Source organism: Nocardia sp. IFM 10818 (assembly GCF_054655275.1).
The window spans coordinates 109446-164618 of the sequence record NZ_BAAHJH010000002.1 but is presented as its reverse complement, the minus strand read 5'-3'; the positions used below and the strand labels follow the sequence as shown (position 1 = coordinate 164618).

The window sequence follows — 55173 nt, the reverse complement described above, 5'->3', positions numbered from 1 at the left end:
GATTGCGAGTCATGACCCACTGATCCTATCTGCGCCACAGTGCCCCGTACCCACATTCGCGCTCAAGGACAGCAGAACTAGACACCGGATTCCTCCGCCCAATGGGCTGAACCTTCGCTTTCACAGCCGGTGGCGATACGGGCACCAATATCGGCTCAAGCTGGCGACGGTTGGGACCGCCACAAACAGCATAGAGCGTGCGGCCCCGGATCCCTGCCTGCCGTATCCGGGCCGCACGCCTCACACCGCAAGGCCAGCACTGCGATTCACGTCGCTGAGTCGTCCAGATCCACCAGGTCCCGCGGTGGCCGGGCAGGAGCGTGCCGGACACGTGCCGCACGCAGCAGCTCCAGCGAGGCACCGCCGATATGCTCGATCGCGGCCAACTCAGCATCAGTCCGCGCGAAAACATCCGCCGCGGTGTGAAGCCCGTGGCGGCGCAACAGGTTCCGCAGCCGCACCGGCAGACCTTCCAGACCCGGGATATCGTCGTCGTGGGTCTTCTCGTGCCCGTTGACCGCGTAATAGGCCAGCCTGGTCGGGCCGATGTTTACATCCATCGGGGACAACTGCCCGTCGCGAGCGGTGACCGTGACCTCGGCCAGAGTCCAGGGGCCACCCGGCACCCGGATCGCGCTGGCGCGATAGATCGCATTCGGCCGATCCGGCAGTTGGAAAGTCCGCGTACGCTCCTCGATCTCGATCCTGCGAGACGGTTCCGACACACGCCGGCCACCTGATGGTCGTGCTGTCACTGCTGCTGCTCTCCCCCTCGTGCTCGAAGAACATGATCGTGACCGGCGCGCCGAATGCAACACCCTTGACCACTCAGTGCGGTTTACCGGGCTCGAAACCGTCCCGCGCCCACTCCAATTCGATCCGCCACGTATGCGCTCACCGCCGCGACGCAGTGATACCGTGGACGGCGGCAGCGCGCCTGCCCCGCTCCGAGCCGACAGGGACCCGCGTACCCACCGGTGCCGAGGACAAGGTCCGCCCCTTCGGGAGGATCGCGCACACTCCCTCTCGACCCGACCACGGCCGAGGACGCGGGACTCCGCCTGGAATCGAGCCTCGAGATGACGCGCAAATCCCGCAAGAAGAAGCGCACCCGCACGCGCATGGCCGCCCGCGCCACCAACTACACCACCGCCGCACGCAGCACCCAGAACGCCAGCGCGCCAACGCCTTCCGCCGAGGATGCCATCGACGGCACCGTCCTGGTCATCAACGGCCGCCAATATCGCCTCGACAGTGACCTCATGGACCTGCGCTGTGTCGCGACCACCGTGCGCGGTGCCCGCTGCCGCAACCCCATCGAGATCTACGGGCAAGTCGCCAAGTGGGATCACCACGGCCGCTACCGCCTCGACTGGGAATCACGCACCACCTTCTGGCTCGACCGCTACGGCACCGCCGAACGCCTCGCCAAGACCTACGTGCGTCAACGCTGCATCAAACATCTGGGCACCGACGCACCCGACCACACCCCGCCCGAACTCCACGACATCGGCGTCCTGGTCCCCACACCGCTCGACATCCTCGACACCATCCGCATGCGCGCCTACGAAGGACTCATCACCCTCGGCCGCCACGAAAAACTCCTCACCCCCGTCGACCTCACCGACGAGGTCACCGCGGCCGCCGCCGGTGACCTCGACCCCCTACTCGCGCGCGTGGCGCTCACCCCGCTGCCCCCGGCCCGCCTCGACCCTGACACCGACTACGGCAACACCACCCTCTGGCTGCACCTGCTCCAAGCCCACCACCACCGCATGCTCACCATCGACCAGATCGCCCGCCTGCTCGCGGTCAGCGAACAGAACGCCGCCTACCGAATCATCGGCCGCAGCATCGATCTCGGTTCCATCACACACCTGCAAGCGGTGCTCTACGACGAACTCTCGCTCACACCCCGTGCCGACGGCAACCACGCCACCGACACCGACTTCCTCACCGAACTCCACCGCGACACCGGCCACCCCTTCCTCGAACACCTCCTGGGCTACCGGCACGCCACCATCCGCGGGACACGTCCATGACCGCCGCCCTCGGCCGCGTGGCCGGTCGCTCGTTGGCGCACATCATGTTCGGCATGCTGCGCCGGTAGGTCAGCCCCAAGGGCAAACCAGAGCAGCGGTGTCCCGTTCCCGTCGTCCGAGAATGGGACGCCGCCGCGCCCGAACGCGTCAGAGGCAGGACAGACACTGGCCGGATCCCACCCTGTGCTCACGTCGCCATGGAACCGCGAACTGAGCAAATGCCCGAATTGCCGCATACGCCCACCCAGTCGATGGCAGCATCACGACCGTGAGCTCTACCGGCAACCCGCCAGACATTCCGGTCGAAACCCGGGAGCGGGTCATCCGATTACCCGACTTCCCGGGTAACGACTACGAGGTCACCCTGGTCCGGCCCGCCGGCCGCGGTGGCGATGCCTGGATGCTCGCCGAAGTCACCGCCCGGGCCACCGGCAACCCGATCACCGCCCTCCCAACCCCGTCCCGGCTCCTCGCCGCCGCGCTCCACGACACCATCGTCACCCCCAACGAAAGCGCCGAGGACAGCACCCGCGACCTGGAATGGGTCCCCCTGCGCTACCGACGCGCGCTCTACTTCCGCGACATCTGCACCACCGCTGAACTCCTCGCGCTGCCCGACGACGAGCTCATGGACATCCGCGGCATCGGACAGCGCGGCGTGGAGAAGATCAAAGCCGCCTACACCCGCTACGCGACTGCCGCTACCCCGTCGCGGTCGCGCGAATTGGACTGTGCCGCTGGTGCGGACTAACAGGACGGTCCGGGCACCGCGGAGTTGGCGCGCCGGACCGTCCTGCCCCCGGACATCACAGATGCTCGGCGCACCTGCTGGGCACCGGCGCAGACGCGGGCCGTACCGACGGGAGTCTGCGTTCGCCGCCGATACCGCCTAAAGGGGTGCAGTCTCGCGCGCGGTGCCGCTGCCAGCGCAGTACACGTGGCCCGGACCCATCCCCAGCAGCCAATAACTGCCGGGTCTCAACGAGTGTCACCTACCGGAGCGCAACCGTCGAATTCGCAGCACCGGACGGCACGCCCGGTCAGCGAATGGCACAGCTGGTCGGTTGCTGTACAAGAGTCCGGACATTGTTTCTCGGCATCACTTGTCCTCCGCTGGCAGATGTCCTCCGCCAGCAGATCCGAGGTATTGCCATCGATTCCGAGGTACGCGAGCACCTCTGCCACCAACATGAGGCACCCGAACGCACTAGAACGGTTCACCAGCGCGTTTTCACGAGCGGCGGCCCAGGAAGGGCTGGCGGCTGGCGCGGGTTGCCTCAGATTCAATGGCAGACACCGCCACTCTCTCGGGTGTGTTGGCTGACAATCGATCTGAGGCACGCAGTTCAGCGATCTGTCCATGCCTCAGATTGGTTGACGAAGGACAATCACGTCAGCGATCAGGTACCGGCGAATCTGCCACATCACCAAGTGGTAGAACAATTCCTTATGCACTATGCTATAAGCATCTATCAATGAGCATGGCTGACCACCCTGCTCCACCAGCCCAAGGACCGGTGATGACCGCAACGACGCGCGACACCCTTCCCGACCTCATCACGCAGTATCGATCCGTTGCTGCGGCCGCCATCGCGAACTTCCACACCCCGCGAGGCGGTCGCGGCAAACAAGGTAAGCGCCGCACCGACGCCGCGCTCCGCCGAGCCGCGAAGTACAGCCAGCAACTCCGCGATCTCGAGTCACGCATCCTCGCGCTCGGCGGCACCATTCCCGACCTCGACCCGACGCCCGAACCCACGCCCGCGAAACCTGTTGTCACGCAGGCCCCTCCGCTCCACACGATGACCCTGGACGCGTTGCGTGCTGAGGATGCCGAGCTCGAATCCGCGCGCCGGGCAGTCGGCTCGCCCTCGCTCACCCCCCGTCACCGCCAGATCAAGACAGAACTCGGCCACCGCGCGGCCCAACGCTCCCGTGAGGCCGTCGCGGCGCGGCGATCCGATGCCGGCAAGCGCGGTGCTCTCACCCGAGCACGCCGCAAGGCTGCGGGCCTTCCCCCGAAACGACAGCGATTCGCCCTGGACAACGCCCCTGCGGGCGGCTGGACCGACGAAGACTGTGTCGGCTGACACACCCCGGACACGTCCGGTGTCCAGCGCCTCGACCCCTCTCACGACCATCGGAGAACCCATGACTGACAACAACACCTGCCCTGCCGAACTCGATCTGGGGGCGGACCACAGCATCGCCACATCCCAGGACTGTCAGTGGGCGTCGGTAGCGTCCGACACCGTGGAAACCCGGGAACGTATCCAAGAGCTGGCCGAGCGCATCATGGCGCTGCGTAGCGCCTACTACGAGGGCGCGCCTCTGGTCGCTGACGCCGACTACGACGCCGTCGAAGACGAGCTGCGCGCCCTCGTCGATGCCCACCCCAGCCTCGCGCCGGACCCGAACCCGCTCGACCAGGTCGGCGCCCCTGGCATCTTGCACGCTCCGGTCCGCCACGCCCGCCCCATGCTCTCGCTCGAGAAGTCGACCACCCCTGAACAGGTCGCGGCCTTCTTCGCCCGCTTCCCCGGTCAGCCGGTCATTGTCATGCCCAAACTTGACGGCCTGTCGCTGTCGCTGGTCTATGAGAACGGCCGCCTGGCCCGCGCGGTCACCCGCGGCGACGGCACCACCGGCGACGACGTCACACCGCTGGTGCGGGCGCTCGTCGACGGTGTCCCCGCTCGCATCGAGGCGATCGAGCGCGTGGAGGTGCGTGGCGAGGCCGTGATGCTGCGCTCCACCTTTTCTGCCTACAACACCGCCCACCCTGACAAACCGCTGATCAACCCGCGCAATGCCGCCGCCGGCACCCTGCGTGCCAAGGACCCCGCCACCGTCGCCGAACGCCGCCTGCAGTTCTACGGCTTCGACCTCGACACCACTGGCGGCGATACCGCGGTCGATCTCGAAGACGGGCTGCGCGCCCTCGGGTTCGCCGGGGCCACGATGACGCACTGCGCCGACGCCGACCAGGCCCAGGCCGCCATCACCGCCATCGAAAACAGCCGCGCCACACTCGATTACGACCTCGACGGTGCGGTCCTGCGCCTGGCCAACCGCGACGCCTACGCCGCCGCGGGCACCCGCTCCAACTCCCCCCGCGGCGCACTCGCCTTCAAATTCGCCGCCGAGGAGAAAACCACCCTGCTGCGCGAAGTCATCTGGGACGTCGGCAAAACCGGCAAGATCGTCCCGGTTGCCTGGCTGGAGCCGGTCTTCGTCGGCGGCACCACCGTCACGAAGGCCACCCTGGCCAACCAGGAAGTAATCCGCGGCCGCGACATCAAAGTCGGCGACACCGTGCTCGTGCGCCGTGCCGGCGACGTCATTCCCTTCGTCGCGGGCGTCCTCGACGCCGCCGCCCGCACCGGCACCGAGATCGACATCGTCGCCCCCACCGTCTGCCCGTCGTGCGGGCAGCCGGTCACCGAGCAGGGCAACAGCCGAGAACTGTTCTGCACCAACGTTTCCTGTCCCGCCCAGACGGTGCGTCGGCTCATCCACTGGGCCTCCCGGGCCGCAGCCGACATCGACGCCATCGGCCCGGTCTGGATCGAGCGTCTCGCAGAGGCCGGCATCCTGGAACAGCCCTCGGACTTCTACACCCTGACCAAAGAACGCCTGCTCGAGTTCGACCGCGTCGGCGAGGTATCCGCGCAGCGCATGATCGACTCCATCGACGTCAGCCGCGGCGTCGGGCTGCGCCGTGCGCTCATCGGGCTCGCAATCCCGATGGCGTCGGAAGGCACCGCCGCCCGACTGGCCCGCGCTGGATTCACCTCCCTCGAGGAGGTCGCCGCCGCCGGCGAGGACCGGCTCGTCGCCGTCGACGACGTCGGTGCGAAGGTCGCCGCCTCCCTCGTCACCCACCTGACCCGACTTCGGCCCGAACTTGAGCGGTTGCGCCAGGCCGGAGTGTCGCTCGATGTGCGGGAAGAGGATCTGCCCCCGGTGGTCGCGGCGGGGGCGCCGCTGAACGGCAAGACGGTGGTCATCACCGGCGCGATCAGCGACCCGCGCTCCGGGGAAAAGGTCACCCGCCCCGCCTTCCAGCGCCTGTGCGAAAAAGCCGGTGCCACAGCAGCATCCTCGGTCTCGGCCACCACAGACATACTCATCACCGGTGCCGGGGTCGGCGCAGCCAAACTGACCAAAGCCGAGAAGCTCGGCGTCCGCGTCGTCGACCAAGCCGAAATCTGGAACCTGCTGATCGAGGCCAACATCGCCTGAAAGAGGTGTGGGTTCTGGCAGATTCTTTGCCAAGAACCCACACCTCGCCCGACAAGAGTCGAAGAGAGGCCGACCATGAGCTCGACCGACAGCGCCGCGATCTGGGCTTTGCTCACGCTCGGCTACGTCTTCTTGTTTGTCTCCGGGGCGCGGCTTTTGGTCGGGGCCGACTGCGGCTATCCGGGTCTTTTGCGCGCTAGCTTCGCTGTCAGCGTGGCGCAGGTCGTATCGTGCCTGGTGATTGCCGCAGCCACAGCCTGAAAACCTCGATCCGCCGCGGCGGGAAGCTCTCCGATCGACACGACGTGCTTGATTCGGTAAGCGATGCGGGGCAATCCGTTTCCGATGCGCCGCATCGCTTGTGCCCTACACGAATCCAGCTACAGCGTGCTGGCCGCGAATACGCCCTGATCTCTCAACTCCATGAGCCGATCGCGCACCCACCGGTAGCCCTCACCACGCAGCGTGTCGTAGTTCGCTTCCCACGCGGCCCCGCCCTGCAGCGACTCCACATCGGTAAAGGCCCCGCCGAGCGCTTGCAGCCGCGCCTCCCACTGCCGAGCCGAATCGCCGGTCCCCGCGACCGAAGCCGCCATCACCGTCAACCCGCGCTGGTAGACATACCGCACGATCGGCGACCACCTGATCCACTCCTCGGCGTCGATGATCGTCGACAACCGCGTTACGTTCGGATTCAGCCCCTTCGCCTCGATCATCGCCCGCAGCGCCTGGGTGAACTTGGCATACTGCATCAACCGGACCTGGCTTGCATCCTGCCGTCCCGACGACCCCGGGTAATGACAGCACTCGTCGGCGTCGACAAGCTGGTACACGTAGGGCCCCGGCTCGGGTACGGACTCCGCCGGGAAGAACTTCAATTCCCAACAGATCGTGCGGACCGCGTCCATGGTGACTACGGGAAGAGTAACCATCTTGATGAACCCCAGCGCCTGCAAATCGCGCATGATCCAATTCCTTTCGTAGAGACTGAGATCCACGCTCTGCGCGTCCCCAACCGATTCCGAAAGCGCCTGATACAGCGCCGGATTCACGCTAGCCGCGCGCACCGACAAGTTCCCGCCCCGCGAGCGGGACCGAATCCACTCCCGCAGGGCCTGTTCGGGCCTCATAGCTTGTTTCGCCGGACCACTATCTCTATCGTTTCCCGATATGTATCGAAAATCGATAGAGGATTCGGTGCCGGACTCCTCCCCTGCGCGACCACAGCGACTGAACATGGGCATAGATCGCCTCGACCGCGACGGAGCGTATGCGCCGAGCTGGAGGATCTGGATCGTTTTCAACCCGACCCGCACGGCGGACCCGGCTACCCACGGCATCCACCTCGACCTGAGGCCTCTGTGCACGCTGCTGCCGATCGCGGCGATGCTGTACTTGGCGGTCGAGGGCCTCGTGCGGGCGGTCTTCTGGCCTTCAGTGCGGATCGACCGCCACTTTCAACTCGAGGGCATGCAGGTCGAGCAGATCCAGGTCGGCCTCGCCGATGCCGACTGGACGCAGAGGCTCGAGTGTGTCGCTCCGAGCCTGATCCTGCTGGCCCTGCTGCTCGTTCCCGGCGGCCTGGTCCTCGGCAACCTGCGCGCGGCGCGCGGCGCGTTCGACACGGAAACCGTTGCGGAGCTGCGTGCTTCAGCACGGTGGTGTACTGCTGCGGCACTCGCGTGGGCTGGTTCGACCCTCGTGTGCGAATGGCTGCTGAGCCGGCAGTTCGGCTCCTCCGTTTCCCTCACCCCCGATATCGTGCCGGTGCTGCTCATCGTCGCCCTGGTGGCGGTCGACGTCTACCTCGCGGTCGCTCGCCACGGCGTCCGATTGCGCAACGAGCTGGACGAGATCCTGTGACCGAGGCGCCCACTCCCGAGGAACACCACATCGAGGTCGATCTCGAACGGTTGCGTCAGCGGCGCGGTATCACCATGGCCGAACTATCCCGCCGTGTCGGCATCTCCGAGGCCAACCTGTACGCGCTGCGCCGCGGTGACAAACGAGGAATCCGCTTCCCGGCGCTGAGCAAGCTCTGCGCGGTGCTCGAATGCACTCCCGGCGAACTCCTGCTCTACAGACCGCCCTCCACCCACATCACAACGGTGGACGAGGTTCCGGCCACGGCGGTGACTCGCTGATGCGGGCCCGATCGACCTCACAGCCCACGCACCAGCCCGGTGGCTGGGTAAGCCGTCTACTGCGGCGGGCCGAGCACCCCCGACACCAGCCCGCGCCACGCACCCGAGTCGCGGTGCTGATCGACGCCGAGAACATCGCCCCCACCAGAATCGACGCGGTGCTCGCCGAAGCCGCCAAGCACGGCGAGGTGACGATCCGCCGCGCCTACGGAGACTGGTCCAACAGTAGCCAGAGCCGGTGGCGAGACGCGCTGGACGAGCACGCCATCAAGGCGGTGCACCAAACGGCCCGGGCACGCAAGAACAGTTCCGACATCGCGCTGGTCATCGACGCGATGGACCTGCTGCACTCCGGCCAGGTCGACTGTGTAGCCCTCGTGACCTCGGACTCGGACTTCGTCGCCTTGGCGGCGCGCCTGCGCGCCTCAAGCATTCGTGTGCTCGGGTTCGGTCAGAGAAACAGCCCCCGGCCCTTGATCACTTCCTGTGATCGCTTCTTCTATGTCGACGCCCTGCCAGCGCCCGGCGACGACGCTCCGCTGCCCGCGCCACCGCTCACCGCAGCCCAGCTCGCCGACCACGACCAGCTCGTGCGGGTTCTTCACGCCGCCGCGGACATGACCTCCGACCAGGACCGATGGTCCGACATCGAGCGGATGGAACAGGCAGTCATCCAGCGGCACAAGGACTTCGACCCTCGGACGTACGGATACGCGACATTCGTCGAACTGGTCGAGGCCACCGCCATGTTCGAAATGCGATGGGACGCGGCACCGACCCTGTCGATCACCATCCGCCCCCACGACGTGACCCATACCGCCCGGCGCATCCAGGACGATGAGAGCCTCGTCGCCGATCTCTACGTCGCTGCGCTTGCAACCGCCGACAGCGACGGCTGGACCCCCTACGACCGGCTCGCCAGCTACTTCCACAACCAGCGCCCTGACTTCGACTCACGCGCATACGGTTTCGAGAAGTTCGGCGGACTTCTGTGGGGATCCGACCTGTTCGAGTCGGAACAGCGCGGACCAGCACGCAAACGCAAGGGGCCGAACACAAGCTTCGTGCGACCCAAGGACCGAGAAGCCGCGACCACAGCGTTCACACAAGCCCTTCCCATCGACCTCCTGCGACACGCCGTGTCCCAGCTAGCCGACCCCGCCGGATGGGCCGACCTAGGCGAAGTAGGCAGCCTGCTGCAACGACAAAATAGCCTCGACGCCAGCAACTACGGATTCCCCAAACTGGCCGGCCTGGTGCGTGCCACCGGACAGTTCGACATCCGCGATACCTCGAAGCCCGGAGAGACGCTCATCCGAGTTCGCCCGTGAGATCAAGACCGAACTCGGCCGCCGAGCAGCAACACGTGCCCGCGTGACCGCCACGAAGCGGTGTTCCGAGGCCGCCAAGCGCGGTGCCGCAACCCGAGCACGCCGCAAGGCCGCAGGCCTGCCACCGAAGCGACCGCAGTTCGCCCTGGACAACCCACCGGTGGGCGGCTGGACCCGAATCGGCTACTAACCCCCCGCGTGAGAACGCATAGCGATGGACCTCACCACCATCGAATCCGCTCACCGCATCGCACTCCCCGCCGCCGACCACTAGCAGCCTCAGGGCCGATGTGGCGATGTCTCCTCCGCGCCCGACCGCGTCCGGGGCATCCGGCGCAGCGCTACGACCAAAATCCACAGCAGCAGGACGTCCGATGCACAGACCAACGCTTTGAGCACGACGGGCTGCTCGCTCAGCAGAGATCCGACAGCCATCGCAGGGGCCGCCAGCAAGAGCACTGCATACGCCCACATGCGGACCGCCGCCCCGGGCCCGACCGCGCCACGATCTACCAGCCGGTTGGCAGCGATCTGCAAAATCGCACCCACCATCAGCAACGCGGCCGCGGCGTAGAACAGCATGCCGCTATTGTGCACGCGCCCTGCACCGCAAACCCATTCTTGCCTCGCATCTGATTACGCGTCGGGCGTCGCGGCAGGAGCCCCGTCCTTAGCCGAGCGCGCCGACCGCGCCGACCGCGCTGGCCCCGAACTGGCGCGCCACTATCAAACCTTCACCCCCATGGCAGCACAGACAGTTCCGCCACGACAACAGCCATCGCGCCGCTTTGGCCTCATAGACACGGCGCGGGGCCAACCGCGGTCTGGGCATCGGCAACACCGAAGGGCGCGAACACCTTCCACTCCCCCGACGTCGTAATCCGCGCTCCCACACGAGCCCGCCTACACCCGGGACGATCCGCGCTGAATCGCCTCACCACCAGCGTTTCCGATCGGCCACAATGCGTTCGGCCTCTACGGTGCAGACCATGACCGACCCCTACGCCGACGAGGCGGACTACCTCGCCGGGCCCGCACGACACCTCGATGAAATCGCCGACGCCATCACCCGCGGGTGCGCACGAGCCGCCGCCGACTGAAAGGTCATGGCATTCGCCGATTCGGACGGCAGGCCGGACTACTGGGTGCGCAGAAGCTCGTCGACGCGCACCAACCTCGCCGGCGCCACCTCGAAGCTGCAATCGCCGTTCGACTCGTCCACGATCATCGGCGCATCACCGACAAGATCCAACAACGCGTGCAACCGCGGGTAGGGCGCGTCACGAACGCGAGCAACGACACCCGGTTTGCGCCACCAATCCACCGCCCCGGCAATCAGGTTGATGCCGGTGTTCCGCAGCCTGGCCTCCATCCCCGGCGTCAGCGACAACGCCGTCATGACGATGTCATCCGGATCCGCACAAACCGTGTACTCCAGCACCAGCTCCCCCCGCGGCACCGTCATCCGGGTACCCGCCGTCAGCCGGCCCGCCGCCAGCTCGGCATGATCGACAGCACTGCCACCCCACGAATCAGCCATCCGGCCGACCACCGGCAGCGGATACGCCGACCCGCGGACCTCCGGATACTGCATCACCGTCGTATCGATCCACCGCCGCGACCCCGGCAGCCACAACACGCAATGCCCGCTGAAATGCTCCCCGTCCCACCGCGGTTCGCCCTCACCGTACCGAGCACGGCGACCAGTGCCTTGATCACTGATCACCAGATCCACCGGCGTGGGCCGCGCCCGCACGCCGATCCACTCGAACGCGAACCGCAACGTCAACGCCGCCGACACGCATAAATTCGCGGGGAATCCACGCGAATGGTGCAGCCACAACAGCGGCGGCAGCATCTCCACCACCTGGTCCGGCGGCCCCGACGCCAGCAGCTTCGCGATGAGCGCTGGATCCAACCCGATCCGGCCGGGCCTATACCCCGCACGCCCCCCGCCCGGCCGCCGCGGCGAGCCCTTACCGTGTTTTACCTTGCGTCCCTTGGACTTCGGCATCCCAACCAGCCCCCTTCGGCGATCGGCCGACATCGACATCGAGTATGACCCCAACCCCCGACAACTCACGCCGGATCGGCCGCGAGCACCACCGTGGAGCAGGGGCAAGACGCGGCCCCCACCGAGCGCGAACCTTGCCGGCCATGACGCCGTTCAGGGGTCCTGCTGCGGTGCGGTCGGCGAGAATGGTGCTCGCGAACGAGCGACGGGGAGGAAGCACTCGTGGCGGAAAACTCGATGCGCCTGGCCGTGCTGATCGATGCCGACAACGCATCGCCGACGGTGGCCGAGCCACTGCTGGCCGAGATCGCGAAGTACGGCGTAGCGCACGTCAAACGTGCCTATGGTGACTGGACCAGCACGAACCTCACCGGCTGGAAGTCGCATCTGCTGACCTTGTCGATCCAGCCGGTGCAGCAGTTCCGGTGGACCACCGGCCGCAACGCCACCGACGCTGCTCTCATCATCGACGCGATGGACTTGCTCTACTCGGGCCGATTCGACGGATTCTGCCTGGTGAGCAGCGACTCGGACTTCACCCGGCTGGCCGCACGGTTGCGTGAATCCGGACTCACCGTCTTCGGAATGGGCGAACGGAAAACACCACGACCGTTCGTCGCAGCCTGCGACAAGTTCGTTTACGTCGAAAACCTCGCTCCTGCACCACAATCCGCATTCACCACGGTCCGCGACCGCCCCGAGACCATGCTCCGTCCAGAACTCGCACAACTGGTGGCAGCCGCAGTCGAGGCATCCTCGGACGAGGATGGATGGGCACACATGGGAGCCGTCGGCCACTACCTGTCGAAAAAGCAACCCGACTTCGATACCCGAACCTACGGCTACATCAAGCTCAAACCCTTGGTCGAAGCGCTCGAAGCATTCGAGATCAGCCAGCGCCGACCTGCCCCAGGAAAACCCGCCGTCGTATACGTACGCTGCCACGGCCGAAATGATTCGACCAATCAGGTCCTGGAAGGCACAGCCGCCAGGGCCGACGACCAAACCCAGGGCCGATAGGGTGCCCCACGTGACCGATCGCCGCGATCCGGAACCCCAGCCGTCACTCCCGATCGGCGATGACAAGTCGATCATCCGACGCCGCCGGGGCAGCCGCACGAAGGCCGCAGCGTTCATCCGTTACGAGATCTCTTCGGAGGCATACCATCCCGACAGTTCTGTCGAGATCGAAACCAGTCCGGCCGTGTGGACTCTCGCCCACAAGGGCTACAGCGGTAGCGGACGCCTCGACGTGTGGGTGTACCCCGACCAAGACTCTGCCCTGCGGGACGGCGCGCAACTAGCCCTCGAATGCGGTCTCGACGAGGACCCCACCAACATGCGGCTGTTCAAGCACGAGAAGTACGCCGAGATCCTCCAACGCTATGAGCGAGAGCACCCCGGAAACATCCTCCGGGTCCAGTCATCGTTCTTCGTCTTCGACAACTAGCCCCTAGAACAGGGGAGTTCATTCAGATTGAGGGCAGCATCGGTGCCCATGACCGAGGCGCTCGTGACGGTCGAACTCGACGAAAGCCCCGTCGGAGTATCCGGACAACTTCTCACAGCCGCCATGGGGCAGGACCGGTCTGCGAATCCCAGGCCGCCAACGCCCGCGCGTCCATCAGCCGGATTCCCGCCGCCTCGGCGTACGCGCGGGCCTGCGGAGTGAACGCTCGCGCGGTCGTCACCACGGCCGCCACATCAGCCTGATGGATCGTGAAACAGGTGCCGCCGAAGCACTGAACATCCTGGCTGCCGACCTTGGAACCGTTGCGGTACCGCTTGGCCTGCAACACAACCCGCAAACCCTCCGGGCTGCGCGCCAGCACATCAGCCCCGAGATCACCGGAACCGCCGACCACCCGCACGTCCCGACATCCATCTCGACGACACAGAGCCGCCAACGCGTGCTCGAATTCGGTGGGAGTAAGGGCGTTCTGCCGCAGCGCCGCCAAGGTCCGCGCGTCGTCGCGGGCGCGGATGCGGCGGAGATAGCGGATGCGCGCGGCCACCACGACCAGCGCGACAGCCACGACCCCGACGACCAGCGCCGCGACGGTCCCCGGCTCGATCGACAGGCGGATTTGTGAGAGGACGACCGCGCCCGCGATACCTGCCATGAACACCATCGCCGCCGCCGAATCCTGCCGACGACGCGACCGCCGATACCGCCGCCCCATGATCATCCCCCGATACCGATATGCGAGATTAGTTGCCTCGCAACGGACAGATGGTCTCATTGCCGGGTAGGTCAGCCCACCGACATCTCCAGCACCCTTTCCGGAAACCGAGTGGGGCGACAAGCGGCCCGCAGTCAGGACAGACAACACGGGCCGCTGAATTCGCATTCGCTGAGAGTCAGGTCAACTGACCACGGCGACCCTCACGGATCAAATGGCGCACCAGATCGCAGGTCTGCTCTGACGGCTCCCGGACCCCGATGGCCGCCGCCGTCCGGCGGATGCGGGTGTCATCGGCCCGGCTCGCACGACGAGTACCGGTATCCAGCAGGGCGATTGCCAATCGCATTGCCTTCAGACGACGAAAGTGGGTGATGTAGTAGCTGCGCGGCCTCCCCGCAGGCAGGGTCGCTTTCGTCAGCGAATGGGTGAACGGGCGGATGGCGACGACCTGTGTAGCGCACATTAGCTTCCCCTTCTCCTCCAACGGGCTTCGCGTCGCGAAACCCTCGAGTGCACTTGCTATTTTACGAGGGGGCACCGACAAGAATGGGCTCGTGACCAGCGCAGATGTCCGTTTACGCCCCCCTCCTCGCCGAGCACATGGCTCTGGCGCGACCCCCAGCAGCCGGTAGTCGGCACGAGCCGATGCGGGATAGCGCGCCGACCGATCGAGCCTGCCTCACGGCCCATGCCGAGTACGCTCCCGTGCTCTGTCCATCGGTGGGTACCCGGCTCCCTGCGCTCCAGAAGACGACGGGCCTTGCTGGCCGGTGTTGGCGATTGTGGGCCCGGCTCGGGTCTGGCCGCCATCGAGTCACCTTCGGTGAACTCGGCTCCGATCACTGATCAGCCGGACAGTTCGCGGACACTGGCCCGTCCTTCCCTCCAGACCCTGTAGCCCGTGCCGAACCTCCTGCATGGACTGGGACGAGCGCGAAGCCCTGCGCGCGCAGGGGATCGATCCCGACAGCCTGCGCGAACAACTGCGGGTCGCTCTGGTTCGATACCTGATGTGGGCCAACGGGTTACCGCTGCCAGATCTGCGGCGGCCGCGGCACAGACGGCGGCGGTGACACCATTCGACAGCGACATCGCCGGTCCGCCGAAGGGTGAGCCATCAGATGGCCCAGCACTTTGACCGAGTCGAGTCAGTTCAGCGCCAATCCGGCGTCCCCATGTGGTCGCTCAGTGGCCTGGAGTCGGCAAGGCCGCAGCCCAGTTGTCCCAGAGACTGATCGAGATCGGATTACGCACGGGCGCCACGTCCTCGACAGCGCGCGACAGCGCGACAGGAGTCGGCGGTTTCGCGGTGAGTGCCTCGAGCAGCCTGGCGGCACCATCGGCCAGGCCCGCCAAGGTCGGCAGGACCTGCTCGAAGATGTGCGCACTGGCGGTGGCGGTCGGCACGGCCGTGTCGGTGAGCAGGTCCTCATACACGTAGGTATCGACCAGGTGCAGCGGCTCCAAGGTCACCACGAGCCCGCGAATCGGGCGGTCGTCGGGAATGTGGGCCAGTTCGGGGATCCGATCGATGATCAGTTTCGCGGTGGTGGCGATCTGGTCACGGGCCTTCTGGACACGCTCAGCGAGGGTCTGCAGCCCGGCTTCATCACCCAGGCGCGCGGGTTCGATCGACCGCATGCCCTTCGCTTCGACCAGCAACACCATGTGTGGAAACACGACCAGCCAATCGCAGGTCAACGTCTTCTGGTGCCCGTATCGCACCTCGGGATAGACCCGGGCGCCCAGCGGACCCAGCAGCCGCAGGTGCCGGCCGACCAGCTTCTCGAACGAGTCCCCGGCCGCTTGCGGGAACTTGTTGCCGAAGGCCGCGATTCCCGTGAAGTACATGCCCAGTGGAGTGGCTTTGTGCAGCAGGTACGGTGCCACCGGCACCAGGTAACCGTCCGGGCGGCGAATCATCGGCTCCGCCAGCAGCGGATTCGACAGCCACAGCTGGCGTCCGGCCGCGACCGGGTCGGCCTCAGCGGCCTTGGCGCGGCGGGCCAGGTCGCTCTGATCGGCGGCGAAGTGGGTCTCGATCACCCTGGTGGCGGTCTCCGCATCGACGCCCGGCCCGAACGCGCCTACCGCGGCGGCCGCGGCGATGGCCTCGTTCGGGAGTCGTCCGCCGTGGCGCCAGGACCCGACAAACGCCACGAACGCCACCATTAGGTAGGTCCGCAACGACACTCCCAGCGCCTGTTCCCATTGTGCGGCGGTGGGCATGTCGGCCAGTTCGGGATCATGGTCCTCAAACAGCGCCAGGGTCCGCGTCAGGTCCTCCAGCTCGGCATGCTCGAAGAACCGCTGCTGATAGGCCAACCGGCCCAGCAGCCGTCGCATCACCGGCGCCGCCAGGACCCCCTGGTCGGGGATGTCGGGATGGTCCACCTGGATCGCCATGTGGCATAACCGCATCAGTTCCTGATCGGAGACCGGTGTGTCGGCCCGGTAGACCATCGACTCCGCGAGCGCAGTCCGCGCGACCGCGGCGACGGTGAACTGCTGCAGCGGCGAAACCATCGGCTCCCGCGCCCCTGCCACACGCCTGGCCTGTACCTGTGCACTCGCAGCAGCGACCTTGTCCAGCAACCGATCTCGATGAAATCGCCGAACCGCGCGGGCGAACTCACGATAGGGCACACGACGCTCGTACACCGGCACATCCTCCAGCGCCATGCCTTCGGACCGCTACCCGATTTCCGCCGGCGCGGGCCACACGACGGCATGCGAGCCAGCGACGGTGCCGCGCCGATCCTTCGCACGGGCCGCAGGCACGGAGACGTCTGGCACACCATTGCGGCCATATTCGCTAGGCACTATGCTTTAATGATCCACTCATGGCGCGGCTGACCACCGCGTTCACCCTTGCGGAGGCCCAACATGTCCGACAACATGCGCATCGCAGCGAGCCTGTACGACGCCCTCGTCACCGAGGCGCAGAAGTGGGCGTGCGACGACGAGAACGACCTCGCCGAGCGCCTGAGCACCATGCCGCCCGCCCAAGCACTGGAGGCCATTTCCGAGAACTCGCTGGTCCCGTCCGATCTCTACAACAGCATCGTGGACGCGATCACCGAACTGGACCCCGACACTTTCGCAAGCGAGGGCCACCAGATGGGCGTTCCCCGATGAACCCTCGCCTCACCGACGCCGAATTCGACGAGATCGCGGCAGCCATTCACTACAGCTACGAGGCGGGCACCTACCCCTCTGGGCTCAGCACCCGCGCCCGGGATTTCCTCGGGCCCGACGGCGGACTGCTGGCGCTGCTGGCCGAGCTGCGTGCCGAGCGGCGACGCACCACGGCGTCCGAAACATCACGCATCCCAAGGAAATCGGACCTGGAAAGCTACCTCCGCGCCCACGGCTGGAGTCCTGACGCCGCCGGTGTCGGGGGAAGGCTGTGGGTGAAAGGCACCGCGCGCATCGGGGTGCCTCACGATCCGGATGCGGTCCTCCTCGACGCGACACTGCGTATCCTCGCGCGAGCCGAACAGCGCAGCGTGGCTGCCACCATCGAACGCGTGCTGCACTCGGCCGCGTCCTCCTCCGGGACGGGTTCCGAGCATGGAATGCGTGTGCCACACAGTAATTGAGCCGCCCGATCGAAACCCGGCTGGGCTGCATCGGGTGAAAACGGCAGCGTGGCCGGGAGCTGGGGCGTGATCAGCAGCTGTAGGTGACAGCGACGCGGGCGTGCAGCTCGTCGTGCGGGAGGCAGAGAACGGCATCGGTGCCAGGACGCCGGAGTTCCCCGATGCGATAGGACAGTTCGAGGGAGGCGAGGATGTCCGCGGCTTCGACGGCTTCGCCTTCTGTGATACCGAGAACGTCCGCCCAGTCGGTGTAGCTGTAGTCGTGAAGATCGCCCGAGGGCAGTTCACAGGTCATGGCGAGCAGCAGGAGCAGGCGCTGCGCGTTGCCGGCGGCGCGCGAGACGCGGTCGACACCGAATTCGGGTGCGCCAGCAGCGAGGAAGGTCGGTATCGCTCTGCCTTGCTCGCGAGCCCACTCGACGGCGGCCCAGCGCAACCGTTGAGCCGCCGCTACTGATTCGCGGCGAGGAGAGTCAGCGCTGCCCGCCATGGCGGAAGCTCCTGCGGTGGCTGTCGAATGCTGTGACGCTATCGGACGTCACCGACATCAACCCGGAACACTGCCGGACTCTTCTCGTCCGGGTGGGATGACACAGCCCAGTACAGAGCTGTGTCACCGGGATTCGCCCGGGATCCGGACCGGCATGAGCAGATAGACGAAGTCGCTGTCGGGGGCGAGGTAGGCCCCGTTCTGCGCCACGGCCAGATCGCGGTCGGGCGCTGGGTGCAGGACCGCCGGCCGGGTCGGCGCTGTCAGGCCGAACAGCACCTGGTCGTGGCGCAGCGCTTGGAGGCCATCGATCAGGTAGCCGGGGTTAAACGCGATGGTGATCGCGTCGCCTCGGAGGTCCGCCTCGAGGTGTTCCTCGGCGCGGCCCAGGTCGTCACCACCGGCCACCAGGCGCAGGCCCTCGGCAGTGAACTCCAGTCGCACCTGGGCGCCCCGGTCGGAGACCAGCGCGATTCGCTTGATCGCCTCTATGAGAGGACCCACTTCCGTGGCCGCCGTGGTCGGGAACGAGGCGGGCAGCAGACTGCGGAATTTGGGGAATTCGGCATCCAGCAGGCGGGTGGTCATGCGGCGAGTGCCGCCGACGAGTCCCAGCAGTCCCTCGGGGGTGGCTGACTGATCGGCGCCGAGCAGGACATCCACGGTGGCGTCGGGCGCCGATGCGAAGGTTTTGGCCGCGTCGAGCAGCGTGCTCGCAGGAACGAGTACGGCGGTGTCCAGGTCGTTGCGGGTCGGCGTCCAGGCGACGCGGCGTACCGCGAGCCGGAAACGGTCGGTCGCGGCGAGGGTCACCACAGGTCCTTGGATCTCGGCGCGGATGCCGGTGAGCATCGGCAGGGCGTCGTCGTGGGCGGCAGCGACGGCGGTCTGGGCCACCGCCTCGGCGAACAGTTCGCCCGGCAGGGAGCCGGTGCGCTCGGGAAGGCCGGGAAGCTGCGGGTAGTCCTCGACGGGCATGGTGGGCAGGGCGAATTTCGCGGTACCGCACGCGATGTTCACGCCGTTGCCGTTCGCATCGACCTCGACCGGCTTGTTGGGCAGCGCCTTGACGATGCTGGCGAGCAAGCGGCCGGAGACGAGCGCTTGCCCTTGCCCGAGTATCTCTGCGGCGGTGCGCATCTGCGCGGAGACCTCGTAGTCGAACCCGGACACGGTCAGTCCCGTGTCGTCCGCGGTCAGTAGTACGCCGCCGAGAACGGGGATGGGCGGCCGTGACGGGATACTGCGGGCAACCCAGGTGACCGCGTCGGCGAAGTCGTGCTGTGCGATCCGGAGCTTGAGCGTCACCGGACACCTCCTTGGGGCTGCGGCCGATCGAAGCCGAAGTGTGTTGTTGCGCAGACTCCGACGCTCTGTTGTCGGGTGCGTAGGGACGCCTGCTTCTCGATTCGGGACAGGGTGGTCAGCCCCGCCCATCAGTGGACCCCGACAGCATAGCACCTTTGGAAGATGATGCTTAAAGACCTATCCTGATCATTCTTCATTCCCCGGGCGAGGCCGACCACCTCGCTCCCGCACCTCCGGAAGCACCCCCATGTCCACATCCGCTCGTCGCGACCACGACGGCCTGCTCACCGAACTCCGCGAAGCCGTCACCGGACGCCCCGGCTGGCATCCACCCCGATCCACGGGGACCAGCTCGGTCAGCACCTGGTACCGGTTCGGCACCTACTACGCCAGCGTGATCGCCGACGTCGACGCCGACGGCTGGTACTGGCTACCGCGAGAATCCGGGAACCCCCTCCCCGGCCACCACCCCGACGCCTCCAGCGCCCTCGCCGCGCTAGAGAACGCAGAGGCGGCCATCGCCCGCCACCGCGCCGAACGCCTCGCCACACAATGGACCCCCGGCGACGGATCACGCCCAGGCGCACAGTGACCCGCCCGCCGATTGGAGACCGGGGCCGGCCGGGAAAGCGACGGCCGGTATCCAACGGAGCGCTCAATCGCGTGTCCCGGACCCGGCACGGAACACACACCGGGGACCTTGCCAGGCGAGAGTCCCGTTGCCGCCGCCGTAATCGACCGCCTCGGTGGCCCCCGGTCCGACCGCTGCGCGGTAATCGAGCAGCGCGGTGAGCGAGCTCGGCGTGGCGACGTGGGTGTCGTCGTCGCCCGATCCACAATGGGCGATCCAATTCATTGCAGCCCAAGGAATTCGATCGTGGAACTTGCGTTGATCGAGAAGGTCGTGGGGGCGGTTGCTCCGGGCCGATTGGTGTTCCTCGGCTCCAGCGCGGTGGGTCTGCTCACCGCGGCCGCCGTGCTGGATGTCCCGACTGACAACGGGACACCGTTGTCGATCCTGGCCGGGTGGGCGCGAGGGCTCGGCTGGGAGTCGGGGCAGGTGTGGTTCGCCGCCGCTCACGACTGGGTGGTCAACCCGTCGCGCGTCCTCACGGTGGTGATAGTGGCCGCAATCGCGGCGGGGATGTCGTTGGCGCTCAATCATGTTCGCGTCCGTGGGCGCCGCCCGGTGTATGCGATCCCGGTGGCGCTCTATGGAATGGCGGTGCTGGTGGAGGCCGGGGCGCTGGACACGGCCGCGACCGTGCTCGTAGCCGGTGTGGTGTGCTCGGTACTGCCCGAGATGCATTGGCGGTATCCGATACGGTCGGTGGTGTCGGCCGCGGTGATCACGGTTGCCGACCTCGCCTGCACGGCGGTGTGGCTGGTCATCTGCGTGGTGGATCTGCTCTACCCTCGGCCTGCGGTGCCGGCGGGCAGCGGCAGGGGCGAAGCTCCCGCATGATCTGTCCCAGCACGATCAGCCGCATGCAAGGCAGGTCACGCCGGAGCTTTAGGTGTCCCACGGACTACCGGAATATCCTGGTGGTCGTCCAATTCATGCGGGATTGACCATCCCACGATGCTCCGCCGAACAGCAGGGGGCGCGATGACTTCCGCCGACGGTCACGGACAGCAGCCTCGGTCGGTGTCTGCCGCCCAATCGAACGCCATGTACAACCTGGCCATCAAGCTGGACAAGCTCCATCACTACGACGAGGCGCTGCGGTGGTATCGCACCGCGGCCGACGCCGGCCATAAGGACGCAATGCACAACCTCGCCGTTCGGCTGCGCTATCGCGGGGAGGTCGCCGAAGCTGCCACCTGGTGGAAGAGAGCTGGCCACGAGAAACCGCAGGGCATGACCGAGAGACTGCGCGGGATGCGGACGGAGAGAGCACAGAGCCAAACCCGCGGACCCCGCCGAAGCCGCGGCCGTTGATCGGTGCGGTGCGCGTCAGACGGTCGCCCCGAATCGGGCAGGAGCACCTGCCGCCAGCCTCAAATCCCTGACCTGTGCACGTCCAGCCAGCCGCGACCGTGTCTGCGTTCTATATCGGAGGGCATCCCGCGCCGGTCCACGGGCACGCGGAGGGTACATAGGCCCGTGAACGCAGATCGTTGGTGCAGAACGGTCCTTGGACGTCGTGGTGGGGGTCCAGCACGCGCGCGAGCACCAGCAGCGAGACCTGCTGGGCGCCTGCTTGTTTCAGGAGCGCGCACACCGATTGTGCGTGCCCGCCCTGAACCCAGGAGTCGTCGACCACCAGGACATGGCCGCCAACCGCTGCCGGGGGGTCGAGCCGGAAGTTCGCCGGTCGCAGCGACCGCGGCCCATCGATCGGTGGATTGGCCGCGATGCCGATCTCGGGCAGTTGGGTCATGAACGGAGTCAGAATGTGGCGCAGCGGATGCAGCGTGCCGATCTTGCCGGGTTTCAACGACGGGACCGTGGCCCACGCTGTCACCGGGTGACCGGCCAGGCGTGATGCACAGCCACGGTGCTGGTGGGCACCGAGCACCGCCAGTATCGTCACGAGTTGTTGCTGGTTCGGGCCGGGTGTCGAGGACTTGTAGCCCGACATCAGTTCGTAGCTCTGCATGCCCATGATGGCGTAGATCATGGAGCCCACGCGGTCGGCAAGGCCAGGGAGACCCAGATCGGTTCGCAGCAGTTGCTTCTGGTGCTGGTTGCACCAATAGCAGGTGGCCCATCCCGGCTCGATGGGGTTCGTGCACACCGCGCAGGTGCGTCCGGGCTCACGGACGGTATTGCGCAGGTATCCGCTGTGCTGAGCGAGCGTGCGATGGAGTGGCTCCAGTAACTGCTCGTCGGCCACCCTGTGTTACCGGCCTTGCGCCAGTGCCAGCAATGCTTGCTCGGTCAGGTCCGGTTGCCGCCGGATCGAGGCGATGATGTCGGCGATCTCCTGCGTGCTCGAGGCCACCCATACGCCCGGGCGCTGCGCTAGTCTCCGGGCCCATGTCGTCGCGGCGACCACACGATCGGTAAGGATGACGGGGCGGCCGTGCTCGGTCGCCTTACGCGCCTGGATGCGCGCCCCGGAATGCTCTCCAGCCTCGCAAACAATGGTTGCCAGCCCGTACCCGCTCATCAAAGCGTTGCGCTGGGGAAAGGAGGTCTTCGTAGGTCCCGCCTGCGGCCAGAACTGCGACAGCACCAGCCCGTGCTCGGCGATGCGGCGCTGCAGGGCCTGGTTCTCGGGCGGGTATGCCCGCCACGATCCGGTGCCGATGAACGCCACTGTGCGGCCTCCGGCCGCCAGGGCCGCGGTGTGTGCGGCGGTGTCGATCCCGGCGGCCAACCCGGAGATGACCGTCAGGCCGGCCTGCGCCAGGTGGGTGGCGATACTCGCCGCCATGTGCAGGCCGCGCGCGGACGCCTCACGGGAGCCGACTACCGACACGCCTTCGTCGACTGGATCCAGTTCACCCTGCGCCAGCAGGAACGGCGGGACCTCCACCACGTCGAGCAACCGACGCGGGAACTGCGGATCGAGTACCGAGACGAACTGCAGGCCGCTCTCACGCCATTCCTTCAGGTCCGCGGCCGCCTGATCCAGTTGGTGATCGTCTTCGGTGACCGGGATCAGTTGGGCCGGGAAGTGCCGATCCCACACCTGGACCGCGCTCCCGGCCTCCCGGACCTGCTCGGTCAATTCCCGCCATGACAGTCCGCCCGGACGCGCACGCAGCAGCGCGACCAGTGCGCCATGCTCGTCGACCATCCGGATTCACCTCTCGCCCAGCTCGAACCACCATCCACGCGCGCGCCGTTCGGCGAACACATGTCCGATTGTGCACCCAGCCTACGACGTGTTCTGCCCGACACCACGGCCGTCACCTTCAGGGACCACGCCGATCCCCTGCGACCCGGGGTGACCATCTCGCACCTCACATCGCCTGACCCACGCCAAGCAACGGGCGGTCCAGTCCACTCTTTTGACGATAATGCCTTGGGGCTTATCCTTGCCCTCGTCCAATGCTGTCGAGCCTGACCACCTCGGCCGATCCGTTCCGGAGTGGCAGTAACTGCCACCGCACGTCACCGCTCCTGCATCCTCAGGAGTGCCCGACCATCTCGCCTCGTCTCGGAGCGCACCATGTCATCCCCGCACCCGCCCGCACAAAACTCATTGTCCGACACGGAGATCCAGCACATCGCCGCTGAACTCGCCCGCGGCAATTCGCCCACCGTCTGGTTCACCCCGGACGCTGTCGGCGTCACCCCAGGACGCTCCGGCAAGGTGGTACGGCTCGCGGACCCCGCCGAACCCGACCGGGTCGGAGTGCGGCCCACGGGTTCCGACGACACGCTCGCGTTCTCCCCCACCGAACTGACCCTGACGAACCCCGCGCGGCGCGCGGCGCACCGCCGCCCCCGGGTCAGCCCGCACCACCCGGAACGCCGTGACCAGACCCGTAGTGGGCACGAGGATGGCCGGGAGCTCTCGTGACCGACAACCAGATCGACGTCGAAGCTCTCATCCTGGCCGCCTACGCGTCCTTGACCAGGGGGCGAGCATGGGTCTACGGCATCGGGCTGGCCGACCTGCGTGCCCGCGTCGACGCGCCGCGCGAGGCCGTCGACCGAGCCCTCCACCAGATGGCGAGCGAGCGCCGCGCCCACGTCAGAGCCGAGGCCGACCAGAAGACCCTGACCGAACGGGACCACGCCGCCGCCATCGAGCTCGGCGGCACCGCGCGCCACGTGCTGACAATCGAGACACGTTATGGCCAGCCGGTGACACCGCACGCACCGGTCGAGTCGCCGGATACCCCGGACACCCCCGAGTACCAGCCCCGACACGCACGCCCCGAGCCCGAGCGCACTCCCGACCCAACCCCGACACGCGAGCATCACCCCCCTGCCGATCAGCCCCGACATGCACGACCAGAGTCCGAGGCGCACAGCAGCGAGCTCCCCCGCCCCCTCGCCCGGTCCGCCACGCGAGGGCGCCACCGGCGGCGCTGACCGGCGGTCCACCACCCCGGCCCCCAGGACCCAGTTAGATCCTCGCTGCAAAATGCTATATGCATTATGCTGATATAAATCCAACTATTGGCGTGGCCGACCACCGCGCCCCCACACATCGGAGACACCGATGACCACAACCGACGACCGGAACGGTACCGGGCCCGTCTGCGAGAACGTGCAGCTGATCTGGGGTGGGAACCGCAGCCTCGACGGCACCGTCCCCTGCCCGCAGCCCGGCACCGAGCGCCGCGAACGGCGCGGCCGCACCCGCTACTTCTGCCCAGCCCACGCCCACGACCGCGACCTGTTCTCCGCCCGACTCAAACTCGTCAGCTTGAAGGTCTGGGATCTGTTCGGCGACGACCGGATGCGCGACTTCGGTCATCGGCGTCCCGCCTTCACACACGAGGAGACCCGCGCGCTGCACGACGCCGGCGAGATGACCCCGCCCAGCGTGGCCCCGACCGTCTAGGAGCCTGCGATGCGACCCCCCACCTCCAGCCAACCCCCAACCGGTGCGACACCCCCAACCGACACGAACCCTCTGCTGGCGTATCCCGAACCCGCTGCGGTACACCGTGTTTCCGGTCTGATCGACCGCCTCGGCATGCCAGGCACCGTCGATCTCCACGACCTGGTGTACGAGACGGCCGTCAAATTCGCCGCCCGGTACAACGCCGCCGGACCCGAGGCGCAGGCACGCCTGCTCGTGGCCATCCTGGGCGAGAAGCAGACCACCACGGCACTGCGGCGACTCTCCTCTACGAGGCTGTGATGACACCGAGCCGATCCCGGGCGGGCGCCTCCGCCACGACCCAACTCGACCTGTTCGGCGAGGTTCTCGCCAGCGAGCAGCGACGCTTCACCGAGGGGCTGACCTGCTTGCGCGACGCCGTACCCGACACCCTCCTCGCTCTCGCCGTTCTCCGATTCCACCGCCGCGTCGACACCCGCGCACCCCACGCCAGCGGCGACTGGGCCTATTGCCTTTGCCGTGCCGGACTGCGGTTCGAACGCGCTGGCGAGTGGTGGTCCGGCGCGCGGGCCCGCGGCGAGGTATGGGGCTGGAATCGAACACCGGCGCACCTGCTCACCTGGGACGAACTGACCGCGCTGGTCGAACACGATCCACGCCGGGCCGACCTTGTGGCCTGGGCGACCAGCCTGCCGGACCCACACCGGAGACTGCTGCACCGTCCCTACGCGCTGTGGCCGAACCCGGACCACTGGCACCCGGACTACCTGCGCGGCGAGGAACGGCATCCCCTGTGGGCCGAGCGCCGCCACGCATGGCAGCTCGCGCTCGACATGCTCACCACCGCCATCACAACCGTCACCGCGGTGACGGCCCCGCGATGACCGCAGCCCTGCGCGGGAAGGCCGCGCCGGACAATCCCTATCGAAGCCTGCTCGTCCAGCCGGCCGCCGATCAGCTGCTGGCCGACGTGCGCGATCTGCTCGAAACCACCCGCCGGGCGATCGGGCCGGCCCCGGTAGACCTGCACCACCACGATCTGGTGTTGATCAACTCCAGCGCGGGCAAGGACTCCCAGGCCATGCTCGCCTACCTGGTCGCGCTCGCGGACACGCAAGGCTATCCGCGGTCGCGACTCGTGGTCGTGCATGCCGACCTCGGCCGGGTCGAATGGCCGGGAACCTGCGAGCTGGCGGCGGCGCACGCCCGGTCCTACGGGCTGCGCTTCGAAACGGTCTCGCGCGCCGAGGATCTGCTCGACCAGGTTCTCGCCCGGCGCCGCACCCTCGACGCTCAGGCCGACACCCTCGAGGCCGACGCGCGGGCCCTGCACGCGGCCGGCTGGCACCGGCTCGCCGAGATCGCCGCCGACGACGCGCACCGCAAGCGGCGGACACGAGCGTGGATGTCGAGCACCGCTCGTTTCTGTACCTCCGATCAGAAGACCTCACAGGTCGCCAAACTGATGACCCGGCTGGTCGGCGAGTGGCGCGGCGCCGGTCACCACGGCCGGATGCGGATCCTCAACTGCCTGGGAATACGCGCCGCCGAATCGGCTGCGCGCGCGAAAAAGACGTCACTGCACCGGGATTCGGCCAGCAACGGGAAACGTGAGGTGACCCGGTGGCTGCCGCTGTTCGAGTGGACCGAGGAGCAGGTGTGGGACACCATTCGTGCCAGCGGCCTGCCCTGGCATCCCGCCTATGATCTCGGCTCCCGGCGGCTGTCGTGTGCGTTCTGCATGCTCGCGGGCAGACAAGACCTGGTCCGCGCCGCGCAGTTCAACCCAGAGCTCGCCCTCCAATACCTGGACATCGAGACCCGGGTCGGCCACCCGTTCAGAACCGACCTGAGCATGCAGCAGATCGTCGCGTCGGCCACGCCGATCGACTGCGAGCCGGGGGCTGTCGTCGCCCGACCGCAGTCGATCACGGGCATTCGCCGGCCCGGAGTGTCCGGCCCGGCGTCTACCGTCGCCGCATTCCCTCGACAGCCCACACAAGGAGTCCTGCCATGAATCCCACGGCCGCCGAATCCATACAACGGGCCCGGGCCCTGCTGGCCGAGCACGATATCGACGTCTCCCGATACAAGTGCGTGTTCAAGTCGCTGCACCCGCAGGTCGCCGACGACCAAATCGAGTTGGGGATTCTGATGGAGGTCGCCTCGTTCACGTATGCGCAGCCCCCGTACACGGTGGACTCGGTCGCCGAACAGATGGCGAACCGCGCGGGCGCCTTCGCCTGGCAGGGACCGGTCGGCAACGGCTTCACCATGGAGACCTACCGGAACAAGTTCCGCGAGTACGCCCGCGACCAACTGTTCCTGATGAGACAACTCGGCTTGTGCGAGCCGACGGCGTGACGACCTCCTGCTCGCCGCGGGCTCGGCCAGCGGATGGCTCGCCGAAAAGTCCTGGACCACACCGAAAGAGACAGCGATGACAGTGACAACGGTGAACGCGACCGACGATCCGGATCCGGACCGCCGACGCATGGCGTTCGACCGCGATGAACAGCTCTGGCACGAGCAGCGGGGCCGGTGGTCGACGGGCGTCTTTCCGCACCAACGGTTCTGCGCCTCACTGCAGGACCTGGACGAGAAGTTCGGACCATTACAGATCGTGCCGTACAAGCCATGGCCAGAGCCGCCCCGCGACCCTGACCAGGCTCGACCGGCCCGCCGCACCCCGTGAATCGACATTCCTGACACGCCCGAGACCAGCCGAGTCACCGGTGGCGCAGCACCGACAACCCACTCTCCGAGAGAAGATCATGAGCGCCCGACACCGCCCGTACCGCTCAAGCTACCGCCGGACCGGCGGTTACCGCCGCGAACCCTTCATGGACATGATCAACCTGCTGGGCATCTTCGGCCCGTTCATCATCCTGGCCGTGATCATCGTCTGCCACGTCGTCCACTGATCAGATCGCGGTGCGTGCGGCCAGTTCTCGTAAGTCGCGGTGGTAGACGTGCACCGGATCGAGTGAACGCCCGCCCTGCGCGCCCGCAGTCCGCTCGCGGCTGGGCAGGCCGGCTGCCATCTCCCGCAGCAGGCCAAGGTCGCTGCGGCAGCGCGCCACCGGGTCATAGGCGGCCCCTGCGGGCACCGGCTCCGTGGACCGCTGTCGGCCGCGGAGCGTGATCGTGCCCTGCCACCACCGCCCCCAGCGCGCGCCATCTGCCGCGGGCGTGTATTCGGGTTGGCTCAGCCAGTACCCGTACCAGCGCGCCAGTCCGTCCCCCGTTCGACTGGCCCAGTCCTCGCCCGTGCCGAGCAGCGCGGGTTCGAGCGTGCCTGCCTCGGCCATGGCACGTGCGAGATGCACCAGCCGCCAACTGTTTTCGCTGATGATCCGGCGGTGCTTCAATGCGGCGAGCGCCTGGGCGACCTCCGGCCACGGCGTGTAGTTGTGCGGCACCTGCTCGCTGGCCCGCTCCTCGTCGACATCGGTCGGGGTGATGAGGTCGTGCACCACCTGCCCGTACACCGTCTCGAGCGCCACCAACCGGGTGAATGCCCATTCCCGCTGGCAAGCCACGATCACCGCGTTCGGATCGGTCACCACACCACCGGCCCATTCGGTCGCGGCCCGTTGCGCCAGCTCCAGGCCGCGGGTCCACGCCTCGTCGGCTGCCGAGCCGTCGCACGGAGGGCAATAGCGGCCACCGTCGCCGGCGACCGGGTACGGTTCCAGGCCCCGGTCGCCGCAACGGGCACAGGTCCGGACGGCTTCCCAGGCGGCCTGACGCGACGGCGACAGGGCGGCCATCGGCTCGGCGTCGTCGATCACATAGAGCGGAAAGTAGTCCCGCAGTGCGTAATACAGCGCCACTGGCCGCTGTCCGTCGGCGGGCCGCATCCGGTACCGGGTGGCCAGCATCGACTTCGTGGCGAGGGCTGCAGCCGGGAGGGTGTCGCTGCGATGGATCGGCAGGCCGCTCCCGCTGCGTACCTGGCGTCGTGAGGGCCGGTACCGGTGATCCACCAGGTCCGGCATCGGGTCGATCGTCCACCACCGTGCGTCGATATAGGTGACCGCAGCCGGGGCGATGCCGGTGTGCGGGGAGGTGACCGCGATGCGCAACAGATCCCCTCCCGGTCGGACACCGTCGGGTGGGAGAACGACCGCGCGCAGCGTGTGGGGGTCCGCGCGCAAGGTGACCTCGACGCCAATGAGCGGGGTCCAGTCGATCCCGGCCGGATTGCGCGGCGCACCCGAACGGGATGGATCGAAGCGTGTCAGTTGCTGCAACGCCCGCTGATAGGGGATCCCCGAGCGGGCGGCCCGGCGGCGAGCGACATCGCGGAGATAGGTGTTGGGCATGATCGTTGGCCTTCCGCCGCGCAACATCCCACGCCTGTCCCGCGGCACGGTGATCACGTCCGTGTCATGTGCCGAACAGGAAGTTCTTCTCGGGTGGTTCGAGCGAACCTTCCTCTCCCGGATCGGTGGCGTGGGCACCGATCCATACGGAGAGCGGCCGCGCGAGCGGCGCATTCGGATGGTAGCGCCCCGCACCGACACGTTTGGTGCAGTGCGACCAGCCCGCACACCGCATGCGGCCATTGCACCATAATGTTCAGGGCACTATTGTTATAGCCACCTATTTGCGGCGCGCCTGACCATCGCGCCGGCCACCCACAGGAGGACACCGATGTCCTGCGACACCCACTTCGACAGCGAACCCGCGTCCGAGGACCACTACGAGACCCGGACAATCGAGGTCGCCGGCGGCGGCGAGACCCGACCATGACGACCCCCGCCGAACAGCGGATCGACTCCGCGCCGATCGTGGTCGCGCCGCAGTTGCGGGCCCAGCTCGCGGCCGACGAACCCCGCCCCACGGTCATCGCCTGCGCCGGCCTGGGCGTCGACAGCACCGCACTGTTGATGCGGCTGATCCTGAACCCGCATCTGCGGGACTGGGGCCTCGATCAACTGGTCGTGATCACCGCAATGGTCGGCGACGAGTGGGACCAGACCGGCATCGACTTCTCCGAGGTGATGCTGCCGCTGTTCCGCCGGTACGGAATCCGCTACATCCAGGTGGGCCGCCACCGCCGCAAAGTCACCAAAGCCGGTGTCGGCGTGCGGGTGTTCAGCGATACCCGTGATCCTCAGGTGCTGCACTTCGGCGGGGACTTCCGGCTCTCGGACGAGATGCTGCGCGCCGGCACCATCCCCCAGACCGGCGGCAAACGCCTGTGCAGTGTCCATGCCAAGGGCGACTGCCTCGACCCGGTCATCGCCGCGCTCACCGACGGGCAGCCCTATCGGCACCTCATCGGCTTCGAGGTCACCGAGACCGCCCGCGCGATCAAGGACACCCGGTTCAACACCGCCACCCGCACCGGCGAGTACCCGCTGATGACCTGGGGGTGGACCCGTGCCGACGCCGCAGCCTATCTACTGAAACAAACCGGAAGGTATTGGCAGAAGTCAGCCTGCGTTTACTGCCCCTACAGCCTGTCCAACCAGGCCGGGCGGCAGGAGACCTTCGCCCGTTACCGCCGCATCCCCGCCGCGGGGGCCCGCATGCTGTGGCTCGAACACGTCGCCCTGTGCCTGAACCCCAAGCAGGGCCTGATCGGCGGGCGGCGCGCCGTCGACCACGTGCGCGACGCCGGGTTGACCGCTGTGCTCGACCAGTTCCGGCAGGCGCTCGAGACCGGCGAGCACGCCATCTACGAGGTCCGCCGCGTCACCAGAGCCTCCGACACCGCCGACACGAAGCCGGAGCGGTGGCGTTCGATCCGGCCCATCGCCCACGGTTCCCGCTCGCAGATGCTCGCCGACCTGGACAAGCTGCCGGGGGTGAGCGTCGTGGGCGAGGACGGCATCACCCGTCGCGTCGTGCGCGACGGCCAGCATCCCGACGACAGTTGGGCCGAGCACTTCTGGGTCGCGGCTCCCGCCGGTGTGCAGGTCAAATCCCACGCCGGATTCGAAGCCCTGTGGCGCCAGGCCACCCGGGCGCGCCGCCGACGCGAACGGCACCTGGGGGACGGCTGGCGTGACCGGCCCCCGGCACCGCGGGCGCGCAAAACCGCTGCGCGCCACCACATCCCATGCCTCGTGACCGACAGGAGCGATCGATGACCGCCGAGCCGTCCGCCACACGGCGCCCGCGCCGCCCTGCGCTGCACGGGCGAGATCTGTTGATTCCCTACGAGGACCTGACCCGGCATGCCGGATACACCCTCACCGACAATCACATGCGGCGACTGGTCCGCGCGCTGCGGTCGCCCACCAACCTTCTCGGCGCGGCCGTGAGCGCGACAACCGCGGGATTCCTCACCGAGGCCGAGCATGCCGAGGTTACCGACGGGGAGGATCCTTTCGCCGGGCAGGCACCGGCACGCACCCCGATGCCGTGCGTGCGCAGCGACGCGCTGGTGCTCGACGAGCTGCGGTCGGTGATGGCCGCCTACGACGCCGAACCGTCCACCACCGACCCCACGGCCGCGTGCGAACGCGACCTCCACTATTTCGACCGGCTGGTCGCCGTGCTCTCCGGCGTGGACGATCCCGACCACGCCACCGCCCCGGCCCCGGCCTACGACGCCGACCGCGCCGGCCTCTACCGCGCCCTGGTGGACCGGTGCCACGCCGCAGGGCCCGTCGACCCGCAGACCTACGCGCTGTTGCACGCGGTCGTCTCCCGGCTGTCCCGTTCGACCCCCGCCGACGACCCCGCCGATGGTGAAGTCGAGTCCGCGGGTGCGTGACCGGCCACGCGTCGCCACGGTCACCTCGCTGATCTCGGTCCGCCTCTCCTGTCACAACTTCGGCGGGGCGCCACCGAGCCGCGACCGGCACCGTGTTAACTAGAACGTATGTTCGAGTCGAGTGGTGGTAGCGCACGGCCGGTGTGGTCTGGCCGCGGGGATATCAGCGCCCTCTCGAAAGAGGCCAAGGTGTCGGAACTGCGCAAGCGCATGGCCGCGATCAGCGGCCGAGCCGACACCGCACGCCCGGTCCCCCGGCCCGAGCAAGACGTCCTGCGGGTACCGGGCGATCTCGGAGACCTGTTGCCCGCCGGTGGGCTGGTGCGCGGCACCATGGTCGCGTGCCCGCGCGGCGCAGTACTGTGCGCGCTGCTCGCCGCAGTCACCGACGCCGGCGCGCACGCCGCGGTGGTCCGCGACCCGCGCCGCAATGTGCAAGTGGGGGCGCTGGCCGCGTGGGAGGCCGGATCGGCCCTGGACCGGTTGGCGTTCGTCGACGTCACCGCCGACCGCGCCCTGGAGATGGTGCACGTGCTGGCCGGAGGCCTCTCCCTGATCGTGCTGGACATGCCCGACCTGCGTATCCAGCCGCACACCCTGGATGTGCTGCGGTCCCAGATCCAGTCCACGAAGGCCGTGCTGGTGGCCACCGGTGGAGAATGGCCGCGGCGGCCACAGCTGGTCATCCGGACACATCCGGTGGCGGTGACCGGTTTGGGGCGCGGCACCGGCCGCGTCCAATCGGTCGAGTACCGGGTCGACGTATCGGCCCACAACGCCGCGCCGCGGCACGCCCGAATTGCCCTGGCCAGCGCCGGGGCCGGCCACACCCGATTGGTTCGCTCGCAGCCGGTGGCGGTGCGAATCAGGCTGGCGCACACCGGATGACCCCACCGGCCCACCCCGATCCACCGTTCGTCCGCTGGCTGGCGCGCCCGCGCGCTGTGATCGTGGACCCCAGCGCGGTGTTCCTGCTGCCGCGCCGGTGGCCACCCCCGAACCAGCGCGCCTTGGGCGTCAGCGCCGGCGGGATCGACCTGCGCCTGGACGTACCCGCGATTCCCGCGACGCTGCATCGATGGGTCCGCACCAATCTCGGGCTGTGGCTGGGAGAATGCGAGATCAACTATCGGAGCCGCAACGGCAAGGTCGAAGTGCCGTTGCGGCAGTGGATTCATCAGCACGCCATCCTGCTGCCGTCCCCGCCTGCATCGGCGGACGATGCCACCACCCGCACACGGGACCGCGCAACCCGGCGTTGACCGGGCTTCCGCGGACGGGAAACGGACCGCGCCCGGTGTCGGGTCGCCTGTCTACGGTCAGCGCACACGCCGCCGAGATGCGGGACGCTGATCGCGTCCTAACCTGCTGCGGTTCAACCGATCCGGGAAGAAGGATGTCGATGAGTCTGAAGTTGCCGAGCGCCGTCGTGGCGCTCACGGTCGGGGCGGCGGGATCGGGCAAGTCGACCCTCGCGCGCGGTCTCGCGGCGCGCATCGGGGCCGTCGTCGTCAGCTACGACGACCATCAGCGCCGTCTGCCCGGCGACGACGGCAAGCAAGCAGTCACCGACGTCGCGCTCGCGGCCGCGTGGGCCGAGCTCGATATCCTGTGCGCGGCAAGCACTCCCGTGATCGTGGACGGAACCCACTGCCAAGCGTGGCGTCGCGCCACCGTCCGCGACATCGCCCGCGTACACCACCGGCCCACCGTTGCCCTTGTCCTGCGTGTGCCGCTGCAGATCTGCCAGGCCCGTCAGCACCTGCGCGATCGCCAGGTGCCCGACAGTGACATCGTCCGGCAGCACACGGCCATCACCGCCGCGCTGCCCTGCCTGGCCGCCGAGGGGTTCACGGTGGTCTACCTCGACCTCGACGACCTGGCTGCCCCACCACCGCGATAGTCCGCGCAGTAGCCCACCGGAAAAGGGTTCTCCGGCACCTGATCTCGCGTCGCACGGCCGTCGGCGTCTAGTCGTCCGCCGACCTCGCCGCTCACATCACCGCACCCATTCCCACATGATCAACATGTCGTAGAGACCGTGTACAGCGATGGCCGGCCAGATCGACCGTGTGCACACCGCGACGGTCACGCACAGCAGCCCGCCGATCGCCGAGCCGACCACATTGGTCGCCCCGAAAGGTGCGTGCGCCCAGGCGAACACCACCACCGATGTCGCCGCAGCGAGTCCGGTCCACACGCGGGATCCGAAGGCCCGCTGCACAACCAGCACCGGCGACCGGAAGATCAGTTCCTCGGCGAGTGCGGCGCTGAGCCACGGTTTCAGCACGCCACCACCGACAGTGCCCGCCTCGACTGTGCGGGCGTATCGCGCGGCGTTGGCCGCCATCTGGTCGGCGGTATAAGGAAAGATCTCCGGCACATCCAGCGCCAGCATCAATCGGTGCTGACCGATCGCGGCCGCGATCGGAATGGTCAGACACCACACCACGACGGCGAGCACCCGCGACCGCGGCCAAGCGGGACGCGGCCAGGTGAAACCGAGCCACTGCACCACATCGCGTGCCTCCTGGAGCGGCGACGACCGTCCTGGGATCGCGAGCAGCAGTACGGCCCACCCGGTCACGCCGACGATCAGCGCCGCGATCGCCGGCAGCGGCCGCTCGACGATGGCGTAACAGGTCAATGCCACGAACACCGTCAGCATCGCCCCGGCGAAGATTCGTGTGGTGTTGGCCCACACCTGATTTCGCCGTGCCTTCCGTGCGACGGCATAGTCGTCCCCGGTCACCCAGTCCACCCTCCGGCGCGGCCGAATTGCGCTGGCCCAGGCTATCGTCACCTGCCTCGCTGACCCCGGCACCGCGCCGCCGGGCGCGATGGGCACTGTGGACACGCCCGCCGACGCGGCGTCATCGGGGGTGCAGCGCCGGCTCCGTCGGTACGCGGCCGGAGCCGGACGGGCCGGCCGGTTGAACCAGGAGCCCGTGCGAGCAGCGTCCGAACTGTCGACCACCATGAACCGGCGCGGCGATGCGCCGACGTATCCGTGATCCCGACCAGGTCGAACACCACCCAGGTCGTGACCGTAGTCAATGCTGTCGGCCAGCCGACCCGATCGCACCGGGTTGGCATGCGATGTCGGCCGCTGGCACGACCGGTCAGCCGGGGGCCTGGGTCGAACGATGGCACCCTGCGCCCGACGTCAGCTGTAAGGCTGCCAGGTGGTGTCGAGGTCGCCGGCAGCGAAGGTGGTGAATCGGTGCCGCCATTGGGGCAGGAGTCCGGGGTTGGTGGGTAGCACCGGCAGCACGCTGGTGACCAGTTGGAGTTCGCGGAGGCGGCGCAACGTGGAGAAGTGCGGCGAGGTGAGGATGTCGTAGCCGTAGGCTGCGGCAAGTTCGCGGTGATAGTCGACGGGATAGCGGAACCGCAGCCGGCCGACAGCGACCGGGGTGAGGTCCCATTCACGTGGTCCGAGGGCGGCGGAGTCGAAGTCGCACAGGACGGTACCGGCGGGTCCGGCGATGAGGTTGCCGATGAACCCGTCACCGTGAATGGGTCCGTGCCCGAGTCGATAGTCCACGCGGGTCAGCGCATGGTCGATCGCGTCGCATTCGGTGAGCAGGAGCCGATGCTCGCCCGGGGTGAGAATGTCCTGTTCTGCGAGGCGGGCGCGGATTCCGGTGAGAGGGTTCCATTCGGGGATGGGCACAGTGGGGGCGGGCAGGGTATGCCAGGCTCGCAGGATGCGGCCCAGGTCGCCACCGGTGGGGGCTGGCGCGGTCGAGGGCGTGGGGACGGTGTGCCAGAACGTGACCGGATGCCGCGCCACGTGGAGGGGTTGTGGGAGGTCGTCGACGAGCCGGACGGTGGGCATGGCGTGGTCGGCGAGCCAGCGGGCTATGGTGACAACTTTTCCCACGCGCGACCCCACGGCGGCCGAGCCGGCGATGCGCACGGTGACCGAGTCGTGTCGCAGACGGTAGACGGCGTTGTTGGTGAATTTCACCAGCCGCGCGTCCGTAGCGTCCAAGCCCACCTGCGCGCAGGCCGTGCGCAGAACATCTGCCGCCCAACTGTTTCCGTCGGCGCAAGGGGCGGGTGAGGTCGTGGCGTGGGTCATGCGATCCCCTGACATTGGTCGATGCGGTGGGCGAGGTCGTGCAGGTCGCCGTGGCCGCGATAGTGGACGGTGAGGGCCTTGATCGGGGTGAGGCGGTCCAAGGTACGCACCGACCACACCGAGGCTGCGGCGGCTACGGCGGCCAGGCCGGTGTCCAGCCCGCGGTCGGGTGAGCCTTCCCGCAGGTAGGCGGTGGCGAGTGCGGACAGTTCGAAGGCGCGGCTGCGTGTCATGTCCGGACCGCGCGCGGCGACCGCGTCGGCCAGGTGCTCGATGGCGCGGGCGAGGTCGGCGGGAGCGGGGTCGGGCTGGGCGGTCAGCGCGACGCCGATCGAGGCGGCCAGGTCGGCGGTGCCGAAGAACCGTACCCAGTTCTGGGTGTCGCCTCCGAGCCCGCGGGCGTGTTCGTCTTCGGCGCGGCCGATGAACTGCAGCATGTGGTGGCGGTCGCCGAGCAGGGCGTGCGCCCAGGCGATGTTCGCGCACAGCAGCGCCACAGTGACCCGGCAGCCGGAGTTCTGGGCGGCGAGCTGGCCGAGTTGGAAGAACCGCAGCGCGGTCCGGATCGTAGTGGCGTCGGATCGGCTCGTACCGCAATGCAAGTAGAGACGTCCGGTGCGGTAGAGAATGTTGGCGAGCAACGAGTGGGAGTGGCCCCGGGCGGCCATGTCCAGCGCGCGCCGGAAGTGTCGCCGTGCCGCCGGGTAGAGACCGACGTCGGTGCTGGTCCACCCGGCCAGATTGTGCAGATCGGCGAGCGCGATGTAGAGGGCTTGTTTGGTGTCATCACTGGCATCGGCCAGCAGCAGCGCCTGCGCGCGGCGCAGCCGAGCGTTGACCGCGTCGCGGCATTCACCCCCACCGGACTTGTAGTCGACCGCGCGCATCGCGGCGGTGAACCCGGTCAGGTGGGCGACGTCGTGGTGGTCGATGTGGGTCGGCGCCGGGGTGGGTTCGTCGTCGAAGGGCTGCCACCAACTGCTGTCGTCACCAGGAGCGCCGAGGCCGACGGTGGCCGTCACCGCGGCCGCGTGCGCGAGCAGGTCCCCGTCGTCGGGCGGGACCGGCACGGTCTCGAGACCGGGCTTCCACAGCGCGGTGGTGAGTGGGTCGCGGGCCAGTCCCATGTAGCCGCGCGGGATTCCGAGGCCGTCGGCGATGCGGGACAGCACCGTGTAGGACTGGACGCAGCGGCGGCGATGGAGCACGTCATAGATCTCCGATTGCGCCTGCCCGGTGCGGCGGGCGATCTCGTGCTGGCTGATACCGCGCGCGCCGAGCAGTCGGTAGACGGTTTTGAGGTCGTGCGCGGCCAGCGCCGCCCGCATGTCGGGGCGCTCCCAGACTGCTGCGTCGACGGGCGTGACACCGTCGTTGGTCATCACTGGCCTCCCGTTCGTGTGGACGCCCACACCGGACAGACACTGCTCACTACCGCTGCCACGATTGTGCCCGGCCGACGCGATCGATCTCGACTGGTGCGTCCAGTTGCCGACGGCGACTGGAGGCTGTGACCGGCGCGACCAGTTACCTGGGGGTGCGGTCGCTGGTGATGCTGGCTGGATCGCACACCCACTGGTGTCGATGCCGACACAGGAGGAGATATCACCATGGCACCACGCAGTTCAGTTCCGACAGCCCGCACCGGCGGAGCGGACGCGGCCGTCCGTCCGGCACTGCTGGCCACGTTCCCCAAGCGGGACCTGGCCGCGGATGTGCCCGACCTCGCCCCGCACATCCACGCCTCGCAGGGCAGCTGACCAGGCAAGGGCGACCAGGTCATGCGGTATAACACGCTCGCGGTGCATATCACCAACCGCTGTCCGTTGACCTGCGCCCACTGCATCACCGACTCGTCCCCTCGCGCGCGGGGGGACTTGTCGTCGGTGCAGGTGGACGCAGCGATCCGGTCGGCCGCCCCCTACGTCGACGGGGTGTGCGTGACCGGCGGAGAACCGATGTTGCTGCCGGAGTTGGCGCTCGACGCCATCCGGCTCACCCGCAAGCTCGGGCTACGGGCGTCGATGGTCACCTCCGGGTTCTGGGCTCGCGGCCCGCGGGCGGCCGAGGGCATCATCAAGCGTCTGGCTCAGGCCGGGCTGCACAAGCTCGCGGTGAGTTTCGACCAGTACCACCTGATCCAGCCCACCGCCGACTACATCGGTGAGGACACGCTGCGCCACCTGCTGCGCGCTGCGGTGGGCTCCGGGATGGAACTGGTCGTGCAGTACTGCGGGCCCGCCGACGACGACGCGCACGCCATCGCGACGGCGGCCGCCGCCGATTTCGGGGCCCGCTTCGAAGCCGCGGCGGTGCTGCCGTTCGGCCGAGGGATACAGCTGGCCCGCCGTCGCGGCGCCCGCGTCGAGGATGTTCCCGACACCGCGTGCGGGGTGGTCGGGCGACCGGTGCTGACCCCTGAGGGTCGTCTGTACACCTGCTGCGGGCCAGCACGGGGCGCGCCCGAGCAGTCGCCGCTGCGGCTGCCGATCGGGCAGGCCGGCGACACCGGTACGGCGTTGGCGGCCGCGTCGACGGATCCGATCATCAACGCCATCTACGTGCACGGGCCGCGGCGCATGCTCGAGCTGCTCACCCCCGACGCTCGCGAGCGGATCGGCGCGAAGCTGCTCAACGCGTCGATGTGCGCGCTGTGCCGGGCGATCACCAACGATGCCGACGCGGTCGACGAACTGCGTGAAGTACTGGCCCCGCGCGCGCTGGAACTGATCGCGCAGGCCGGCGTCGTGCACGTGCGCACCGCATTGCCCCCTCCCGTCGCGTTGCTGACCACCCCCCAGGAGCTGTCATGACCTCGATAGCGCTCACCCAGTCGCCGCGGGACCGCCGCGGCGACCTCACCGCCATGGCCGGAGCCATGGCCGATCGCACGGCCTGCTGGCGCACAGCCGAGGTCGCGGAGGCTGCGGTCGCCGTCGGCGCCGACAGCGCCGAGGAGGCCGCGCAACGATTGCACACCCTGCCCAGCGGCACAGTGGTCGCGGTGTCCGCGCCGCCGTGGGTACTCAAGGAGGTCGCGGGCCTGCTGGCTGGACTCGCCCCCGCCGACACCGTCGAGCCCGAGCGGCTCGCGCGGGCGCTGGGCACGGTGGTCGGTGACGCGCACTGTGCAGCGCTGACCCCGGGCGGCACGGCGGTGGTGTACCGGTCCCCCATGGCCGCGCGGGCGTGCTTCTACACCAACGGATCCGGGCCGCTGCGGGTCTCCTCCACCATCCGCGGGTTACGCGCCGTCGACCTCTCCCTGGCCGTCGACGAGGCCGGGCTCGCCGCCTTCCTCATCCCTCAGCTGTGCGACCCGCACGGATCGGCGTTCGCGCGGGTGCGACGGTTGCCGCCCGGGCACGCACTCATCGCTCGCCCCGGCCAGCCGGTGACACTGCGGCAGACCGGATACATCGAGACCGCCGACGTCGCCGGGTTGTCGCCGCACGACCTGGTCGCAGGCTTCCGCGCCCGCCTGCTGACCGCGGTACGTCGCTGCGGCACCGACCACGATGCGCTGCTGTTGTCCGGCGGCATCGATTCGGCGTCGCTGGCGGCGGCGTCCGTGGCCGGGCTGCCCACCCGGCCACGGGCGTACGCCCTCACCTACCGAGCCCGTGACCTGCACGCCTGCGACGAACGGCGCTACCTCGACGTGGTCGAACAGGCCACCGGCATGCAGGTGTCGCGGCTGGCCGCCGACGACCTGTTGCCACTATGCGCGCCGCACCCATTCGGCGATGAACCCGAGGCGTGGACCTACGCGGCCCGCAATTGGGCCATGCTGCAACACATTTCGGCTGACCCAGAGCCGGTCGATGCGGTGTTCGCCGGAGAGGGCGGGGACGAGCTGCTGCTCGGGCAGGTGTTCGCCGTCGCCGACCGGCAGGCCCTCGGCGACCTCCGAGGCGCGGCCGAGGAGCTGACGACCTTCGACAACCCGGCCGGAGCCGGGGCGGTGGTGCAGGCGCTGCTGACCGGCTCCTACGATCGGCGCGGCGCGCGGGTACAGCGAGCGCTGCGGGAGATCCCGCCGTGGCTGTCACCGGCCTACCGGGAACGCTCCGGACTCGTGGACCGGTGCGCAGGCTCCTATCCCGAACTCGGGGCCGGCGGCGGTCTCACGCAGGCGTACTCGCGGGCGCTGGTGAGCGAGGCCGGCGCGGCCGGTCGCGTGCACTGCGGTGGCTGGTGGGAGGACACCGGCCGCCGCGCCGGGGTGCAGATCCGCTACCCGTTCCTCGATCCCGACCTGGCGGCATGGACCTGGGCGCTGCCGCCGACGTTGTTCCGCGACAAGGGAATCGAGAAGGTGGTGCTGCGGCGGGCTCTGCCGGAACTGCCCGCCGCGGTGGCCACCCGCCGCGACAAGGCCGACGCCCGGGTGCTGATGCGCGCCGGCTTGGTGCGGTCGTCGGCAACGATCCACGCCGTCGCCGACGCCGGCCCGCTCACCGACGCGGGGATCATCGACCCCGCCGCCCTGCATGCGGCCGTCGACGACTACGCCGCCGGACGCGCTCCCGTTCATGGACCCGCTCTGTGGGCCACCGTCGCTGTCGACGCCTGGCTCACCCACATCGGAGGTGCCCTGTGACCACCCCTACCCCGAACCCCACCGAAATGTCCACCAGCGCACCGAAAGCCGTGGCCGCCCAGTCCAGCTGCACCGGCGACACGTGGGTGCTGGTACCCGACGCCGACGACGGGACGGTCGCGGTCGTCGACCGGGTCGCCCACCGGGTGTGGACGCTGTGCGACGGCGGCCGCGACGTCGATCAGATCACCGCTGACCTCACCCGCGAACTCGGGCAACCGGTGACCGGAGTCGCGGAGTTCGTCGACCAACTGCGCCACCACGGCTTGGTTACCGGCTGACGACCATCCCCCGCGACTGACGACAGTGCCCGCCCCGGACGATGGGGCGGGCACTGTCGTCTCGGCGAGAGCGGTCAGGTGGTCGGAGTGAGCAGTGCGCGGGCGTGGTCGGGGCCCAGCGACAGCAGCAGGGTGGGCAGCCGCGGGCCGGTGTCCCGCGAGACCAGCAGCTGGTACAGGGCCTTGAAGAAGGTCCGCTGTGCCTTCTTCAGTTCGGCGGTGGGCTCGGCGTCCTCAGACAGCCCCGCCATCAGCTTCGGTACCGCGTACACCAGAGTCGTGAGCCCGGCCAGCGTCCAGTTCTCACCCAGGCGTTCGGACAACAGCGCCACGCCGGCGCGGGTGGCGTCGTCGAGAGAGTCCCACGCCTGCTGGTGGAAGCCGGTGCGCACGACGGTGCGGTCGGCCTCGGGCAGCGACAGGGTGTAGCGAATCGCGTTGTCCAGCCGCGGCTGGATCTGCGCCAGCAGGTCCTCGTCGGCGGCGGGCAGATCCTCGACGCCGTCGGCGAGCAACTGTTCCCGCAGCAGACGCGCGAGCTGGGCGGTGTTGCCGGCGGTGATGTCCACCAGCGCCGACAGCAGGCGGAACGACACCGGCCGACTGGACTGCTCCACGGCCCCGACATGGGTGCGCACACACAGGTCGTACAGGTGCGCGTCCACCGGAGAGGCTTGCCCGGCAGCGACTTTCGCCGCGTACCGGTCCCACTCGTCGTAGAGGCGCACGATGGCCGCCGGCGACAGATCCAGGGTGATGCCATTGGACGGCAGCCGGCGCGCGTACAGCCAGCGCACCATCGGCGGCTCCAGGATCTCGAGCACGCTGTCGGGGGTCGCGGCCCCACCGGCCGAGGAAGACAGCTTGCCGCCGCCGCCTGCCGGGCGCACGAACGAGTACACCGCCGTGGCCGGAGCTTCCGCGCCGTAGAGCGCGGACACGATCACCCGGCCGGACGCGAACGAGCTGGTGGGCGCGTGATGGTCCTCACCGGCGGGCTCGAACTGCACGCCCTCGAAGGCCCACCGCATCGGCCAGTCGACCTTCCAGGCCAGCTTGCCCGACGGGCGGGCGCCGTCGGCGAGACTGTGAGCACCGCCGTGACCGCACCGGCAGGTGTAGGAAATGGTTGCCGTCGCGGAGTTCCACTCGGTGACCTGAGTCGAATCCTTACCGCACACTTCGCAATACGGCACATACGGGAAGTAGGCGGCGCGGCGCTGTTCCACCGGCGTCTCGTCGCGCCCCTCCGTGCGGAACGATTCCAGGATGTCGAAGACCTCACCGCGGCGATCGAGCGCCACCCGGATCTGCGTGTTGTAGGTGCCCGCCGGGTAGGCGACCGACTGCAGAACCTCCCGCATCCGCACACCGAGTCGATTCAGGGCGGCGGTGAAGCGGGCCATATGGCGGTCGGCGTAGCTGGCATACGCGCCGGTCGGGTCGGGCACGGTGGCCAGGGGGCGGCCGATGTATTGCGCGAAGTCCTGAGGTACTCCGGCGGGGACCTTGCGGAGCCGGTCGTAGTCGTCCCACGAGTGATGATGTACGGCGTCGAGGCCACGGGAGAGCAGTTCCTCGGTGACCAGATGGGTGGTCATGGCTTCACGCAGGTTGCCGAGGTGGATGTCACCGGAGGGGCTGATGCCCGACGCGCACACCAATCGGGTGGCACCGTGCTTGGCGGCGTGCTCGATCACTTCGTCGGCGATGCGAGCGATCCACGACGCCTCGCCGGCGGTCGTGTCGCGGGTCTCTGGGGTGACGGAAGCCGGAAGCACCGCGCCACGATACCAGTGGTGACCAGCCGATTCGCTGGCGGCCGGGGAGAAGTGAACCGGCATGACGACTCCTTCCAGATCCAGAAGCGCCACCCACCCGCACGCGACAGTGCGTGGCCGACGGCAGCGGCGGTTCTTCCCGCACCGGCGGCGTGCGATGAGAGTTAGGAGTCGCCGCCCAGCACCGGCAGTCCGGCCTGTGGGTTACCACACCCCTCGCCGAACCCTGTGTGGAGGGACGACAGCGGCGACATCTCCATAGTATGGCATGTTTAAGCAAAGTGCCATAGGAATTATTCAATAAGCTCGGTGTCGGCGGACCGCACCTGCTGGCCGAGGTGGAGACCGGCGAGCACCGCGTCGAGCATCGCGTAAACGTCGGTGTACTCGGCCGAGCGCGGTGCGTGGGTGGCGGTCAGGCGGGCCGCGGTGAACCGGAAGCCGTAGGGGTGCTGCTCGAATCCTTCGGGCTCGGGGTCGTAGGTCAGGGAGGCGACGATGTCGTAGCCCCGCTCTCCGGCGCCCACCGAGGTTCTCACGTACAACTGCAGGCGATCCCGATCTTCGCCGAGCGCGTCGACGGTCGTGTAGCGCAGACCGGGCAGGCCCGCGAAGGTCGGGTCGAACAGCGCGAAATCACCGCAGGTGTAGTGCCGTTGTTCCCCGGCGCCATCCATGTCCATGGTGAGAATTGCCGGGCCGTGCGGCATTTCGCCCCGCAGGACTCCGGGGAAGACGAACCGGTCGTGGCTGTACGCCTGCCACAGGGGCAGCGCGGTCTCGGGTGTCGCATGCTCACGGGCGCAGCGGCGGCACGCCGGATCCTGCCCGTGGTCGATCAGGACGACAGGGAAGACGTCGTCGCCGCAGATCACACACAGGAACCCGTGGATGTCCCGGTCCCAGGGTGCCAGGGCGCGGAAGCCGAGGTAGAGGTTGTCCCAGGAGCCGATCGGTGACAGGGTCGCTGCTTCGGCGCGGCGGCGCTCGCGCGCGTACTCGCTGTACACGGCGGCAGCGCGATCGCGGCCGTGCAGAGCGATCAACGCGGTCACCCAGGCTGTCTGCATCGCTTGACGGGTCTCACTCATCTCTCGGCGGCCACCGGCATCGACCAGGACGCGCAGGCCCGGGTCGTCGGCGAAGAGTGTCCGCATCTGCCGCAGGAGTTGGGCCCTGGTCGCGGGCCGGGTGGTGGCGTCCATGCTGATTTCCTCGGTTCGAGGGCCGATTCTGCGGCGCGAGAGTCGCGCGATAGGGAGGATTCGCGAATTCTCTTCGGCGACACACTGTTTCGGCGATTTGGTGCGGGGAGATGGTCAGTCTCACCCCGGGGAGGGACACGCCAATGGTAGTGCGGTCGACGGTGGCCGGCCAAGTTGCTCTTGGTTGACGGCGGGTACCCGCGTTGTTCGCGCGCGTCAGCAAGTGACAGGCTCGGGTGTGGCCCGAAAGCAGTTGTGCTGGAAGTGATCTTCAGAACCAGAGGTCTTCGGCAGGGAGCACGTCAGCGACGTCGAGCGTTTCGTCCTCGATCATCGCGCCGCCTCGGAATCGAGTGCGTCCGGCGAAGTCGCAGCCGGGTTCGCCGAAGGTCAGCAGGAAGTCCAGGGCGGGAAACTGCGCGGCCGCGTGTGCGACGAACGGGATCGGCGGTGACCACGGCGTCTCGAATCGGTAGACGGCGGCGGCACCAGCGAGGGTGAGGCCGCGAGCTTCGCTGCTGGCGGCGAGGTCAGCGCGCTCGTCTCGCTTCAGCACACCGTGGGTCATCGTGAATTGCGGCTCCCATTTGCAGCCCCAGTTCTGCAGGCGCCACCGGAACCGGGCGCCGTCTCCGGCTTCGACGACGCGTCCGGTGCCCCGGCAAGATTCGCAGGTCGGGTGCGGAGGGTTCGTCGGTTCCGGCGCGGAACCCGGTTTGACCTTGCCTGCCGGTTCGGTGATTGCGTCTGTGACCGGGCGCTTGCCGCGGCCAGCGCACCGGCGGCAGGTGGTTGCGGTGGCCTTGTCGCGGTCCGCGTACTTTTGTGGCGAAGGTTCGGGTACCAAGGCCGCGAACAGCAGAGGCTGCGCCTGCCGGTACTCGATGAGGAATTGGTCGAACGGGATGTCGCTGTCCGGCGGGTAGGCGGCGCGGGCGGCGGCGCGGGCGGGCTGCGCAGCCGCGACGAATACGGCCACATCGTCCGCGCACGCGCCCAGTACGGTCAAGGTGTTGTGGCACCAGTTGGGCATCCTCGCTCCCCTCGCTGCGTCCGGGGTGGTCAGCCCCAGAAAGAATGGATGCTTATAGCATAATGCCCTTAGATGCCTTTTTCAATGATGTATCAACAATTTAGGGGCCAGGTCCGGATGTGGCAGGCAACGTAACAGCCGCGCACGCCGAAAGGTCAGCAGGATATCCGCGGCGAGCGGAACCCGTGTGGGCCGGGTGCGCTGGTGATTCAGCGGCGGTGCCGCCGCTGTCGCTGGGTCGACTGGTGTGAGGGCGCGGCCTTTCGCGTGTGAGTCCGACCGCGCTCAAGCGGCACGACGGTCGCCGGCGGCGACTCGACTCGACTCGACGCCCTCGTCGGGTGGGTGACGAGCTCGTGGACGCTCGCGCCCGAGATCCTGTAGTTCTCGCTTACTTCGTTGGTGATGGCTTGTACTGCGCCCCAATGCTTGTCGAGATATTCGTCAGCGAGCCTGCGACCCGTAACGATCGCAACGCGGTGCGGCTGGGTAATCCGCTCGATCGCGGCGAGATCATGCTTGGCGCCGTAATTGATATCGACTCGGTTGGCCGCAGTGTTGTGGTCGGTGGTGGCGAGCCAGCGCAGCATGGCTTGGTTTCCTGCCCACAGCATCGCGAGGTGGTCCTCACCGGCCACGGAGAACTCGCCCAGGGTGGTTTCGCCGGCGAGGCCATCGCGGGACGTGTCATGGCGTGCGCGGACGGAGACTTCGAGTACCGGATGGCCGGTGAGGGCGGCGACCGTGGCATGGCCGGCTTCGTGGGAGGCGAGGGCCCGCGCGTAGGTGGCTGCGTCGAGATCGGGCAGAACGCGATCGAGAATGTTCTCTCCGAACTCGACATGGCGGCCCTGGCTTGTTCGCTCGCAGTCCCGACACTGCTCGAAGATCGAACTGAGGCCTTGGCCGGTTGTCGGCCAACGGAATTGGGCGCTGTGCTGGTGGGGCCCGCAGAGCAGGTCGATGAGTCTGGGCACGGTCGTGCGGTGAGGGGCGCGTTCCATCAGGAACTCCTCCGAGGAAGGTCTGGCGCGGTGGTCAGGCGCGCCAGTCGGGACATGCGGACGGGCCGGGTGGGGGCTTTCCTCGTGCACTGGTCCGCCGGCTCGCCGATCCGACCACCGCCCGCGGCGGCCCCAGCGAGGTGGCCAGGCCGCGTAGGACGAGGTCAACAGCCACAGCGCACCTAATGGCGGACGGTGATTCGGCGACGGCAGTCGTCGGATCCTGGCGTTGGCACGGTGCTTGTGAGGGGGACTGGGCGTGGTCTAGGTGACGATGCCGGGAGCGGGTGAGGGTGCCAGCGCGTCGGATACGCAGACCTCGAGGCGGTGGTGGCCCGGAACGTAGGAGATCCAGCCCTCGCTGATCCCGATCACGGTCACCGGGACGGCGGCCTCAAGGTACAGGTGGGCGCCCACGGTGATGGTGTGCGCGTCCAGGCCGTAGGAGTTGAGTGAGGGCATGGGGGGCCTCCGCGGTTCGAGGGGTGGTCAGCCCCGCGCATGATGGATTCTTTACAGCATAATGCCTATTGCCTTTTTGTGGCAGTTTTTTGCGATGGTTCCGTCGCGGGAAAACCGGCGTCGGTGGCGTCCGGTCACTGACCTACCGTCCGTCCCATGACCGGACAGCATGCGTTTGCGCTGGCCGAGCAGGGTTCCCCGCCGGCCGGAGCTTCGATGACCGCGGGTGAGGAGGTGGCATCCGCCGAGCGGGTCCGCAACCATCTCGCGGTCGTGATCGCGGCCTGGGGCGGCCCCGACATCGCTCTCGCCCACCACCGCGGAGCCGCTGTGATCGGTGATCCGACGACGGAGGCGGCGGTGCTCGCGATGGTGGTGCCCGCCCACGGCACGATCCGCAGGATGCTGGCCCTGATGACCTTCGGGTTCACGCCCACGCGGATCGCCGCGGAACTGCAGGTGCCGCGCGACCATTTGCGCACCGTCGGAGGCCGGCGCCTGTGGGAGGCCGACCCGGGAACCGATACGGTGACCCCCGACCTCTATCGCGCGATGGCCGCGCTGTTCACGCGCCTGGAACTGACGACGGGAGGGGGTGGATCGAAACGAGCGCACGGCATCGGACGGAGCCTTGGTGGGGTGATGCCGTTCGCGTGGGACGAGGAGGCCATCGACGACCCGGCCGGGGCTCCCTGCGATTGTGTCCGAACCCGGGAGTCCAGCGGCGCGGACCGTCGGGCGCACTGGCGCGAACTGATCCGCGCCGAGTTCCGTCCCGGCCAGGACAGCGCCGCGACGTTCGGCAGACGGATGGGCACCAGTGCACGGACCATCGAGCGCGGTCTGCGGGAAATCCGCGCCGAGGATGCCGCGGCGGCGCAGGTTCCGGCGGTTCAGTCGGCGGCGTGAGCGGCCCGGCGCAGGTGCTCCATGGCACGATCGACGACGCGTTGCACGGCGACCGGGGAGAGTCCGCGCTCGTGGGCGATCTGGTCGATGGTCGCCGGGCGGACGCCATCGAGACCGTACAACCGGGAGACGACCTCGCGTTCGCGCGCGGTGAGGGTGTCCAGGAGTTCGACCAGTTCCGCTGACGCGTCCTCGGCCGGCGACTGCCCGGACCGACGGTCGCCCAGATGATCGCCGAGGGTGACGGGGCGACGGTCGCCATCGTGGCCGATGACCGCGTCGAGGGAGGCGACCGGTGCCAGCATGTCCAGCAGTGCCAGCAGGGTGCGCTGCGGGATCCGCAGTTCCTCGGACAGTTCAGCTGCGCTGGGGGTGCGGCCCAGCCGTGATCGGAGCTCCGACTGTGCGGCGGCGACCCGACGCAATCGTTCGGTGGCGTCCTCGGGCAGTTTGGTGAGGCTCGCGCCGATGATGGCGCGCTGCTGGAAGTTGCGGACCCACCACGAGGCGTAGGTGGAGAACTTGTAGCCGCGGGTGTAGTCCCATTTGTGCACGGCGCGGATCACCCCGAGTATTCCCTCGGTGACGAGGTCCTCGGAGGTGATCAGTCCGAGCCTGATGGCCCAGTATTGATGCTTGGCCCACAGCCGGGCCAGCCCGAGGTTGTGCTCGACGAAACGGTCGAACGCGAGCTTTCCCGCGTCGGCGGCGGCGGCGAGGTCCGCGCGGGTGAACTTGTCCGGCCAGCGCCCGTTCTCGAGCAGATGCCGGGCGTACAGGCCGGCCTCGATGGCCTGTCCGAGCTCGACTTCCTGCGCGGCGGTCAGCGTCGGACGCCACCGGTTCCACAGGGCGACACGATCGGCGTCGGCCCAGCCGCCCCCGGGTTCCGCCAGCGCCGTGCGGTTGGGGCGGGCGATCGGCGCACCGACGTGCCGGAGGCGATGTCCGGGGTCGGCGCAGGCCTGGTGCCCGATAGGCACGGCGCGTGCCGCGCGGGTGGTCCGGTCGCTCATCACGCACACTCCGTCCGTGGGTGTCGATCTAACTGGGGGTCGGTGGTTTCCGCGGCGAGCAGAGCGTCGAGAGCAGGCAAGGGACGGTAGCTGGGTGGTCGACGGCGGCCGAGGCGCTGGTCGAGTTCGCGGACCCGGGCGGCATTGCGGGCGGTCACCCAGTCGCGTTGCAGTTGCAAGGCGGCGGCGAAGCCGAGTTCGCGGGCGAGCCACGATTTGGGCCAGCCGCGGTCGATCATGTCGTCCAGCAGCAGCCAGGTCGGTCCGGCGGGGATCTTGGTGTTCGGGGGCGCGGCCTTCCATACGTCATCCAGGCGCAGGGCGAGGACGGTCTGCTCGGTCGACGGCAGGACCCGCCTGGTCTCGCCGGAGATCAGTCCGGTGACGGCTTTCTTGTTCAGGTGGCAGGCCTGGGCCAGAAGATTGATCGACGCGCCACGACCGTGGAGCAGGCGCAGTCGGGCGCGGGTACGACCCGCCTCGACGAGGTCGGTCGTCGGCTCGCCCGCCGCGGCCCGGCGCGCGCGGGCGGCATGGTCGGCCCGGTTGGCGGCGGTGCAGTCGTGGCAGTGGCAGCCCTTCACGTAGCCGGTGCGGGTGCCGTGCGGTGTCTCGCCGATGTCGCGGATCTGCCGCGGGGCCGGCGGGTGTTCCCACTGCCAGCCCGGAATCGCCTCCAGAATCCGGGTGCGGCTGTCCGCGAGCGTGCCGTGCCGGTGCAGAAACCGTTGACGGGTGCACCAGACCGACAAGTTCACCTCGTGGTCGGGCAGGAACTCGAGGTGGTGGTACGGGACGCGGCAGTGCCCGGTGCGGGTGGCGAATTGGCGCAACGCTTCGACTCCGAGCAGCCACAGCGTTTCGTCGTGGTACCAGCGCAACGCTCCACCGGCGGCGGCGCGGGCACACGCCACTTCGACCTCGTCGATCACCGGCTGCGCCAGGCGCTGGGTGGCGTGCTGGCGGCGGAGCTGGTTGAGCCATCCGCCCAGCGCATACCCGTCCTCGCGGTGGTCGGCAGGGACGTTGGCGTGTTTCTCCCACGCGACGAACTCCCGCAGCGCGTCCACATGGTCGGCGTCGGTGCCCGGGATGATCTGCCACGACCACCCGGAAACCGCGTCCAGTTGACGGGTGCGCCACTCGTCGAGCTCACCCTGACGGGCCAGTATGCGTTGCAGCGCGCACCATCGGCCGACCGTGGTGATCCCCGTGTGGGCCTCGGCCCCGGCGAGGCGTGTGCGGGCGACCTCGGGCGCGTCGAGATCCAGGCCGCCTCGGTCGGCGGCGAGTGCGGCGATCTGGGCGAGTTGGAGGGCCCAGCGCTCGTCGGTGGCGTTCCATGTCCAGCCGGGGACGGCCATCAGGCGGTGGACCCGCAGCGGTTCCAGCATCTTGCGGCGGTAGGCGAGGCGCTGACGCTCGCACCACCGACCCAGGTCGGAGCCGCGGCCAGGGCGGGTGTGGCCGTGGGCCGCGGCGAAGAGTTCGAGTTCGGCCAGTTTGCGGTCCCACACGGTGGTGGTCGCGTCGACGGTGCGGGCGATCAGGGCCGCACGGTCGGGACCCGAGAGCACCTGGAACCGGATCCGGGTGAGGTCGGCGGTGGCGCGGTCGCGTTCCGGGCGCCGGGCGACCGCGTCCATCTCGACGGCGAGCCGACGGTCCATCGCGCGCAGGCCGCGCAGGATCCGCCAGGCCGCCGCGAAGGATCCGGTGGACAGGACGGTGTCGTCGTCGAGGCCGGCGGGCACACAGACCGGGATCAGCACGGTGCCGCGCTGCTTGCCCGGGGCTTTCCGCAGCGCGCGACCGACGGCCTGGACGATGTCGACGTCGCCGTTGCGGGGGTCGGCGAACAACACGCCGTCGACGGCGGGGATGTCGACACCTTCGGCAAGGCAGCGCGCGCTGCTGACCACGATCAGCTGCCCAGCCGGTGGCGTGGCCAGCAAAGCCAGCGCCGCGGCGCGCTGCGCGGTCGGGTCCACGCCGGCCACGCTGCGCGCCACGACGGTGCGACCGTCGGGCAGGCGCAGGCCGTCGACGGCCGCCGCGAACGCCCGGGCCTTGGCGACGCGGCCGTGGAAGCTCAGCACGCTGTTCAGCCCTTCGGCGGCGGCGGTGAGGAGGGCCGTGACCGGGTCGGGGGTGGTGTCCCCCGGGCTTTCGTAGATCAGGACGTCGTAGTCGGCGAGCAGGTCGCGCTCGATGGCGTCGGCGAAGTCCAGGCAGGTCGCGACCGGTCCGAACACCGATTCGTCGCTCATCGAGAATGTGTCCTGCGCGGGGGCCGCACCGGCGGTGACGTCCCGGGCGGCGAGGACGACCTGGGTGGCGGTCATGAAGACTCGGGCGGCGGCCGGGACCCGGAAGGTCTCGCGGAAGCCACGGGAGGGACGGCCGGCGAGATGATGGGCCTCGTCGGCGATCAGCAGGTCGAACGACGCGGAGACGGTGCGGGCAGCGGCCGCGACAATCCCGACCGAGTGATAGGTCGAGAAGATCACCACCGGCTGGTCCCGGGGTTCCTCGAGCACTGCTTCGACGATGTCGGGACTGCGGGTCACCTTGGCGTATTGGGAGGCCCAGAAGGAGTCGGCCACGTCCTGGTCGTCGCCGGCGGCGCGTTCGGCGGTTCCGGCGGCGGTGCTGGGATCCGAGCAGGTGATCAATGCGACGAAATCCCATCCGGTCGCCGATCGCCACTCCTGCAGCGTCTGCGCGACCAGTGACAGGGACGGGACCACCACCAGTGTGAGGCGGCTGTGCATCCGTTCGGCCAGCCACCGGCCGATCAGGGTCTTGCCGGTGCCGCACGCCATCGTCAGCTGGGCGCGGCCGTTAGCACGCAGCGTCGTGACCAGGGCGTCGACGGCTTCCCCCTGGTGGGGGTGCGGTCGGCGGCCGGTCACCGGTGCGAGGGCTGTCACGGGCGTTCCTCCTTTCGGACGTCGATGGGGCTGTGACGGTAGGGCATCACCCGGACGTCTCAGGGCTGCGATTTCCCGGCGAGGATGGCCGGCCACCAGGGGACGACCGGGTTGTCGTCACCGCGCGGCAGCATGGGTTGCACGATCGCCTGCACCGCGTCGCCGATCCGTATCAGGTTCGTGCCGCGTGCCGCCTGCTGCCAGACCATTGCGCCGCGGCCGAAATGGGAGCTGACCTTGGCGAACCGTGCGAGCAGGGCGGGGTCGACGACCACCGGCTGCGCCCGCTGTGCGGGGGCCGCGCGTACCTCGCCGATGACCCGGTCGAGCAGCGTTCGCCAGTCCGGCAGCTGGTCGGTGTAGACGTGGCCGGCCACCGGGTCCGCATGGGTCATCGCCAGGGTGAGCTGCCCGGCATCGAGGGTGAGGGTGGTGTGATCGCGACGGTTCTCGCGTACCGCCGCCCCTTTGAGGTAGGCGCGCACCGCGCGCAGTCCGAGAGTGGCAGTGAAGGTGTCGCCCTCGTAGAGGGTGGTGCGCACAGCCGCCATGACCGGGAGGTCGCATCCGACGGCGATGAGTTCCCCCTCGCTGGCGTGCAACTGGATCAGTGCGAGATCCGGGCGGCCGACACCGGTGAAAGCGAAAGGCAGGGCGGAGCCCAGCACATCCGCCAGTTCGGAGGTCGGTACACGGCCCGTGGCTTGGCTCGCCATCGCGGAATCTCCTTTCCTGGAACGGATTCGGGCTGATCGGCCGGTGCTCGGGGACGGAGGCCCGCCCCCGAGCACGCACGGTCAGCGACGGAACTCGAGCAGATACCGCAGACGAACCTGCGCGGCGTCCGGGACGATCGTTTCGTTGTTGATGACACCGCAGGTTCCGGCGCGCACCGACAGCGAGTTGAAGCCGTTACGCGGGTCGCAGAAGCGGGCCACCACGTCGTGGTTGCGATCGGCGGGGGTCGTCCGCAGTTCCTTGCCGAGCGCCACCTGGGCGTCGAACAGGAAGCAGCGTTCGTCTCGTGCCCCGGACCAGGTGCCGTAGCTGTAGTTCAGCGCCTTGGTCGACTGGTCGCTGACGTAGATGCCGTCACCGAACATCCGGCCGGTGATCACCGCCGTGCTGCCGGTGCGGGGCGGGACGTACAGGCCCTTGTGCAGGATGCTCAAGACGTTGAAGGTCCGGCTGCCGTGCCAGAACCACCGGACATTGCCCAGCGTTTCTGCTCGGGTGTTCCAGTCGTCCGCGCCGGTGGTGTCGGCGAGTTCCCATGCCCGGTGCAGGCGCAGCCGCGCAGCGGGGTGGGCGTGGTTGATGCCACGCTGGTAGTACCCGCGCAAGGCATCGACCTTTGCGCCGTTGTCGTCGAGGTGGCGCAGGGTGTGCCGGAACTGAACGCGGGCGTCGCCTGCGCCGACGGTGATCGCCGCGTCGAGTTGGTTGAGGAATTCGACCTGGTCCGCGATGAACCCCGGGTCGGTGAACTGGGCTTGCCATCCGGCCTGACGGGGCATCTTCTGCGGCACCAGCATCAGGTACTGGTCGACGGCGCGAAGGTTGCCACGGGCGGCGGCCTGCAGTTCGGCGCGCGCGTCCGCGATGGCCGTCGCGGTCACCGGTCCAAGGGCGGTTTCCATGCCGCCACCGCGCGTGGCGGTGATCAGGCCACCGGAGGTGGTTTGGATGTGGTGGCGGTTGAGGTCGGCGAGGGTGCGCACCAGTTCCCCGGTGACCGGGTCGTTTCCAGCCAGTTCGCGGCTGGCGATGTCGCGCAGCGAGCCCGCCGACAGCGGCGCGTCGGCGCTGGATCCGTCCTGAACCCGCTTGTAGCCGCGACGCTGCTTGGCCCGGATCGCTGCTTCGAAAGCGGCGTGTCCACCGGTCAGGGTCTTCTGCTGGCCCTTTGTGACTCCCACACGGCCCCAGCGGGTCAGCACCGTGCCGTCGTCGTTGAGGGTCACCTCGTAGAACTTGTTGCTGTTCGCGCCGGCCTCGGTCTTCACGAGCATGGCCTTTTCGCCCATGGTTACGCCTCTTCCGAATGAGCGGCGGGGTGGTCAGCCCCACCGAACGAGTGGATAGTTACAGCATAATGCTTAATGACTTATCATGCAATAGTTGTGTCAGCCAGTGAAGGGCTCATCCCAGTACGCCAATTCCGGTGTGGCGGTGGACAATTCGGCAATGCGGGCGTGGTACCAGTCCAACGCCGCAGGCAGGCAGTTCGTACAGGTCTTGGCGCCGCGCGGATGCGGTTGCCCGCAGACGGGGCGGCCCTTCCTGCGCAGGTGCAGACTCCACGACACCGAGTCCGCCGAGGTGAGCAGGTGCCCGTACCGACGCAAACCGACGATCTTGATTCCGTATCCGTGTAGCCGATGCACGCCACGGGCCCGCACCGCCCACACGATGCGGTGGATCTCGGCGGTGTTCTGGCGGCGGCAGATCGACCCGAGACCGACCAGCGGTTCCCGTGTCAGGTCGATGCCGGCCTGACGGTAGAAGTCGATACAGCGCAGATACTGCGCCAGGGTGAACCCTTGCAGTACGGGAATGAAGTCGAGGTCCGGGGCGATCGCGCGCAGTTCGCAGAGATTCTCGACGGTCCGGTGCTGGTGCACCGCGACCAGCTCGTCGTAGGACAGACGGCCGCGTGGATCGATGAACTGGCGGGTTCCGACGAAGGTCTGCCCGTCGTAGGTGCCGCCGTAGATGACCGGGCGCTCGCACATCTCGTCCATCGGGGACACGACGGCCAGCAGGCCGATCGTGTCGCGGTAGCGGCGCACCCGATCGGCGTATTCGGCGGCGGTGATCGTCCAGCGGCCGCTGTACTGCAGCCGGCTGAACGCGCCGGAGTCCAGCATCCACGGCGCCACAGCGCGGGGCAGGCGCACCCGTCGCTCGAGACGGACGTCGGAGATACACAGGGGCACGCCGGCACGGGCGAGCCAGGCCGGATTATTGCTGCCCAGATAGAACCGCGGGCCACTCATGCGTCCGGGCCTATCCGGCGGATCCGGTCCGGGTCATGTGAACGGCTCCTCTCGGGGGTGAGGCCGGTTGGGCCTCCTGCCAGTCGCGATAGCGTTTGACGAGCCGGTGGCGGAACTTGGTGGCTGCGGCGCGGGCGGTGTCGGTCTTGGCGGCGGTGACGGTGAGATAGGGCCTGTAGGCGGGGTTGAGGCGGTCGCGGTCGGCACCGAGCAAGCCCCGCCCGACGATGCGGCCGGGATACGGCTCACATCCCGGGGGCGGATCGTCGCCGTCGTAGAGGGTCAGGTCCTCCCCTGCGGTGGTGCGGTGCCTGAGCATGCGCGCGGCACCCGACACCGGCCGCCACACAGTGCCCGCGCCGATGTGGCGGGCGATCGCCGCGAGCGGGTCGGCCGCGCCGAGAGGGTCCCCGGCGGCGGTGAGTCGGTGGTGGAGCGCGGCGCGGAAGGCGGTGAGATCGACGCGCGGGTCGACGAACTCGATCGCGGTGAGATGGTGATGGGCGAGGCAGTACTCGCCCCGCGCATATGCTTGGCCGGCCTGGTCGAGCAAGTCGTGCAGCTGTTGTGTGCGGTGCCGAATCGCCTGGTCCCGGGCGGGGCCGTCGGTCAGTAGCTCCGGGCGGCGGCGCAATGTGGCGTCGACGGCCGCCGCGACGGCGGCCGGGTCGGTCGCGGCGGCCAGTTCACGCAGGTGGGTGGCCACAAGTCGGTCGGCGATCTCGGCGAGGGTGAGGCCGAGTCCGGCGAGGGTGTACAGGTAGGCGTGGTCTTCGACGACACAACGGATCCAGGCGTGCCGTGTGTGGTGGCACCGGGACCGGTCGACGGGCGCGGTGGTCACGGGGCCGCGGCGTCGGGATCCGGCACGGCATTGTGGCCAGGGCATCCGATGTGGGGGTTGAGGCAGGCATGTATGCCGAAGGCGGTCATGCCGCCCTCGGCGCGGGCGCCGAGTGCGAAGGCGCGGGCGAGTGCGTTGAGGCAGGCACCGCGGTCGGGTCCGTCGAACAGGAGGTCGTCGCCGTGGGTCGCGATCACCGCCACGGCCGCCCGGCGTTCGCGGTCGACGCGGTCGGCCGGCCAGCGGCTGGTCTCCTCGATGCTCAGCGGGACCAGCCCGAGCAGGATGTCGGAGAGGTTGCGGCAGTAGCGGATCCATTCCGATCCGACGTCGGGCAGTGGCACCGACACCACACACCCGAAGCGGGCGGGCGGGCGGGGCGCGGGTCGGTCCTGATAGGCGGCGGGGCTCATGCGATCGGCCGATTCCGGGCGCGGTGTTCGCGGT

The 55173-nt window shown here is 68.5% G+C and carries 63 protein-coding genes (2 of these 63 running past the window's edge); 34 read left to right on the top strand and 29 right to left on the bottom strand.

The window, feature by feature from the left end; genetic code table 11:
* Window positions 1-13 carry the beginning of a ParA family protein gene (locus ACYQ5L_RS39860; protein WP_459963894.1) on the bottom strand. Its footprint begins 1376 nt before the window's first position, so the window shows 13 of its 1389 coding nt (coding positions 1-13); the start codon lies at window positions 11-13; its stop codon lies off the left edge, out of view.
* 253 nt (window positions 14-266) lie between these two features.
* The gene (locus ACYQ5L_RS39855) at window positions 267-725 is read right to left on the bottom strand and encodes a DNA-directed RNA polymerase subunit alpha C-terminal domain-containing protein (RefSeq protein WP_459963893.1); all 459 of its coding nucleotides are present in this window, start codon (window positions 723-725) and stop codon (window positions 267-269) included.
* A 354-nt stretch (window positions 726-1079) separates the two neighbouring features.
* Between ACYQ5L_RS39855 and ACYQ5L_RS39850 the strand changes: the two genes are divergently transcribed.
* The 5 genes from ACYQ5L_RS39850 (at window position 1080) to ACYQ5L_RS39830 (ending at window position 6548) form a co-directional block, all read left to right on the top strand.
* On the top strand, window positions 1080-2042 hold the full coding sequence (locus ACYQ5L_RS39850; protein WP_459963892.1) for a hypothetical protein: 963 nt from the start codon (window positions 1080-1082) through the stop codon (window positions 2040-2042).
* 268 nt (window positions 2043-2310) lie between these two features.
* Window positions 2311-2793, top strand: coding sequence for a hypothetical protein (locus ACYQ5L_RS39845; RefSeq protein WP_459963891.1), 483 nt, complete (start codon window positions 2311-2313; stop codon window positions 2791-2793).
* Window positions 2794-3562: 769 nt separating this feature from the next.
* Window positions 3563-4132 (top strand): hypothetical protein, encoded by a 570-nt coding sequence (locus ACYQ5L_RS39840; RefSeq protein ID WP_459963890.1) that lies wholly within the window; start codon window positions 3563-3565, stop codon window positions 4130-4132.
* Window positions 4133-4193: 61 nt separating this feature from the next.
* Entirely contained in the window at window positions 4194-6287 is a 2094-nt protein-coding gene (gene ligA / locus ACYQ5L_RS39835; protein ID WP_459963889.1) for an NAD-dependent DNA ligase LigA, read from the top strand.
* A 75-nt stretch (window positions 6288-6362) separates the two neighbouring features.
* Entirely contained in the window at window positions 6363-6548 is a 186-nt protein-coding gene (locus ACYQ5L_RS39830) for a hypothetical protein (protein WP_459963888.1), read from the top strand.
* A 119-nt stretch (window positions 6549-6667) separates the two neighbouring features.
* On the opposite strand, the gene ACYQ5L_RS39825 is transcribed toward ACYQ5L_RS39830, so the two are convergent.
* Entirely contained in the window at window positions 6668-7252 is a 585-nt protein-coding gene (locus ACYQ5L_RS39825) for a hypothetical protein (protein WP_459963886.1), read from the bottom strand.
* A 271-nt stretch (window positions 7253-7523) separates the two neighbouring features.
* On the opposite strand from ACYQ5L_RS39825, the gene ACYQ5L_RS39820 reads away from it, so the two are divergent.
* The 3 genes from ACYQ5L_RS39820 (at window position 7524) to ACYQ5L_RS39810 (ending at window position 9762) form a co-directional block, all read left to right on the top strand.
* Window positions 7524-8150 carry a hypothetical protein gene (locus tag ACYQ5L_RS39820; RefSeq protein WP_459963885.1) on the top strand — a complete coding sequence of 209 codons (627 nt, stop codon included), beginning with the start codon at window positions 7524-7526 and terminating at the stop codon, window positions 8148-8150.
* Window positions 8147-8431 carry a helix-turn-helix domain-containing protein gene (locus tag ACYQ5L_RS39815; RefSeq protein WP_459963884.1) on the top strand — a complete coding sequence of 95 codons (285 nt, stop codon included), beginning with the start codon at window positions 8147-8149 and terminating at the stop codon, window positions 8429-8431. The genes ACYQ5L_RS39820 and ACYQ5L_RS39815 overlap by 4 nt, the downstream gene beginning before the upstream one ends.
* Before the next feature lie 113 nt (window positions 8432-8544).
* Window positions 8545-9762: an NYN domain-containing protein gene (locus ACYQ5L_RS39810; RefSeq protein ID WP_459963883.1), complete on the top strand. Its 1218-nt coding sequence runs from the start codon at window positions 8545-8547 to the stop codon at window positions 9760-9762.
* Window positions 9763-10041: 279 nt separating this feature from the next.
* On the opposite strand, the gene ACYQ5L_RS39805 is transcribed toward ACYQ5L_RS39810, so the two are convergent.
* The gene (locus ACYQ5L_RS39805) at window positions 10042-10344 is read right to left on the bottom strand and encodes a hypothetical protein (protein ID WP_459963882.1); all 303 of its coding nucleotides are present in this window, start codon (window positions 10342-10344) and stop codon (window positions 10042-10044) included.
* Window positions 10345-10900: 556 nt separating this feature from the next.
* The gene (locus ACYQ5L_RS39800) at window positions 10901-11776 is read right to left on the bottom strand and encodes a hypothetical protein (protein ID WP_459963881.1); all 876 of its coding nucleotides are present in this window, start codon (window positions 11774-11776) and stop codon (window positions 10901-10903) included.
* A gap of 222 nt (window positions 11777-11998) precedes the next feature.
* On the opposite strand from ACYQ5L_RS39800, the gene ACYQ5L_RS39795 reads away from it, so the two are divergent.
* Both ACYQ5L_RS39795 and ACYQ5L_RS39790 read left to right on the top strand, forming a co-directional pair.
* On the top strand, window positions 11999-12796 hold the full coding sequence (locus tag ACYQ5L_RS39795) for an NYN domain-containing protein (protein WP_459963880.1): 798 nt from the start codon (window positions 11999-12001) through the stop codon (window positions 12794-12796).
* Between the two features lie 10 nt (window positions 12797-12806).
* Complete coding sequence (locus ACYQ5L_RS39790) at window positions 12807-13226, top strand: hypothetical protein (protein WP_459963879.1); 420 nt, start codon at window positions 12807-12809, stop codon at window positions 13224-13226.
* A 112-nt stretch (window positions 13227-13338) separates the two neighbouring features.
* Here the strand turns inward: ACYQ5L_RS39790 and ACYQ5L_RS39785 are convergent, their stop codons facing one another.
* The 3 genes from ACYQ5L_RS39785 to ACYQ5L_RS39775 all read right to left on the bottom strand — a co-directional run bounded on the left by ACYQ5L_RS39785 (window position 13339) and on the right by ACYQ5L_RS39775 (window position 16644).
* Entirely contained in the window at window positions 13339-13899 is a 561-nt protein-coding gene (locus tag ACYQ5L_RS39785; protein ID WP_459963878.1) for a restriction endonuclease, read from the bottom strand.
* 238 nt (window positions 13900-14137) lie between these two features.
* Entirely contained in the window at window positions 14138-14425 is a 288-nt protein-coding gene (locus ACYQ5L_RS39780) for a hypothetical protein (RefSeq protein WP_459963877.1), read from the bottom strand.
* Window positions 14426-15147: 722 nt separating this feature from the next.
* Window positions 15148-16644, bottom strand: coding sequence for a nuclease-related domain-containing protein (locus ACYQ5L_RS39775; RefSeq protein ID WP_459963875.1), 1497 nt, complete (start codon window positions 16642-16644; stop codon window positions 15148-15150).
* A gap of 204 nt (window positions 16645-16848) precedes the next feature.
* On the opposite strand from ACYQ5L_RS39775, the gene ACYQ5L_RS39770 reads away from it, so the two are divergent.
* The gene (locus tag ACYQ5L_RS39770; RefSeq protein WP_459963873.1) at window positions 16849-17100 is read left to right on the top strand and encodes a hypothetical protein; all 252 of its coding nucleotides are present in this window, start codon (window positions 16849-16851) and stop codon (window positions 17098-17100) included.
* Window positions 17097-17564, top strand: a complete 468-nt coding sequence (locus ACYQ5L_RS39765; RefSeq protein WP_459963871.1) for a hypothetical protein — start codon at window positions 17097-17099, stop codon at window positions 17562-17564. Before ACYQ5L_RS39770 ends, ACYQ5L_RS39765 begins: the two co-directional genes overlap by 4 nt.
* A 70-nt stretch (window positions 17565-17634) precedes the next feature.
* Here ACYQ5L_RS39765 and ACYQ5L_RS39760 read toward each other — a convergent pair whose 3' ends face one another.
* The gene (locus ACYQ5L_RS39760) at window positions 17635-18054 is read right to left on the bottom strand and encodes a hypothetical protein (protein WP_459963870.1); all 420 of its coding nucleotides are present in this window, start codon (window positions 18052-18054) and stop codon (window positions 17635-17637) included.
* Window positions 18055-18177: 123 nt separating this feature from the next.
* Window positions 18178-19362, bottom strand: a complete 1185-nt coding sequence (gene dnaN / locus ACYQ5L_RS39755; protein ID WP_459963869.1) for a DNA polymerase III subunit beta — start codon at window positions 19360-19362, stop codon at window positions 18178-18180.
* A 247-nt stretch (window positions 19363-19609) separates the two neighbouring features.
* On the opposite strand from dnaN, the gene ACYQ5L_RS39750 reads away from it, so the two are divergent.
* The 3 genes from ACYQ5L_RS39750 (at window position 19610) to ACYQ5L_RS39740 (ending at window position 21304) form a co-directional block, all read left to right on the top strand.
* A complete protein-coding gene (locus ACYQ5L_RS39750; protein WP_459963868.1) occupies window positions 19610-19954 on the top strand; it encodes a hypothetical protein in 345 nt (114 codons plus the stop codon).
* A 285-nt stretch (window positions 19955-20239) separates the two neighbouring features.
* Complete coding sequence (locus tag ACYQ5L_RS39745; protein WP_459963867.1) at window positions 20240-20827, top strand: hypothetical protein; 588 nt, start codon at window positions 20240-20242, stop codon at window positions 20825-20827.
* Between the two features lie 144 nt (window positions 20828-20971).
* Window positions 20972-21304: a tetratricopeptide repeat protein gene (locus tag ACYQ5L_RS39740; RefSeq protein ID WP_459963865.1), complete on the top strand. Its 333-nt coding sequence runs from the start codon at window positions 20972-20974 to the stop codon at window positions 21302-21304.
* 109 nt (window positions 21305-21413) lie between these two features.
* Here the strand turns inward: ACYQ5L_RS39740 and ACYQ5L_RS39735 are convergent, their stop codons facing one another.
* Together ACYQ5L_RS39735 and ACYQ5L_RS39730 are read right to left on the bottom strand one after the other, a co-directional pair.
* Window positions 21414-22202, bottom strand: coding sequence for a hypothetical protein (locus ACYQ5L_RS39735; protein WP_459963864.1), 789 nt, complete (start codon window positions 22200-22202; stop codon window positions 21414-21416).
* Window positions 22203-22208: 6 nt separating this feature from the next.
* Window positions 22209-23111 carry a DNA-processing protein DprA gene (locus ACYQ5L_RS39730; RefSeq protein ID WP_459963863.1) on the bottom strand — a complete coding sequence of 301 codons (903 nt, stop codon included), beginning with the start codon at window positions 23109-23111 and terminating at the stop codon, window positions 22209-22211.
* A 408-nt stretch (window positions 23112-23519) separates the two neighbouring features.
* On the opposite strand from ACYQ5L_RS39730, the gene ACYQ5L_RS39725 reads away from it, so the two are divergent.
* From ACYQ5L_RS39725 to ACYQ5L_RS39685, 9 genes are all read left to right on the top strand, one after another.
* The gene (locus ACYQ5L_RS39725; RefSeq protein ID WP_459963862.1) at window positions 23520-23840 is read left to right on the top strand and encodes a hypothetical protein; all 321 of its coding nucleotides are present in this window, start codon (window positions 23520-23522) and stop codon (window positions 23838-23840) included.
* A complete protein-coding gene (locus ACYQ5L_RS39720; protein ID WP_459963861.1) occupies window positions 23837-24358 on the top strand; it encodes a hypothetical protein in 522 nt (173 codons plus the stop codon). Before ACYQ5L_RS39725 ends, ACYQ5L_RS39720 begins: the two co-directional genes overlap by 4 nt.
* Window positions 24359-24488: 130 nt before the next feature.
* The gene (locus tag ACYQ5L_RS39715; protein ID WP_459963860.1) at window positions 24489-24833 is read left to right on the top strand and encodes a hypothetical protein; all 345 of its coding nucleotides are present in this window, start codon (window positions 24489-24491) and stop codon (window positions 24831-24833) included.
* Between the two features lie 135 nt (window positions 24834-24968).
* A complete protein-coding gene (locus ACYQ5L_RS39710; protein WP_459963859.1) occupies window positions 24969-25136 on the top strand; it encodes a hypothetical protein in 168 nt (55 codons plus the stop codon).
* Complete coding sequence (locus ACYQ5L_RS39705) at window positions 25136-25720, top strand: hypothetical protein (protein WP_459963858.1); 585 nt, start codon at window positions 25136-25138, stop codon at window positions 25718-25720. Before ACYQ5L_RS39710 ends, ACYQ5L_RS39705 begins: the two co-directional genes overlap by 1 nt.
* A complete protein-coding gene (locus ACYQ5L_RS39700) occupies window positions 25717-26853 on the top strand; it encodes a phosphoadenosine phosphosulfate reductase domain-containing protein (protein WP_459963856.1) in 1137 nt (378 codons plus the stop codon). The genes ACYQ5L_RS39705 and ACYQ5L_RS39700 overlap by 4 nt, the downstream gene beginning before the upstream one ends.
* Window positions 26850-27200, top strand: coding sequence for a hypothetical protein (locus ACYQ5L_RS39695; protein ID WP_459963855.1), 351 nt, complete (start codon window positions 26850-26852; stop codon window positions 27198-27200). Before ACYQ5L_RS39700 ends, ACYQ5L_RS39695 begins: the two co-directional genes overlap by 4 nt.
* A gap of 76 nt (window positions 27201-27276) precedes the next feature.
* Window positions 27277-27531 (top strand): hypothetical protein, encoded by a 255-nt coding sequence (locus ACYQ5L_RS39690; RefSeq protein WP_459963854.1) that lies wholly within the window; start codon window positions 27277-27279, stop codon window positions 27529-27531.
* Window positions 27532-27610: 79 nt separating this feature from the next.
* Window positions 27611-27760 carry a hypothetical protein gene (locus ACYQ5L_RS39685; RefSeq protein WP_459963853.1) on the top strand — a complete coding sequence of 50 codons (150 nt, stop codon included), beginning with the start codon at window positions 27611-27613 and terminating at the stop codon, window positions 27758-27760.
* Here the strand turns inward: ACYQ5L_RS39685 and ACYQ5L_RS39680 are convergent, their stop codons facing one another.
* Complete coding sequence (locus ACYQ5L_RS39680; protein WP_459963852.1) at window positions 27761-29221, bottom strand: hypothetical protein; 1461 nt, start codon at window positions 29219-29221, stop codon at window positions 27761-27763.
* A gap of 369 nt (window positions 29222-29590) precedes the next feature.
* On the opposite strand from ACYQ5L_RS39680, the gene ACYQ5L_RS39675 reads away from it, so the two are divergent.
* The 5 genes from ACYQ5L_RS39675 (at window position 29591) to ACYQ5L_RS39655 (ending at window position 33472) form a co-directional block, all read left to right on the top strand.
* On the top strand, window positions 29591-30940 hold the full coding sequence (locus ACYQ5L_RS39675) for a hypothetical protein (RefSeq protein WP_459963851.1): 1350 nt from the start codon (window positions 29591-29593) through the stop codon (window positions 30938-30940).
* Window positions 30937-31569 (top strand): hypothetical protein, encoded by a 633-nt coding sequence (locus ACYQ5L_RS39670; RefSeq protein ID WP_459963850.1) that lies wholly within the window; start codon window positions 30937-30939, stop codon window positions 31567-31569. Before ACYQ5L_RS39675 ends, ACYQ5L_RS39670 begins: the two co-directional genes overlap by 4 nt.
* Before the next feature lie 108 nt (window positions 31570-31677).
* Window positions 31678-32457: a hypothetical protein gene (locus ACYQ5L_RS39665; protein WP_459963849.1), complete on the top strand. Its 780-nt coding sequence runs from the start codon at window positions 31678-31680 to the stop codon at window positions 32455-32457.
* Window positions 32454-32831, top strand: a complete 378-nt coding sequence (locus tag ACYQ5L_RS39660) for a hypothetical protein (protein WP_459963848.1) — start codon at window positions 32454-32456, stop codon at window positions 32829-32831. Before ACYQ5L_RS39665 ends, ACYQ5L_RS39660 begins: the two co-directional genes overlap by 4 nt.
* Before the next feature lie 140 nt (window positions 32832-32971).
* Window positions 32972-33472, top strand: a complete 501-nt coding sequence (locus ACYQ5L_RS39655) for an AAA family ATPase (RefSeq protein ID WP_459963846.1) — start codon at window positions 32972-32974, stop codon at window positions 33470-33472.
* Window positions 33473-33568: 96 nt separating this feature from the next.
* Here ACYQ5L_RS39655 and ACYQ5L_RS39650 read toward each other — a convergent pair whose 3' ends face one another.
* The 3 genes from ACYQ5L_RS39650 to ACYQ5L_RS39640 form a co-directional block, all read right to left on the bottom strand.
* On the bottom strand, window positions 33569-34321 hold the full coding sequence (locus tag ACYQ5L_RS39650; RefSeq protein ID WP_459963845.1) for a CPBP family intramembrane glutamic endopeptidase: 753 nt from the start codon (window positions 34319-34321) through the stop codon (window positions 33569-33571).
* Window positions 34322-34735: 414 nt separating this feature from the next.
* Complete coding sequence (locus ACYQ5L_RS39645; RefSeq protein ID WP_459963844.1) at window positions 34736-35566, bottom strand: phosphotransferase; 831 nt, start codon at window positions 35564-35566, stop codon at window positions 34736-34738.
* Between the two features lie 86 nt (window positions 35567-35652).
* A complete protein-coding gene (locus ACYQ5L_RS39640; RefSeq protein WP_459963843.1) occupies window positions 35653-37038 on the bottom strand; it encodes a helix-turn-helix domain-containing protein in 1386 nt (461 codons plus the stop codon).
* A gap of 228 nt (window positions 37039-37266) precedes the next feature.
* Between ACYQ5L_RS39640 and ACYQ5L_RS39635 the strand changes: the two genes are divergently transcribed.
* Genes ACYQ5L_RS39635 through ACYQ5L_RS39620 form a run of 4 tightly spaced genes read left to right on the top strand, consistent with a single transcriptional unit; the run spans window position 37267 to window position 40540 of the window.
* Entirely contained in the window at window positions 37267-37416 is a 150-nt protein-coding gene (locus ACYQ5L_RS39635; RefSeq protein ID WP_459963842.1) for a hypothetical protein, read from the top strand.
* A gap of 21 nt (window positions 37417-37437) precedes the next feature.
* Window positions 37438-38469, top strand: coding sequence for a radical SAM protein (locus tag ACYQ5L_RS39630; protein WP_459963841.1), 1032 nt, complete (start codon window positions 37438-37440; stop codon window positions 38467-38469).
* On the top strand, window positions 38466-40259 hold the full coding sequence (locus ACYQ5L_RS39625; protein ID WP_459963840.1) for an asparagine synthase-related protein: 1794 nt from the start codon (window positions 38466-38468) through the stop codon (window positions 40257-40259). The genes ACYQ5L_RS39630 and ACYQ5L_RS39625 overlap by 4 nt, the downstream gene beginning before the upstream one ends.
* Entirely contained in the window at window positions 40256-40540 is a 285-nt protein-coding gene (locus ACYQ5L_RS39620) for a PqqD family protein (RefSeq protein WP_459963839.1), read from the top strand. Before ACYQ5L_RS39625 ends, ACYQ5L_RS39620 begins: the two co-directional genes overlap by 4 nt.
* A 74-nt stretch (window positions 40541-40614) precedes the next feature.
* On the opposite strand, the gene lysS is transcribed toward ACYQ5L_RS39620, so the two are convergent.
* The 5 genes from lysS to ACYQ5L_RS39595 form a co-directional block, all read right to left on the bottom strand.
* On the bottom strand, window positions 40615-42384 hold the full coding sequence (gene lysS, locus ACYQ5L_RS39615) for a lysine--tRNA ligase (protein WP_459963838.1): 1770 nt from the start codon (window positions 42382-42384) through the stop codon (window positions 40615-40617).
* Between the two features lie 230 nt (window positions 42385-42614).
* A complete protein-coding gene (locus ACYQ5L_RS39610; protein ID WP_459963837.1) occupies window positions 42615-43526 on the bottom strand; it encodes a hypothetical protein in 912 nt (303 codons plus the stop codon).
* Window positions 43527-43797: 271 nt separating this feature from the next.
* Complete coding sequence (locus ACYQ5L_RS39605; RefSeq protein WP_459963836.1) at window positions 43798-44559, bottom strand: DUF1281 family ferredoxin-like fold protein; 762 nt, start codon at window positions 44557-44559, stop codon at window positions 43798-43800.
* A 209-nt stretch (window positions 44560-44768) separates the two neighbouring features.
* Complete coding sequence (locus ACYQ5L_RS39600) at window positions 44769-45563, bottom strand: hypothetical protein (protein ID WP_459963835.1); 795 nt, start codon at window positions 45561-45563, stop codon at window positions 44769-44771.
* Window positions 45564-45827: 264 nt separating this feature from the next.
* Entirely contained in the window at window positions 45828-46025 is a 198-nt protein-coding gene (locus ACYQ5L_RS39595; protein WP_459963834.1) for a hypothetical protein, read from the bottom strand.
* Between the two features lie 156 nt (window positions 46026-46181).
* Here ACYQ5L_RS39595 and ACYQ5L_RS39590 point away from each other — a divergent pair, with 156 nt between their 5' ends.
* Window positions 46182-46934, top strand: coding sequence for a hypothetical protein (locus ACYQ5L_RS39590; RefSeq protein ID WP_459963833.1), 753 nt, complete (start codon window positions 46182-46184; stop codon window positions 46932-46934).
* Here the strand turns inward: ACYQ5L_RS39590 and ACYQ5L_RS39585 are convergent.
* The 8 genes from ACYQ5L_RS39585 to ACYQ5L_RS39550 all read right to left on the bottom strand — a co-directional run.
* On the bottom strand, window positions 46919-47950 hold the full coding sequence (locus ACYQ5L_RS39585; RefSeq protein ID WP_459963832.1) for a sigma-70 family RNA polymerase sigma factor: 1032 nt from the start codon (window positions 47948-47950) through the stop codon (window positions 46919-46921). The genes ACYQ5L_RS39590 and ACYQ5L_RS39585 overlap by 16 nt on opposite strands.
* Entirely contained in the window at window positions 47950-50883 is a 2934-nt protein-coding gene (locus tag ACYQ5L_RS39580) for a helicase associated domain-containing protein (protein ID WP_459963831.1), read from the bottom strand. The genes ACYQ5L_RS39585 and ACYQ5L_RS39580 overlap by 1 nt, the downstream gene beginning before the upstream one ends.
* A 59-nt stretch (window positions 50884-50942) precedes the next feature.
* On the bottom strand, window positions 50943-51599 hold the full coding sequence (locus ACYQ5L_RS39575) for a hypothetical protein (protein ID WP_459963829.1): 657 nt from the start codon (window positions 51597-51599) through the stop codon (window positions 50943-50945).
* 81 nt (window positions 51600-51680) lie between these two features.
* Window positions 51681-52910 (bottom strand): WGR domain-containing protein, encoded by a 1230-nt coding sequence (locus tag ACYQ5L_RS39570; protein WP_459963828.1) that lies wholly within the window; start codon window positions 52908-52910, stop codon window positions 51681-51683.
* A 99-nt stretch (window positions 52911-53009) separates the two neighbouring features.
* On the bottom strand, window positions 53010-53882 hold the full coding sequence (locus ACYQ5L_RS39565) for a deazapurine DNA modification protein DpdA family protein (protein WP_459963827.1): 873 nt from the start codon (window positions 53880-53882) through the stop codon (window positions 53010-53012).
* 10 nt (window positions 53883-53892) lie between these two features.
* Window positions 53893-54726 (bottom strand): hypothetical protein, encoded by an 834-nt coding sequence (locus ACYQ5L_RS39560; protein ID WP_459963826.1) that lies wholly within the window; start codon window positions 54724-54726, stop codon window positions 53893-53895.
* Window positions 54723-55139, bottom strand: coding sequence for a hypothetical protein (locus ACYQ5L_RS39555; RefSeq protein WP_459963825.1), 417 nt, complete (start codon window positions 55137-55139; stop codon window positions 54723-54725). Before ACYQ5L_RS39555 ends, ACYQ5L_RS39560 begins: the two co-directional genes overlap by 4 nt.
* Window positions 55136-55173, bottom strand: partial view of a hypothetical protein gene (locus ACYQ5L_RS39550; RefSeq protein ID WP_459963824.1) — the 3' portion only. 409 nt of this gene lie beyond the right edge of the window; 38 of the gene's 447 nt are visible here — the last part of the coding sequence; the start codon falls outside the window, past its right edge; it ends in the stop codon at window positions 55136-55138. Before ACYQ5L_RS39550 ends, ACYQ5L_RS39555 begins: the two co-directional genes overlap by 4 nt.

Coding starts and splice junctions, on each gene's coding strand:
- ACYQ5L_RS39670 (WP_459963850.1), top strand. CDS start 30,937: ATGACCGCCGAGCCGTCCGCCACACGGCGCCCGCGCCGCCCTGCGCTG.
- ligA (WP_459963889.1), top strand. CDS start 4,194: ATGACTGACAACAACACCTGCCCTGCCGAACTCGATCTGGGGGCGGAC.
- ACYQ5L_RS39715 (WP_459963860.1), top strand. CDS start 24,489: ATGACCACAACCGACGACCGGAACGGTACCGGGCCCGTCTGCGAGAAC.
- ACYQ5L_RS39660 (WP_459963848.1), top strand. CDS start 32,454: ATGACCCCACCGGCCCACCCCGATCCACCGTTCGTCCGCTGGCTGGCG.
- ACYQ5L_RS39655 (WP_459963846.1), top strand. CDS start 32,972: ATGAGTCTGAAGTTGCCGAGCGCCGTCGTGGCGCTCACGGTCGGGGCG.
- ACYQ5L_RS39675 (WP_459963851.1), top strand. CDS start 29,591: ATGACGACCCCCGCCGAACAGCGGATCGACTCCGCGCCGATCGTGGTC.
- ACYQ5L_RS39850 (WP_459963892.1), top strand. CDS start 1,080: ATGACGCGCAAATCCCGCAAGAAGAAGCGCACCCGCACGCGCATGGCC.
- ACYQ5L_RS39775 (WP_459963875.1), bottom strand. CDS start 16,644: ATGGCGCTGGAGGATGTGCCGGTGTACGAGCGTCGTGTGCCCTATCGT.
- ACYQ5L_RS39780 (WP_459963877.1), bottom strand. CDS start 14,425: ATGTGCGCTACACAGGTCGTCGCCATCCGCCCGTTCACCCATTCGCTG.
- ACYQ5L_RS39805 (WP_459963882.1), bottom strand. CDS start 10,344: ATGCTGTTCTACGCCGCGGCCGCGTTGCTGATGGTGGGTGCGATTTTG.
- ACYQ5L_RS39760 (WP_459963870.1), bottom strand. CDS start 18,054: ATGGCGGGCAGCGCTGACTCTCCTCGCCGCGAATCAGTAGCGGCGGCT.
- ACYQ5L_RS39740 (WP_459963865.1), top strand. CDS start 20,972: ATGACTTCCGCCGACGGTCACGGACAGCAGCCTCGGTCGGTGTCTGCC.
- ACYQ5L_RS39710 (WP_459963859.1), top strand. CDS start 24,969: ATGCCAGGCACCGTCGATCTCCACGACCTGGTGTACGAGACGGCCGTC.
- ACYQ5L_RS39800 (WP_459963881.1), bottom strand. CDS start 11,776: ATGCCGAAGTCCAAGGGACGCAAGGTAAAACACGGTAAGGGCTCGCCG.
- ACYQ5L_RS39565 (WP_459963827.1), bottom strand. CDS start 53,882: ATGAGTGGCCCGCGGTTCTATCTGGGCAGCAATAATCCGGCCTGGCTC.
- ACYQ5L_RS39600 (WP_459963835.1), bottom strand. CDS start 45,563: ATGGAACGCGCCCCTCACCGCACGACCGTGCCCAGACTCATCGACCTG.
- ACYQ5L_RS39685 (WP_459963853.1), top strand. CDS start 27,611: ATGAGCGCCCGACACCGCCCGTACCGCTCAAGCTACCGCCGGACCGGC.
- ACYQ5L_RS39640 (WP_459963843.1), bottom strand. CDS start 37,038: ATGACCAACGACGGTGTCACGCCCGTCGACGCAGCAGTCTGGGAGCGC.
- ACYQ5L_RS39840 (WP_459963890.1), top strand. CDS start 3,563: ATGACCGCAACGACGCGCGACACCCTTCCCGACCTCATCACGCAGTAT.
- ACYQ5L_RS39730 (WP_459963863.1), bottom strand. CDS start 23,111: ATGGTCGACGAGCATGGCGCACTGGTCGCGCTGCTGCGTGCGCGTCCG.
- ACYQ5L_RS39610 (WP_459963837.1), bottom strand. CDS start 43,526: ATGGACGCCACCACCCGGCCCGCGACCAGGGCCCAACTCCTGCGGCAG.
- ACYQ5L_RS39705 (WP_459963858.1), top strand. CDS start 25,136: ATGACACCGAGCCGATCCCGGGCGGGCGCCTCCGCCACGACCCAACTC.
- ACYQ5L_RS39690 (WP_459963854.1), top strand. CDS start 27,277: ATGACAGTGACAACGGTGAACGCGACCGACGATCCGGATCCGGACCGC.
- ACYQ5L_RS39590 (WP_459963833.1), top strand. CDS start 46,182: ATGACCGGACAGCATGCGTTTGCGCTGGCCGAGCAGGGTTCCCCGCCG.
- ACYQ5L_RS39625 (WP_459963840.1), top strand. CDS start 38,466: ATGACCTCGATAGCGCTCACCCAGTCGCCGCGGGACCGCCGCGGCGAC.
- ACYQ5L_RS39830 (WP_459963888.1), top strand. CDS start 6,363: ATGAGCTCGACCGACAGCGCCGCGATCTGGGCTTTGCTCACGCTCGGC.
- ACYQ5L_RS39575 (WP_459963829.1), bottom strand. CDS start 51,599: ATGGCGAGCCAAGCCACGGGCCGTGTACCGACCTCCGAACTGGCGGAT.
- ACYQ5L_RS39595 (WP_459963834.1), bottom strand. CDS start 46,025: ATGCCCTCACTCAACTCCTACGGCCTGGACGCGCACACCATCACCGTG.
- ACYQ5L_RS39665 (WP_459963849.1), top strand. CDS start 31,678: ATGTTCGAGTCGAGTGGTGGTAGCGCACGGCCGGTGTGGTCTGGCCGC.
- ACYQ5L_RS39585 (WP_459963832.1), bottom strand. CDS start 47,950: ATGAGCGACCGGACCACCCGCGCGGCACGCGCCGTGCCTATCGGGCAC.
- ACYQ5L_RS39765 (WP_459963871.1), top strand. CDS start 17,097: ATGAACCCTCGCCTCACCGACGCCGAATTCGACGAGATCGCGGCAGCC.
- ACYQ5L_RS39570 (WP_459963828.1), bottom strand. CDS start 52,910: ATGGGCGAAAAGGCCATGCTCGTGAAGACCGAGGCCGGCGCGAACAGC.
- ACYQ5L_RS39825 (WP_459963886.1), bottom strand. CDS start 7,252: ATGCGCGATTTGCAGGCGCTGGGGTTCATCAAGATGGTTACTCTTCCC.
- lysS (WP_459963838.1), bottom strand. CDS start 42,384: ATGCCGGTTCACTTCTCCCCGGCCGCCAGCGAATCGGCTGGTCACCAC.
- ACYQ5L_RS39630 (WP_459963841.1), top strand. CDS start 37,438: ATGCGGTATAACACGCTCGCGGTGCATATCACCAACCGCTGTCCGTTG.
- ACYQ5L_RS39695 (WP_459963855.1), top strand. CDS start 26,850: ATGAATCCCACGGCCGCCGAATCCATACAACGGGCCCGGGCCCTGCTG.
- ACYQ5L_RS39700 (WP_459963856.1), top strand. CDS start 25,717: ATGACCGCAGCCCTGCGCGGGAAGGCCGCGCCGGACAATCCCTATCGA.
- ACYQ5L_RS39785 (WP_459963878.1), bottom strand. CDS start 13,899: ATGGCAGGTATCGCGGGCGCGGTCGTCCTCTCACAAATCCGCCTGTCG.
- ACYQ5L_RS39820 (WP_459963885.1), top strand. CDS start 7,524: ATGGGCATAGATCGCCTCGACCGCGACGGAGCGTATGCGCCGAGCTGG.
- ACYQ5L_RS39555 (WP_459963825.1), bottom strand. CDS start 55,139: ATGAGCCCCGCCGCCTATCAGGACCGACCCGCGCCCCGCCCGCCCGCC.
- ACYQ5L_RS39750 (WP_459963868.1), top strand. CDS start 19,610: ATGTCCACATCCGCTCGTCGCGACCACGACGGCCTGCTCACCGAACTC.
- ACYQ5L_RS39605 (WP_459963836.1), bottom strand. CDS start 44,559: ATGCCCAACTGGTGCCACAACACCTTGACCGTACTGGGCGCGTGCGCG.
- ACYQ5L_RS39770 (WP_459963873.1), top strand. CDS start 16,849: ATGTCCGACAACATGCGCATCGCAGCGAGCCTGTACGACGCCCTCGTC.
- ACYQ5L_RS39635 (WP_459963842.1), top strand. CDS start 37,267: ATGGCACCACGCAGTTCAGTTCCGACAGCCCGCACCGGCGGAGCGGAC.